This is a genomic window from Streptomyces europaeiscabiei, from assembly GCF_036346855.1.
Classification (GTDB): Bacteria; Actinomycetota; Actinomycetes; order Streptomycetales; family Streptomycetaceae; genus Streptomyces; species Streptomyces europaeiscabiei.
Window position 1 is genome coordinate 3962382 of the sequence record NZ_CP107841.1, and the last position, 56348, is coordinate 4018729.

Here is a 56348-nt window from a genome sequence, read left to right on the forward strand (position 1 = left end):
AGGACCCTGGTGCCTACCTCCCCCTGCTCCCCGGACGAGTCAAGGAGGCGATCAGCTGGGCGGACGAGTTCTTGACCCGGGAGATCTGGGCTCGCGCCGCGACTCATCCGTCGCTGCCCGACCAGGACGGTGTGCTGCGCGCCCCTGCCGAACTGCGCGTCCACCCCCGGTTCGACAAGAAGGACCTGAAGAGGTTGGCCGGTTGGCTGCGGATGTGGCACGAGTGCCCCGGTCGCCCCTCGAACTGGCTGCACCCGAGCGTCGAAACCGACTCCCTGCGTTCCGGAAAGGTCGAGCACATCCTCGACGCTGCCAGGCACGAGCGAGCGGATGTCCGTGCATGGCTGGAAGCTTTGGTCGAGAGCGGCAGCGCCGAGGCCTCGGCCGTGGCGATCCGGATCCTCGCCAACATGATCGAGGTTGGTTCACCGTACGCGGAGGAGGCCCGCAGGGCGCACATCGTGCTCACCGAGGAACACGGGCTGGTCCCGTCGGTACGCGGTCAGGTGTTTCGCCGTGCGGAAGAAGGTGGGCTGCGCGAGTCCACGGTGTATGTGGTCGACGCACTCGCTCAGGACCCGTCGTTGGCCCATGCCCTCGACGTTCTCGGAATCCGCGAGGCCGACGTCGAAGGGCGCTTCGTCAGCGTCCTCGACCAGGGCTTCGACGGCTACGGGGAAGCTGAGTGGCAGCGATTCTGGGAGCTGTTCCGTCGGGCCGGAATCCGGCAGTTGGCGCTCAAGGTCCTGGAGCGGGTCGCCACGCCCGGCTCGACGCTGCGCGTGCGGACCGCCGACGGAAGGTTCCGCCCCATGGAGAACTGCATGCTTCCGGGCACGGTGGTCGACGCGCGACGTGACCCGACCGTTGCCGTCGACATGGCGTTCCACTCCGACGATGTCTCCTTCTTCGCCCAGGTAGGACTGCGGGAACGGCCCACCTCGGGAGTACGGCCGACGGAGGACGAGGCCTGGTTCGAGGAGTATCGGGAAGCTGTCCACTCCGCCTACTTGCGCGGCCTGGACAGCCACGCACCTCGCCCTTCGCTGAGCCGGATGAAGGTCGAGGGAGCCGCCATCGGGGGCCCGCTCCACCTGTTCCGCGCACTCTCCGACGAGTCCCGTGCCGCCTTCCTGAAAGCACTTCCCGACGATGCCGTGGTCGACAACTGGACGCGTCAGATCGGCGCGCAGAGCAGCACCCGACAGGCTGTGATCTCACCGATCCGCTGGATGTTGCGTAAGTACGGCACGGTCGCCACCTCCCAGGGAATCAAACCGCTGAAGGAAGCCGTCGGACCCCAGCTCGCTGCCTATCGCGACGTACTGCCGGTCGCCGACCTGTCGGCCGAGAAGGCCCGCAAGCTGCGGCTTCCGACCACGGTCGACGATGTTCCCGCAGACCGCTGGGAGGCGCTCCTCGACGAGGTGTCCCGTAGCGAGGACGACTCCTTCGTCGGCGCGACCTACGTGATGCTGACCCGGTTCGGCGCGGACTTCCCCGAGGACTCCCTCACCCGCTGCCGGATCGGCGACACCTGGGGAACCCGTCCCGACGACGAGATCACGCTCGCCGTCGGGACCGCCGAGTATCGGGCGCTCCGCGCCGAGCAGCTCCCGGCGCTGCTCGTGCCGACCGTCGGGGACGCCGAGCTGATGGTCGAGAAGTGGGGCATGCTCCGCTTCGCGGACGTGATCAGCCGGGAGACCCGTGAGGTGGTCGAGGGCGATCCGGTGCCGCTGGTCGAGCTGTATCCCGGCCTGCGCCGACACCTCAACAGCTCCAACCGGAACAGCCTGGTGCAGAGGTGCACCGAGCTGGAGGAGGTCACCCGCACGCCCAACGGCACACAGGCCTCTCCGCTGGACGCCGTCCGCCAGGACGGGACCGTCAAGGTTCGTGTCCCGCTGGATCCCGAGCCGATGCTCCGCCTGATCGACCGCGAACTCGGGTTGGGCCTCGGCGCGTCCGGCTGCCGGGCCGTGCTCGAACACCAGGACCGGATGGCCCGGGACAGTGCGATGCAGGCGGCCCGGAAAGCCGTACGCGAGACGGAGGACGTGGTCACCAAGATCGAACTGCTGGTCGGCGCGGAAGCGCTCCGGGTCGGTCTCCCCGAAGGGTTGATGGAAGCGGAACTACTGGCGGCCGACGGCGTCCAGCCATCGGGGCGGCGGATCGCGCAGATGGCTTTCAACGCCCATGGCGACGGTGTTCTCCATCAGCACGCTCGTGACATCCAGGCACGATTCCCTGAGGCCCCGGTGTCCTACAGCGGATCCTCGTCCGCCATCGCCTTTGTGTCGGACCTGAAACTCCCGGTGTCCTTCGCGGGCTCGCGGACCCCGACCCCGCCACCGTTCGAGACCATCGAGGGCCCTCGGGACTTCCCGAGCCTCCACGAGTATCAGGAGGACCTGGTCCGCAACATCACCACGATGCTCGACCGCCTCGCTCCCCAGCGCGGCATGTTGTCGCTGCCGACCGGCGCGGGCAAGACCCGGGTCACCGCCGAAGCTGTGATCCGCTGGGTCAAGCGTGTCGGCGACTTGAACGGACCGCTGCTGTGGATCGCGCAGACCGAGGAACTGTGCGAACAGGCCGTGCAGAGCTGGAAGTTCGTCTGGAGCAAAGTGGGTGCAGAGCGCCCGCTGACCATCAGTCGGCTCTGGAGCGGCAACGAGGTCGGGAACGTCGTCGACCACCCCCACCTGGTGGTCGCCACCGACGCCAAGTTGGAGCGCTGCCTGGACACAGAGCAGTACGTGTGGCTGCGTCAGGCCGCGCTGGTGATCGTGGACGAGGCTCATACCGCCATCTCCAAGCGGTACACCGAGATCCTGAGCCGGTTGGGACTCACCCAGTACGAGACCGGTCGGCACCTGCTCGGCTTGACTGCCACGCCCTTCCGCAACACCAACGAGGAGGAGACCCGCCGTCTGGTGGGGCGCTTCGGGAACCGGCGGCTCGACGAGGGTGTCTTCCCGTCCGGTGATCCGTACCGGGATCTCCAGGAGTGGGGGATGCTCGCGCAGGTGGAGCACCGCACCCTGGAAGGGGGGCGGATCGAACTGACCCGTGACGAGAAGGTTCAGGCCGAGCGGATGTCGATGCTTTCCCGTGCCGCCGAACAGCGGCTCGCCGACGACCACGCGCGCAGCAGGCGCATCGTCGACTCGGTGGCCAAGCTGCCCGACGACTGGCCGACGCTGCTCTTCGCCACCTCCGTCGACCATGCCAAGTACCTGGCGGCAATGCTCAACGACCGGGGGATCCGGTCGGCCTCCGTGGACGCGACGACCAGCGCGCAGGACCGCCGTACGCGCATCGAGAAGTTCCGCGACGGACGTATCCGGGTGCTCACCAACTACGGCGTGCTCGCCCAGGGATTCGACGCTCCGGCCACCCGTGCCGTGGTCGTGGCCCGGCCCGTCTACAGCACCAACGTCTACCAGCAGATGATCGGTCGTGGTCTGCGCGGTCCGCTCAATGGCGGCGAGCCCACCTGCCTGATCCTCAACGTCAGCGACAACATCGCGAACTTCGACACCCGACTCGCCTTCACCCAGTTCGAACATCTCTGGAGCAGAAAGTGACCGACGCCTACCTCGACAGCCCGCCGCTCACCGATGAGCAGCGGGCCGTGGTCGAGCAGCCCTGGAACGCGCGTGTTCTGGTCACCGCAGGCGCCGGGGCGGGAAAGACCCACACGTTGGTGCGCCGGCTCGACGCGCTGTGTGGCCACGACGACCCTGACGAGGCGTTGGAGGCGGCCGAGATCCTGGTACTCACCTTCTCCCGGGCCGCCGCCCGCGAGTTGCGGGAGCGCATCGCCCGGCACGGGGAGCGGGCTCGCCGGGTGCGCACCCAAACCTTCGACGCCTGGGCGTACGGGGTGCTCCTTCAGGCGCACCCGGACGGCGAGTGGGGTGCCGTCGGCTTCGACGAGCGGATCGGCGCCGCGACCCGGGCGGTCGAGGAGGGGACGCTGGAAGTCGGTGATGCCGTCCCGCCCGCCCATGTCGTGATCGACGAAGTACAGGACCTCGTGGGCGGGCGTCGAGAGCTGGTGGAGACGCTGCTCGACCGGTACCAGGACAGCTGTGGCTTCACCGTCGTCGGCGACGCCGCCCAGTCCGTCTACGGCTTCCAGATCGAGGACCTGGCCGAACGCGCCGACGAGACCGGGCGGTTCTTCGACTGGCTGCGCGGCTCGTACCCCGACGAACTCGTGGAACTGAGTCTCACTCACAACTTCCGAGCCGTTACCCCCGAGGCTCGGATCGCCTTGGCTCACGGTCCCCGGCTCCAGCAGGTGACGGATGCGGACGAAGCGGCGACGCGCTACGACGAGCTGCGCGAACTGCTCCTGGATCCGGCGAACAACCTGGGCGACCTCAGTGATCCCTTCGCCTTGGACGGGTTGCGGACCTTCCCCGACACCTGCGCGATCCTCACCCGCGACAACCGACAGGCCCTGGTGGTCTCCGACCTGCTCCACGGGCATGACGTCGAGCACCGACTGCGGCGCCCCCTCGAAGAACGGCCGGTGCCGTACTGGGTGGCCGAGTTGTTGCGCCGCACCGAGGCGACCGGCCTCACCGAGGACCGGTTCCACTCGCTGCTCGCGGAGATCCCGCTGCCGTACGAGCCGAACGTGACCGTCCTGTGGCCGGTGCTGCTGCGGGCCGCGCGCTCGGCCGGCCGCGGTGTGCTCGATCTGGAGCGGCTGCGCCGCTCGGTCGCCGACGGCAGGTTCCCCGACGAGGCGGCCGACCCGGAGGCCGCGCGCATCGTCGTCTCCACCGTGCATCGGGCCAAGGGCCTGGAGTTCGACCGGGTGATCGTCCTGACCCCGCCGACCGTCGCCGAACTGCGCAAGCAGTACAAGGACGACTTGGACCTCCCCGCCGAGGCCCGAGCCCTGTACGTGGCGATGACTCGCGCCCGCGAGGACCTGTACCACGCGCAGCCGCCCGAGTTGCCGATCCTCAAGAGAGCGGGCGGCCGGAAGAACGGCCGCCGCTACGTCGGCGGATGGCGGTCGTACGACAGATACGGCGTCGTCGCCGAGGCGGGGGACGTCTGCCGGGACAACCCGCCCGGCCACGGGACCGACGCCGTGGCGACCCAGGCGTACCTCTTGGCGCAGGTAGGCCCCGGACAGGAAGTCGTGCTGCGCAGGCGCCACGATCTACCGATGGGTGAGTACCAGAGCCCGCCCTACGCTCTGGTGCACGACGGCAGGGAGATCGGTGAGGCGTCGGAGCGGTTCCGGGAGGAGCTGTTCCAGGTGCAGAAGGTGAACAGGACATGGGCCCCCTGGTGGCCCGACGAGATCCACGGCACCCGGATCGACACCCTGGAGACGGTGACCGGCAGCGCCGCCGCCGGCGCCAACGCCGGTCTCGGTGACCGAGGGGCGTGGATCGTCCCCCGGATCACCGGCATCGGAAGGTATCGACGGGCCGACAAGGACGAGGAGCAGCGCGCATGACGCAGGTGGCAGGTCGGCACTCCGAGCACTATCGGATCCGGGACGAGGAACTGCTGGTGGGGCTCCGCCGCGAGCTTCTCGGTCCCGCTTCGGACGCCGAGCCGGAGGACCGGGGCGAGGTCCTCACCGAGGACGCACCGATCGACCGCTATCTGACCGGCGTCCTCTACCCGCGAGCGGCCGACCCGACCGCGGAGCAGCGGATCCGTGAGGACGAGGCCGAGCACGAAGGCCTGGACGTCGCCCCGCTGCGCACGGGTGAGAGCGTCGAGGAGTCCGGCACCGCGCAGGAGGTGGGCGCTGCGGGCTCCCGCCGCCCCTCGTCCATGGGCCTCACCTTCGCGGTCGACCCTGCCATAAGCGACTCGATCGTGGTCTCGGCGCGCGCGGCCGTCTACGAGCCCACCGACCCGGAGGGCAAACCGATCCCGGCCCGCCGTGCCGAGGCTCGCACCACCTCCGAGCAGCGGGAGCGGTGGCGACGCAAGGAACTCGTCCTTCCGGACTCCACGGTCGACGTGACAACACCCGCCCCCGACAAGAAGTTCGACCTCGGTGCGGGGGCCCTACTGCGCGTCAACGTCCGACGCCCTCACCCGACCACCGGTACGGTCACGATCACGGTCACACTCGTCAACACCCACCAGGTCGGCGAGCGCGAGCTCCAGGACGCGTTCTGCCTGTTCCAGTGCGGCCTCACCGTCCGCGCGGCCGACGGCTCCACCGCCTTCGTTGAGCGCCCCGCCCCGGCTTCCTCCCATGACGACGATGTCGCCTCCAGCAGGCTGCTGCACCGCCACGCCCCGACCTTCGCCGTCGGCCACGGCTGCGCCTCAGAATGGGACTGGACCCCGCCGCCGATCGGCATGACCGACACCCGAAAGGCCGCCGTCGCCGAGGTGCGGAGCGAGTTCGTGCCTTCCGTGGAGGTGCTGCTCACCGACTCCAATCCGGAGATCGACAGTTCGGCGCTGTCCATGCTGGGGCTGGCGGAGAAGTCCGACATCGAGGTCCTAGCCGCTCTGGAGGATCTCGCCACGGGATACGAGCACTGGATCGACCGCAAGGCAGCCGAGGCGGAGGCCTTGGCGGGCGACATCCATGAGGAGGCCGCGCGGAACCAGGTGAACGCCTGTCATGAGGCGCTCGGCCGTATCCGTCAGGGCATCGAGTTGCTACGGACCAAGCCCGACCTGATGAGGGCGTTCCGACTCGCCAACCGCGCCATGGCCGAACAGCGCGCCCGCAGCGCCTGGGTGAAGGGCGGACGCGTCGGCGCCCCCGACCCGACCGGTGGTCGCTGGCGCCCCTTCCAGATCGCGTTCATGCTGCTCTGCCTGGCAGGCATCGACGACCCCAACCACCGCGACCGAAAGATCTCCGATCTGCTGTGGTTCCCGACTGGTGGTGGCAAGACCGAGGCCTACCTCGGACTCATCGCCCTCACGTCCTTCCTGCGTCGCATCCGCAAGGGCGCGGACGGAGGTGGTGTCACCGTCCTCATGCGCTACACCTTGCGGCTGCTCACCCTCCAGCAGTTCGAGCGCGCGGCGATCCTGCTCTGCGCCATGGAGCACATGCGGCGCCATACGCCCGAGTTGGGACGCGAGGAGTTCTCCATCGGCATGTGGGTGGGGCGCTCGGCCACACCCAACACGCTGGCCGTGGCCGGCCAGAAGCTCGACGAGCTACGCAAGAGCCTCGACAAGCGCCTCGCCACCGAGAACCCCGTCCAGTTGCACGCCTGCCCCTGGTGCGGGACCCGCCTAGACGCCCGCAACTACGAGGCTGACGAGGACGCCAGGCGGATGCACGTCCGCTGCCCCGGCACGGACTGCGAGTTCGCCGACGGCCTGCCCGTCCATCTGATCGACGAGGCGGTGTACGACGCTCGGCCCACGTTGGTGATCGCCACCGTCGACAAGTTCGCGTCGATGCCGTGGCGCCCGGCGACCTCGGCGCTCTTCAACCTCGACGACCTGGAGGGTGACACTCCTCCCCCGGAGCTGATCATTCAGGACGAACTCCACCTGATCTCCGGTCCGTTGGGCACTCTGACCGGCCTCTACGAGACCGCCGTGGACGCGCTCGCAGACCGCCCCAAGGTGATCTCCTCCACAGCGACCATCCGTCGCGCCGCCGACCAGGGTCGCCACCTCTTCGCACGCGGCGTTCGCCAGTTCCCGCCCGCAGGCCTGGACGCCCGAGACTCGTGGTTCGCCGTGGAGACCCCACGCGAAGAGAAGGCGAGCCGGCGCTACGTCGGCCTCCTGGCGCCCGGCACCAGCCAGTCCACCCTGCTGATCCGCACGTACGCCACCCTGCTGCACCGGGCCAAGCACGCGGAGACCGCCGACGAGGTGCGCGACGCGTACTGGAGTCTCGTTGGCTACTTCAACAGCCTCCGGCTGCTCTCCGCGGCCGAACTCCAGGTCCACGATGACGTGGTGGCCTATCTGGAGCTGCTCGCCGAGCGTGAAGGGGTGGCGGTCCGCCCGATCGCCAACTACTCGGAACTGACCAGCCGGGTCGACGCCAGCGAGATTCCGACCCGCCTCAAGGGCATCGAGAAGAGCTTTCCCGACGACGACGCGGTGGATGTCCTCCTGGCCACGAACATGATCGCGGTGGGTGTGGACGTGGACCGCCTCGGTCTCATGGCCGTCATGGGCCAGCCGCAGACGACCGCCGAGTACATCCAGGCGACGAGCCGTGTCGGCCGCGCGCACCCCGGCCTGGTCACGGTCATGCTCAACTCGACCCGGTCTCGGGACCGCTCCCACTACGAGAGCTTCCAGCACTTCCACTCGGCCCTCTACCGTGAGGTCGAGTCCACCTCCGTGACACCGTTCTCCGCCCGCGCCCGCGAACGGGGCCTGCACGCGGTGATCGTCGCTCTTGCCCGCATCCTGATCCCGGCCGCGCGCCCCAACGAGGGCGCGGGCAAGGTCGAGTCCTACGAACACGTTCTCCGGGGCCACATCAGGTCCGTGCTCCTGGAGCGCGTGGAAGCGGTCTCCCCGGAGGAGGTCGAGGCCGCGTCCCACGCCTTCGACGAGTTCGTCGAGTGGTGGTGCGAGGAGGCCGACATCGACGGCGGCCTGCTCTTCGAACCTCGCAGGGGCAGCCGGGCACCTTCGCTTCTGAAGGCGTACGACGACGAGTCCGAGGACGCCGGGGCGCGGGCCACGCTGTGGAGCCTGCGAGACGTCGACGCCGAGTCCGCTCTGTTCATGGAGGCAACCCGATGACCCCACCCCCCGCCCGCCGCCGCCGGACCGGCGCGAAGGGTTCCACGCCCACCCACAACTTTCCGCGACGCGGTGCGGTCCGTCGCGCCCAGGCGATCACCACGTACGGCATCGGATCACTCATCGCCGTCGACGCCGAGTCCTTCGTCGTCTCCGGCCTGGACGAGGCCGACGAGAGCTGGAGCGTCCACGAGTCCCCGCGGATCCACGAACGGCGCCTGGCCCGCCTGCTCGAAGTCGACTACTTCCGACTGCCGCCCGCGTCCGACGACACCAGCAGGGACGGCCTCAGGGTCCGACGCTTCCCCTTGATGCACTCCTGTCCCGTGTGCAAGGATCTACAGCGACACCGCGACTTCAATCCACCGGCCGGGCGAAGCGTCTGCGGCACGTGTGAGGTCGATCTCGTCCCCTCCCGCTTCGTCGTCGCCTGCGAGGCCGGACACCTCGGCGAGTTCCCGTACTGGCAGTGGGTGCACCGTTCCTCCGAGCGCGGTGCCGCGACAGCCGGACAGTGCGGGGGAACTCTCAAGCAGCGCACGTCCGGGCGTACGTCCTCGCTCCGCTCGATCCTCGTCTCCTGCACCTGTGGAAAGGCTCCCGAAGTCTCGATGGAGGGCTCGTTCCGCAGGAACGCGCTCAAGGACCTGGGCCTCAAGTGTCGTGGCACCCGCCCGTGGCTCGGCACGTCCGCCCCTGCCCAGGAGTGCGGGCTCCCTCTGCGCACGCTTCAGCGTGGTTCCTCGGCGGTGTGGCAGCCGGTGCTGAAGTCGGCGCTCTCGATCCCGCCGTGGAGCAACGGTCGCGCGGATCCGCTCGCCGAACACTGGGACGCGCTTCGCAAGCGTGAAGACGACCGCGCGCGCGTCGAGGACTATCTCGACGGCGCTTTCAAAGGAAAGTGTCCTGTTCCCCTGGACGAGGTGATGGCGCTGCTCGACGCGGAGCGCGAGGAGGACCCCGACGGCGAAGGGGGTCCCACCTTCGACCACCATTACCGCGCCCTGCGCAACAAGGAGTACGAGCGTCTCCACTCGGGCAACGACGAGAGCGAACACTCCCACGAGGAGCAGTTCGTCTGCGAGACCCCGCTGGGAGACCAGAGCGTACTCGGCCCAGTCGGCGTCACCGGGCCGATGCTGGTCAAGAAGCTCCGCGAGGTACGCGCTCTGAAAGCGTTCACCCGTCTCGCCGACCCCGACTCGACGACCGAAGCGAAAGAGATGCCGCTCTCCGACTCCCCCTTGCGCTGGCTCCCGGCCATGGAGGTGCGTGGCGAGGGGGTCTTCCTGCGCCTGGACGAGGATCGACTGGGCACATGGGAGAAGGCCACGGCGGTGGCTGCACGGGTCGAGCGGATGCGCACCGCTCACCAGCGGGTGCTGGAGCAGCGGGCTGGAGACCCGAACAGTGTCGTCCCTTCCCCTGCCACGCCTCGCATGGTGCTGTTGCACACCCTGGCCCACGTCCTCATCAACGAGTGGAGCCTGGACGCGGGCTATCCGGCCGCCTCCCTGCGCGAGCGTCTGTACGCCGCCGACGACATGGCGGGAGTGCTCATCTACACCGCGACCAGCGACTCGGCGGGCAGCCTCGGCGGACTCGTCGCCCAAGGCGAGCCGGAGCGTCTCGACCAGGCGATCCGTTCAGCCGTCCACCGCGCCGAGTGGTGCTCCTCCGACCCGCTCTGCGTCGAGTCCGAGGCGTCCGGCACGGGCGGCACCAATCTCGCCGCGTGCCACGCCTGCGTGATGCTCCCCGAGACGAGTTGCGAGCAGAACAACATCCTGCTCGACCGCGCGCTGCTCGTCGGCACACCGGAGGGCCCGAGTCTGGGCTTCTTCGCCCATCTGTTGGACCGGTAGCAGGCGCTGTCCGAGCGGGACCGACAACAGAGCTGACACCTCCTGTCGGTCCCGCGAGCCGGCTCTCCGCGTCCGATCGGTCAGCTCCGCCGCTTTGCCGGGCGGTTCCGGGGCGAGCACGGTGTCGCTGCGGTTTCCCGGATCTGCGACTCGAACCGGGTCTGGGCGTGGTCCAGAACCTCGTCCGGATCTTTGCCGTGTGCCCGAAGCCAGTGCAGAAAGTCAGTGATCACGCCGATCACCGCTTCTTCGGCCATGGTCGTGCTCAGCCTGCTGTCGATGGTCGAAACGGGTGGCGACTTCGTCGTGGCGTAGACGTCGAGCAGCTTCTCGGCACGCGACACACCAGAGCCACCTCCCTGACCGGTCGGTGGCATGATCCCCGTGCCCAGCTCACACCAGGTGACCTTCCGGCCGCTGCGGAACTGAACGCCCCAGCAGTCGGCCACGGCATCGACGAGGGCCATGCCGCGCCCACTCTCCGAATCGGAATCCGCGGCCATGAGCGTGGGCAGGGCACGCGTGTCGGGGTCGTGGACTTCAATGCGCAGGTGCGTGCCACTCATCGAGACCGCGAGTGTAGCCGGAGTGCCATGACCGACGTGTGTGATGACGTTCGAGACGAGCTCGCTGACGCAGAGTTGAGCCTCGTCGACGACCTCATGCAGTCCCCAGAATCCCAGGTGGAGCCGCATCAGGCGCCTCAAGGCGCCGACTTCCTCAGGGTCGGCCGTGAAGGTCAAGTCCCACGGTTGCCGAGACATACACGGTTCCTGGATCACTCAGACCTCTTTCGTCGTATGTCGACACCACCCCGCCCTCACGTGCCCAACGGAGTGTCACACCAACTCACGGTGAGTGGTGTCGGCAGCAAGAATGCAGCCGACTCATCCCGGCATGCAATGTGCACGGCGGGATTCCCACTTCCGAGTGATTGGCAGGCACACCTCTAGGCGCGAGACTGAACGCCCGCTATTCGACAGATGATTGAAAGGGTTGAGATGGCCGGTTCACCGACGGCGCGACGTCGCCGTCTCTCGATCGAGCTGAAGAAGCTTCGCGAGAAGAGCGGGCTCACGTGCGCCCAGGTCGGCGCGGCGCTGGACTGGAGCGGCTCCAAGGTCAACCGCATGGAGACGGGCAGCGGCCGGGTCCAACCGTCCGACATCGATGCCCTCTGCCGGTTCCACGGCACGAGCGACGAGCTGCGCGAATTCCTCAAGTCACTTGCCCGGCAGGCCAAAACCCGTGGTTGGTGGCAGGTGCACGGTGCAGGCGTTCCCGAGTGGTTCAACATCTACATCGGGCTGGAGCAGGACGCCTCCGCGCTCCGCCAGTACCAGTGCGAGTTGCTGCCCGGCCTTATGCAGATCGAGTCGTATGCCCGTGAGCTGCACACGACGGGTGCACACATGTCCGCCGAAGACATCGACAGGGCCGTGCGCGTTCGTCTGGAGCGCCAAGCCATGTTGACTCGTCCCGACGCCCCCGATGCCTGGTTCATCGTGAACGAAGGTGCCGTGCGGAATGTCATCGGGGATCGAGCACTGATGCGGGAGCAGCTCGAACGCGTCCTGGAATCGGCTGAGTTGCCGACCGTGACCCTCCAGGTCCTCCCCTTCGACTCAGGCACCTGTCCGGCCACGGGCTCATTCACGATGCTCGGCTTTCCTGCTCCGGAAGACCCGGATCTGGTGTATCGAGACGGCATCACCGATGCCGTATATCTGGAAGGCGAGCATCATGTTCGTGAGTACACCAGGGCGTTCGATGGCCTGCGAGCCGCAGCACTGAGCCCTCAACGCTCAGCCCAGTTGGTCAAATCCATCCTGAAGGAATTCGCCAGATGAGCATCGCAGAGGCCGGCGCCGACGATCGTCCGACGTGGTTCACGTCGTCGTACAGCAACGGCGCGGGGGGCGAGTGCGTGGAGTGCGCGATATCCGCTGATCGCACACATGTACGCGACTCCAAGATCGGGGGAGGGCCCGTGGTCACTGTTCGGAGTGACAGTTGGCGTTCCTTCGTGCGGGGCTTGGCAGGTAAAGAGCCGGTGTGCTGACTTGATGGGTTCCGTACTCCACGCACGAGGCCTGAGGGAGCACAGGCACCAGTACAGCCTGTGACTGGCTTTTCGATGCGGGGGACCCGATGCCCATTGATCGGTAGCGGCAGAGCGGGGCGTGGCGGACCTCGGCCGTTGATCCCTGCCGTACTGTTCCGCACCTCGTCCGCTGTGCGGAATCAGCTCTTGTCCGTGGTTCTCGGGTGCCCCGTGCCGGCGAAGGTGATCCAGCAGGTGTCGCGGGCTGTGTCCAGGAGGTACCAGACGCGACCGCCGCCGGTCACCTCCATCTGCCACTGCTCGCAGGTCTGTCCGCGGTGGGTTCCGTGCGCCAGAGCGCCCTTGAGCCGGTGGTGCCGGGGTGTCTCGATCGTCGGCCTGGGGTCGGTCCGTATGGTGACCCAGGCTCGGTAGGTGTTCTCCCGGGCCTGCTGGGCGAGGCTCTCCCAGCCTCTGGCCGAGTCCGCGTCCGCGTCCGCGTCCGCGTCCGCGAAGCGCACTTCCCAGTGGCCGTGTGGTGCCGGTGGTGCGGCGCGGTCTCCGCGGCCCGCGGTCATGCGATGTCCCGAGGGTCGGGTACCGAGCCGTAGTCCTCGGAGTGGTGCCGGGTGAGCGCGGCGAGGAGTTCGGGGTCGGAGTAGACCTCCGCGGTGTGCTGCCAGGCGATGAGCAGCTGGGCGACGGACGCGGTGTTGCCGATCGAGTCGGCGGCCCGCATGGTGTCGACCAGTTCGACGGCGAAGGCGTGGAGATCGGGCTCGGGCAGGAAACGGACCCATGGGAAGGCGTCCGACAGTATGTCGAGGAGCAGTTCCATGCTGCCGGGCTCTCGGCGAGCCATCGCGGCCAGCATCCGGGTGGCCGCGGACACCACGGTCTGGTCCTGCTCGGCCCGCGCCGCGGTGGTGAGGACCAGGTCCTCGCCGTCCCGGCGGTGCAGGAGCAGTCTCGGTGATTCCTGGAGCCGGGCCAGCGTCTGCTTGTTCTTGTTCACCAGCTCGGAGAAGTTCACGGTGGCGCTCTCGGTGCCCATGACTTTGAAAGTACTTCGAAATTCGCGCGGGCGCCATCACTCGAAAGAGCGGCGCGGGAGCAGTGGAGCGTCACACACCTCACGTGCGACCGACCGCCTGCGGCCGTCCCCGGCGCCTCCGTACGACGGCCGTCGCTCCTACGCCGCTCCAGTTCCTGGCAGCCGCACCGGGGGCATCACGTGGTCAACCGGCGGGGAGCAAGCGCGTCTCTGCGGTGTCTGGAAGGGGCTTGGCCCACCAGTGGTCGTAGCGGCGGTAGGGCGTGGGGTCGGCTCGGGCCGTGAGGAAGACCTGCAGGGCGGCGGCCTCCTCGGCGAGGGCGCCCCAGACCGGGTCCGGGAGCGGGTGGAAGGCCGTGGCTTCGATTGCCCCGCCGACGGGGCGCCAGACGCCCGCCACATACCCGTCCACCAGCAGCGTCGGCAGTACGTCGCCGTTCATGCGGGTCACGTACTTGCGGTACTCGGCGGGGAGGACGCGGCCGCGGTCGGCGTACGCCAGGAGGGTGCTGTCCCACATGGCCATCAGGCGGGGTGGGGCGGGGGTGTCCTCCGGTGGGCGGGGGGCGCCGGGGAGGTCGTACAGCGGGGTTTTGCCGTCGGGGGCCTGGAGTACTTCGAGTTCCTCGGACAGTGGCTGCAGTGCCGTCCTGATCCGGCGCTGCTGGACCAGCGCGAACTGGGCCATGTCCGCCACCGACGCCGGGCCGAAGCCCTGGAGGTAGCGGCGGATCAGGGTACGCAGGCCGTCGGTGGCCGCGTCCGGGTCCGTGAGTGCCGGTCGGGGTGAGGCCGCCACGTACGACTGGCGGGTGTCGAAGGACCAGGGGCCGCCGGTGGGGGCGTGCCACAAGGGCGCGTAGTGGCGGAGCATTCGGTGGGCGGCGGTGTCCGGCGCGGTGGTGGCGTCCGGCGCGGTGGTGCCGAGGTGTTCCTCCAGCCAGGTCCTGAGTTCGGCGGCTGTGCGCGGGTGGCCGTCGGCGTATGTCAGGAGGGGTGGGAGGAAGGTATCGGCGTCGGCGGGCGTCAAGCCCGAGGCACGGTAGCGGGGGTCACCCAGGCGGGAGCCTCGGAGGGTGGGCTCCATGGCCTCGCGGAAGGGCCCGTAGTCGTCGGCGTGCACGGTGTGGACGGTGATGCGCATCAGCGTCGCCCTGACCAGCCGGTGGTCGGTCATCGCCGCGTCCAGGGCCGTCGGGTCGAAGGGGGCGAGGCGGTTCCAGAGGGCGATGTACGGGGAGGCCGGCTGCTGGGCCTGGAGGGCCACGATTCGGCGTACCGCCTCGACGACGTCCAACGGCTCCCGTTTGAGGAGGAGTTGACGGGCGAGAGTGGCGCGGTTGAGAGCGCGGGCGGTGAGCTTCCTGGTCCCCATGGTGCGATTCTCCTGCACCGGGGTCCGACGCAGCAGGCCCTGCTCCGCCCCCTACGTGGGGGGCGGAGCAGGGCCTGTGGGGAGCAAGGGGCGCGACCTGTTACGTCGTCTTCGCCTCGCCCTTCGTCAGCAGCCACTCCTCGTGCAGGGCGCCGAGGGGGATCTTCGTCTGGAAGATCGGGGTGCCGAAGATGGAGAGTTGGAGATTGAGCGTGCCGGTGAGGTCGATGCCGCCGTACAGGGCCCAGGAGCCGGAGGCCGAGCCCGTGCCGTCCGCCGAGCCTTCGGCCTTCGCGTCGGCCTCGGCGCGGAGGTAGGGGGCAACGTCGGCGGTGACGCCGACCGTGCCGTAGAGGCCGATCGTCGCCTCGGCGCCCAGCGCGGCCTTGACGTCGCCGACGGCGGTGACCGTCGTCTTCAGGGGCTCACCGGTCATGTGGGACTCGCTGACGCCCTGCCAGCCCTTGGACCAGGTGAAGTTGCCGCCGACGCGGAAGTCGCCCTTGAGGTCCTGCTCGACGTCGACCGTGACGCGGCCGTCGGCGTCCACCTGGAAGTAGCAGACGAGGTCCAGGTTGACGACGATCGGGACCGGGCCGACCTGGATCACGGGGTCGGCGTGCAGTTCGGCGAAGGGGATACGGATCGGCTTGCCGTTGGTCGAGCCGGCCGCGCGGCCCTTCAGCGACCACTGGGAGGCCCAGTCGCCGGTCAGGCCCAGGAACGCGCCGCCGGGCGAGGAGCCCGTGCCGGACCCGGAACCGTCGTACGAGAAGGCGACCTCGGGGGCGAGCTGGACGAAGCCCTCGACCGACGCGGCGGCAGAGGCGGGGGCGCCCGGGGCGGTCTCCACGGCGGCGCCCACGTCGATGCGCAGGCTGCCCAGCGGGAGCTTCGCGCCCTCGGGGCCGAAGGTGAGGTCGCCGGTCTTCGCCCAGGAGACCTTCACGCCCTGGACGAGCGGGTCGACCTCCAGGGTGGACGGGTCGACGGGGACCTTGCCGTCGGCCTCGCTCTCGCCCAGGACCGAGTTGAGCTTGGCCGGCTCGGTCTCGACCGTCGTAGCGCCGTCCGCCGCGGTCTCGACGATCCCCGTCACCTCGGCCAGTACGCCGTCGGGGGCACCGGGGGCGGGGGCGCTGGCTATGACGTCGCCGACGGCCACGGCGGCCTTCGGCTTCGCGGGCTCCCCACCAGGGGTCGCGCCCGGGTCGGTGTCGGAGTTCTCACCGGAGTCGTCGGGGGTTGTGGTCGCCGTCTCCGACGGCGTCGCCGACGGCTCGGCGCCCGCGCCGGACGGCGGTGCGGCGATGACCGTCCGGCCGCTCTTCCTGTCGTAGGAAGCGACCTTGAGCGCGGACTTCTTGGCCTTGCCCTGGTCGGGCGCGTTCGCGTCGGCGACGGCGGTGGGGGTGGGGTCGCCGTTCGGGGCGGCGACGACGGCGAGTTGTTCCTCGGCCGCCCCGGGGTTTGGGGTCTCGGCCGTCGTGGCGGCCGCCTTGTCGGCGGCGGCGGGGGAGTTGGTGGAGCAGCCGGTGGCCAGCAGGGTCGCGACGGTGATCGCCGACAGTGCCGAAACCAGGGCATGTCTTCTGAGCTTGTACACGCGTGAGTCCTCGGGAGCGGTGACAAGGGGGCTGCGCTGCAGGAGGGATGGCCAAGGCGAAATGACGGGAACGACATGCCGTCATGGCGCCATGACGAATGACGAATGACGGTGAGCAGGTGCGAGTGGAGAGTTGGCACCTGGCGGTGGGGGGCGGGCCGTGATGGCACAGCGGTCCTCATGACCGTGCGCACACGACGGTTACCCCCCAGTAGCCATGCATGAGCATGCCAGGCCTACGGGGGCGTCGCGAACCACTTCCCCCACGCCCCGGAGGTGACGTGAGTCACATTCCCGGGAGGCTCAACTATCGTCCGCAGGAAGGGAGTTGAGGAAACCGGCCATCGCCGCATACAGCCGCTGCGGCTGGTCCAGGTGTACGTCGTGGCCCGCGTCCTCGATGACGGCGAGGTCGGTCCTGGCGTCCGGGGCCCGCAGGGCAGGCATCCTCGCGGCGTCGGCCGCCCGCATGGTGCCCCGCGCCCCGCGTACGACCAGGGCGGGGCAGGTGGTGGCGGCCCACTCGGGGTCGTACGACGATTCGGCCAGCTCCTCGATCGCGGCGAGCATCGTGGCGCGGTCGACCCGGGGGTGCCAGCCGTCGGGGCGGCGTTCGAGGTTGCGGGACCAACTGGCGTGACCGAAGAAGTGGGTTGCCCGGGAAGGGGAGTCGAAGGGGGTGGGCCAGCCGTCCATCCAGGCGGCGATGTGGGTGCGGAGGGCGGGGTCGGGGGCGCCCGGGCCGGCCTCGATCAGGATCAGGGAGTGGATGAGTTCCGGGTGGGCGGCCGCGGCGAGGAAGGCCGCGTGACCGCCGAGGGACTGGCCCACGAGGGTCAGGCGCGCCTGCCCGTGGGCGTCCAGGCCCAGTTCGCGGATCACCGTCACCGTGTCCCGCACGCAGGCCGCCCTGCTCATGTCCGCCGGGCGGCCGGTGCTCGCGCCATGGCCCCGGGCGTCGTACGTCACCACGCGGTGGCCCTGCGCCAGGAGCGGCGGCAACAGCTCGTCCCACTCCCCCAGGTGACCGGCGAGGCCGTGCAGGAGGAGGAGGGTGCGGGCGGCGGACTCCTGCCCCGGGGCGTGGTCGCGGTAGGCGAGGCGGATGCCGTCCGGGGCAGTGAGGGAGCCGGTGGTGGCGTGCATCGGCTGATGGTTGCCGTACGGCCGGGCAGGAGCAACCGAGTTGGCCGTCACGGCGCACGCACCGGCAGCCACCCCTCGGTGATGTGAGCACGGGCACAGCGGGACTCGATCCACCCTTACCCATCCTGACCAGGTAAGACATCGCCACATTCGACAGGAAACCTGATATTACCCGTGGGTCGGGATGTTTGACCCTGGCGAACCGTGCGCTTGCTGAGAAGACTCGCCGTACCGCACGCGATCACCGGTGATCAGGCCGCACACACCTCGCCCGGACAACTTCCGGAAAGCAAGAAACCGCCCGTGCGAGCCCGTGCGAGCCCGCCCGCAAGAACCCGTCTGCGAACCCATCCGCGAACCCGTCTGCAAGAGCCCGTTCACAAGAACCCTTCTGTCCGGGCGGCTTTGACGACCTGTCACGGATTCACGCACGAAGGAGTCTTCCGCATGACTTCGGAACGAATAACAGCCGCCGAGCCGGTCGGCGCCACTCGCCACAAACGTCGTTCCCGCTGGCTCAGCGGGAAGTTCCTGGCCCTCTTCCTCGCCATCGCGACCGTCCTGGGAGGCGTGACCCTGCTGACGACCGAGTCGCAGCAGAAGGCGAGCGCCGCCGTGGACGACGGCAACGGCTTCACCTTTCCCGGCCGCCTCGAAGAGATGGTCGCGTTCTGGGCCACCAAGGCCTGGCCGACGAACAAGGCCACGTCCTCGGAGCAGGACTCGAACGGCGTCACCGCCTTCATCTACCGCGGCGGCAACTACGGCGACCGGGACGGCCAGCTCACCGCGTTCATCCAGGCCAACTTCCCCAACGCACAGACGCCGACCTTCAACGAGTACGACATCGACTTCCGGCCCACCCGGAGGACCGCGCGCAACGCCGACCGGATCGTCCGTGACTCGACCAACGGCTTCATCTTCTTCACCGACGACCACTACGCCAACTTCCACCTGTACGCCTACCAGAACCTTCCCGACGTGGACGACGCCCAGCCGTCGATGCCCGACAACACCTTCACCGTCGACAACTCCCTCACTCCGGTCGTGGAGGAGACCGCCGGTGACCCGCCCGCGGGCGGCGACCGCGGCGGCACACCGGACCCGCTCGTCTTCACGCCCATCGAGGACCCGGACTTCGAGATCGCGAACAACGATCCGCTGGGGCAGGCCGACGAGACGGGTGACCTCATCTACCAGCAGATCGGGGCCTTCCTGCTCGGCGCCCTGCTGCTCATCGCCAGCGTGTGACGATCGAGAACAGGACCATGCCCGCCAGGACCGGGACCGGGACCGGGACCACCGGAACCGAGACCGGGCAGGTCAGGACCGGAACCGAGACCGGGCGCTGATCGCACGGGCACAGGACCAACGCGCCGAAGAACGGGTGCTCCGCGGTACCTTCCTCCGCGGAGCACCCGGCGGCGGCAGCGGCGCGGTCCCGGCCTGCCCGAAGCACGACCCCGTGGACTCCGGGCTCGCGGCCCCCTTTCGCCATCAGCGAGGACACCTCATGCACTGGCTGGAACTGACCGTCGACGAACCACCGGGAGAGGTTCTGCCCGTGGTGATCCGTGGCACCGGCTGCCGCACCAGCGCGGAGCTCTTCGCCGCGTGGGCCCAGGCCCTGGATTTCCCCAGCCACTTCGGGCACAACTGGAACGCCTTCCATGACTGCGTCTCGGAGCGGGCGCTGTGGCACTCCGACCCCGACGGGCCGCCCCCCGCGGGCCCGCTGACGATCCTGGTCGAGGACGCGTTCCTGCTCCTCACCGACGCGCCTCCCCCGGAACTCGAGGTCCTGCTCCAAACCCTCTCCGACGCCGCCACGGTCGCCGACGACGACGAGGACGCCGGCGTGTACCCGGACGGCTTCAGGCTCCATGTGCTGCTGCGCGACACCCCCGACCGGCTTCGCGTCCTCGCCCGCCGCGTCCGGGCCGCGGACCCGAACCGGGCTCCCCGAGGAAAGTAATGGGCGTACGGGACCGGCGCCGTCCGAGGATTAGCCTCGACCGACAGCGATCAGGAGCGGCAGGAGGCAGGGATGGCGAAGGTTCCCACGGCGGCGGTGGCCGCGAGCGGGCTCATCGGTGGGTACGGGGTGGCCCGCTGGACGAAGAAGCGGCCGCTCGGTGGGGTGGTGCTCGCGGTGGCCGGGGCCGCCGCGGCTCAGCAGTGGCAAAAGGCTGCCGGAGGCAAGGCGGCGGGGGCGCTGACCGCCGGGTATGTGGCCGCGTTCGCCGGGTCGCATCCCCTGGCAAAGAAGGTGGGGGCCTGGCCTGCGGTGTTCGGGGTGGCCGGGGTGGTCGCGGCGGCCTCTTGGGTGGTGGCTGACCGCAAGGGGTAGGGGTTGCACCGGTCGGGTGATGCGGGTCGGGTGGTGCGGGTCGGGTGGTGCGGGTCGGGTGGTGCGGGTCGGGTGGTGCGGGTCGGGTGGTGCGGGTCGGGTGGTGCGGGTCGGGTGGTGCGGGTCGGGTGTGGTTGCTCGCGGCCACGTGTGCGGAGCCGCACGATGTCACAGCCCCGCCCCTGACTTCGCCGCGGTCACTCCCTTTCAAGGGGGGTGGCTTCGTCGCGGTCACTCCCCCTGAAAGCCCGCCGGTACGCGTACGGGCTCGTCCCCACCACCCTCTTGAAGCGGTCCCGGAACGCCGTCGGGGAGCCGAAGCCCGCCTGGGTCGCGACGCGTTCGATCGTGTGGTCGGTGGACTCCAGGAGGTACTGGGCGCGGCGGACCCTCGCCCGGTGCAGCCACTGCAACGGCGTCGTGCCGGTCTGTTCGCGGAAGCGGCGGTTCAGGGTGCGGGCGCTGGTGCCGGCGTGGAGGGCGATGTCGTCCAGCGTCAGATCCCGCTCCACGTTCTCCTCCAGCCAGCGCAGGAGGGGTTCCATCGTCGCGCCGGCGGGAGCCGGGGGCTGGTCCTGGACGATGAACTGGGCCTGGCCGCCCTCCCGTTCGAGGGGCATGACACACATCCGGGCGGTGAACGCGGCGACCGCCGAGCCATGGTCCTTGCGGATCATGTGCAGGCACATGTCCATGGCCGCGGCGGCGCCCGCCGAGGTCAGGAACTGGCCGTTGTCGACGTAGAGGACGTTCGGGTCGACGGTGACCTCGGGGTGGCGGGCCGCCAGATCGGGGGCCGCGATCCAGTGGGTCGTGGCGCGCAGTCCGTCCAGCAGGCCCGTCGCCGCGAAGAGGAACGCGCCGACGCAGATCGAGGCGATCCGCGTCCCACTCGCCGCCGCCGCGTGCAGCGCCTCCGTCACGCCCGGCGGCAGCGGCACGGTCGGGTCGGCCGTCCCCGGCAGGATGATCGTGTCGGCCTCGGCCAGCGCATCGAGGCCGTACGGCGCCCGCACGCTGAACGGTCCCGCCTTCACCTCCCCGTCCCCCTCCACCGAGCAGACCCGCACCCGGTACGCCTCCCGCCCGTCCGGCAACCGGGCCCAGCCGAAGGTGTCGATGGGGGCGGACAGGTCGAAGGGGATCACATCGTCCAGCGCCAGTACGGCCACGGTGTGCATGGCGGGAGTTTAGGCCTGCGCCTGATTTCCGCCAGGCGCTCCGACACTGGTCCGTCACGGACTCACCCCTCCGACACGTCCCGGTCCACACCCCGGCGAGTCTGGCGAGAATCCGTTGACCTCTGGCAATCCCGCCACTTCTACGAGATCGTTCCGCGCCCTACCGTCCCACCGTGACCAAGTTCCTGCTCTCCCTCCACGTCCTCGCCGCGATCATCGCCGTCGGGCCCATCACCGTCGCGGCCAGCATGTTCCCGCCGAGCGCGCGCAAGGCGCTGGCCGAACCCGGAAGCGAGCGGGCGGTGTCGGCCGTACGGCTGCTGCACCGGATCTGCCGGGTGTACGGCGGTGTGGGCATCGCCGTGCCCGTGCTCGGCTTCGCCACGGCGATGAGCATGGGGGTGCTGAAGGACGCCTGGCTGATCGTGTCGATGCTGCTGACCGCCCTCGCGGCCATGGTCCTGCTGGCGCTGGTGCTGCCCCGGCAGGAGGAGATCCTGGAGAGGATCGGCGGAAGGGGCGGGATCAGGACAGTCGACGGAACCGGGACGGCCGACGGAACCGGGACGGCCGACGGGACCGGGATGGCCGGTGCGACCGGTACGGCCCGCGAGACCGGGACCGCCGACGGGACCCGTACTGCCGTCGGAGTCAAGGCCACCGCCCAACTCGCCATGTTCACCGGGGTGTTCAACCTGCTGTGGGCGACGGTCACGATCCTGATGATCGTCCGGCCCGGTTCGACCACGGGGGCCTGACTCCCACCCGACTTCCCAGCGGTGCTCGCGTGGGTGCATGATCCGGCCATGCATCCACAGCAGTCGCCCTCCCAGGCCTACCTCGCCTCCGTGGCCGCCCGTCTCGCCGCCGACGAATGCCGTACCTGGTGGGAGGAGTGGGCCGGGGTGCCCGTGCTCGTCGGGCGCCGGGCCGACTTCAGGTGGAGCTGGATGGGGACGAAGCTGCACCTGTTCACGGTGGCAGCGGCGGTCCAGGAGATAACCATCCCGACCATCGAGACCTTCACCGACCAGGTGCTGACGTACGCGAAGAAGACGAAGGGCGGCCTGCCGGCCGGGATCCAGAACGGCATCGGCGCGTTCCCGGTGCTGGTCAGCGACCGGGTGGACCCGGCGGCCGTACGGTGGGCGGAGGCCCAGCAGCGCAACAAGTGGGCCTGCATGGCCAGGCCCGTCGTGGTCGACAGCACCCAGCAGTACGTGGGCTCCTACCACGGCACGCCGGTCGTCGGCCTCGCCTACTCCTCGTACTTCGAGGACAAGGCCCGGCGGTACTTCTACGGCTGAGTGCGCCCGAGTGCGGCGGCCGGGCGGGCGAGCGGCACCGACAACACTCAACCGCTCAGCCCCCCAACCGCTCAGCAGGTCAGCAGGTCAGCAGGTCAGCAGGTCAGCAGGTCGAGTGGAACAGGCCGCCGACGGACTCCCCCTCGGCCGCCAGTCGGTTGTACAGATCGACGGCATCCTTCGTCTCCTCGATGTGCGCGGTGACGCCCGCCTCACGAAGCAGCAGCGAGGTCTCCGGCATCGTCTTCAGCCGCCGGTCCATGCCCTCGCTCAGGACGACGACCGTGCAGCCACGGTCGAGGAGTTCGCGTACGTCCGCGGGCTGGATGCCGGGCTCGTGGCGGGTGCCGTGCTCGCTCCAGTCCCAGGCGTGCCCGCCCCCGGGGTAGAGGACGAAGTCCTTGCCGTCCGCGAGCCCTTCGACCTCCATCCGTCCCCATGAGACGTGCGTGATCAGCGGCGATCTCTTCATCGTGTCCCCTGTACGTCGTCGCGCGAAGGCGATCAGTTTGTCAGCCCCGATCAACCACTCCTGATCCGCTGCTCCTGATCAGCCACATCCACCGCTCCTGATCAGCCACTCCTCGTCGGCCGTCTCCGTCCGGAAGCCCCGTGCCACCGACGCCGCCACCAGCACCCACGCGCCGAGCACCAACGTGAAGAAGGCCCAGGACAGGGGCCAGACGGAGGCGTCCAGGGGCTCGGGGTGGGTGTGGAAGGAGGTGTACATCAGGGCGGACGGCGGGACGGCGACCAGGAGCACCGGCCAGGCCAGGGCGTCCCGGTGGCCGAAGTAGGCCGCGAGGAGCAGCAGGACGAGGGCGAGGGCGACGACCCCCGTGACGGTCACGGGGGTCGTCTCCGAGAGGGAACCCTTCAGTTCGGGCCGGTTGTTCAGGTCCCACGGAAGGCAGAGGCGGTACGCGGCCGCGGCGAGGGCGGCGCCGAGCAGGCGGGTCAGCCAGCGTTCCGGCCAGGGGCGCGTGCGCAGGGGGCGGAGCAGCTTCTCGGTCATGCGTACGAGGGTTCCTGGGCGGGCGCCGGGCCGACAGAGTACGGATACTCAGTCCGGCCTACTCACCCATACCCAGAGGGGCAGCGCCCGAAGGGGCGCGGGGAACTGCGCGGCCAGCCACGACGGCGCCGCGCGCCGCGCGCCGCGCACGACCAACCGCCCAACCCGGCGCCCTCGGCGGAGCGTCACGCCCTCGCCGACAGTGGCTCGGCGATGTCCTCCAGGGAGCGCCGCTCCGCACGCACCGCGAGGAACGCCGCCACCAGGCCCGCCGCGCACATCAGAGCCGCGCCGATCCGGAAGGCGAGGACGGTGTCGGAGACGACGCCGGACTCCGTCAGCTCGGCGAAGATCAGCGGGCCGCTGATGCCGCCGGCTGCCGTGCCGATGGCGTAGAAGAAGGCGATGGCCATCGCGCGGGTCTCCATGGGGAAGACCTCGGAGACCGTCAGATAGGCGCTGCTCGCCCCGGCCGAGGCGAAGAAGAGCACCACGCACCAGCAGGCCGTCAGGGTCACGTCGTCGAGCGAACCCCGGCCGAACAGCCAGGCGGTGACGAAGAGCAGGACACCGGACAGCAGATACGTCGACGAGATCATGATCTTGCGGCCGACCGTGTCGAACAGCCTGCCGAGCAGGAGGGGGCCGAGCAGGTTGCCGGCGGCGATGACGGCGAAGTAGTAGCCGGTGTCGGAGGTCGGGACGTCGTAGAACGTGGTGAGGATCGCGCCGAAGCCGAAGGTGATCGCGTTGTAGAGGAACGCCTGGCCGATGAAGAGGGAGAAGCCGAGGATCGCGCGGCGGCGGTACTGGGAGAAGACCGTACGGGCGATCGTGCCGAAGCCGATGCTCTCGCGCTGATGGACGGTCATCTCGCTCTCGGCGGGCGGCAGCGCGCGGCCCTTCTCCGCCTCGACCTGCTCCTCCGCCTCCCCCACCAGCCGTTCGGCCTCCTGTTCCCTGCCGTGGATCAGCAGCCAGCGGGGACTCTCGGGGACGTTCCGGCGGACCAGCAGGATCACCAGGCCCAGCACCACACCGAGGGCGAAGGTCAGCCGCCAGCCGACGTTCGCCGGGAAGAGGTCGGTGTTCAGGGCGACGATCGACAGCAGCGAGCCGCCGATCGCGCCGAGCCAGAAGCTGCCGTTGATGACGATGTCGACGCGGCCCCGGTACTTGGACGGGATCAGCTCGTCGATCGCGGAGTTGATGGCCGCGTACTCGCCGCCGATACCGAAGCCGGTGAGGAAGCGGAAGAGGAAGAACCACCAGGTGGAGAAGGAGACGGCCGTCAGCGCGGTCGCCGCCAGATAGACCAGCAGGGTCACCATGAACAGCTTCTTGCGGCCGAACCGGTCGGTCATCCGGCCGAAGAAGAGGGCGCCCGCACAGGCGCCCGCCACGTACAGCGCGGCCGCCATACCCGTGACCTGCGCGGATGTGATGGGCAGTCCGCTGCCCTCCTCGGAGAGCCGGCCCGCGATGTTGCCGACGACGGTCACCTCCAGACCGTCGAGGATCCACACGGTGCCGAGGCCGATCACGATCGTCCAGTGCCAGCGGGACCAGGGAAGACGGTCCAGGCGCGCCGGTACGGCAGTGGTGATCACACCGGGCGAGCCTGGTGAACCCGGTGACTGCGGGTCGGTGACGGACATGGGCTGGGGCTCCCTCCACGTCGAGCGAACCCGATCCGTGTGCCCCGACGAGCAGTTACTACGCCCCGCCACTCACCGCTCGCCGCTCGCCGCCCGCCGCCCGCCACTCGCCACTCGCCACTCACTGGTCGTCCGCCCGGCCCGCCGGACGAACACCCGTGCGCGCGCCGCCTCCTACGCCCCCAGCGCCCGCGACACCGTGTAGATCAGCAGGCCCGCCAGGGAGCCCACCACCGTGCCGTTGATCCGGATGAACTGCAGGTCGCGGCCGATGTTGGCCTCGATCTTCTTCGTGGTGTGCTCGGGGTCCCAGCTCGCGACGGTCTCGGTGATGAGGGAGGTGATCTCCGCGCGGTAGGTGGTCACGACGTGCACCGCCGCACCCTCGACCCACTTGTCGACCTTGGCCTGCGCGCTCGGCTCGGTCGCCATCCGGGTCCCAAGCGACAGCAGGGACGTGCGAACCCGCAGCCGCAGCTCGCTGCGCTCGTCCTCGGCGGCGGACACGATCATCGACCGTACGGCCGTCCAGGCGGAGGCGATGAGGTCCTGGACCTCGCCCCGGCCGAGCACCTCGCCCTTCAGCCGCTCCACCCGCGCGCGGGTGTCCGTGTCGGACTGGAGATCGGTGGCGAAGTCGGTGAGGAAACGGTCGAGGGCGCCGCGCGCCGGGTGGGTGGGCGAGTCACGCATCTCGGTGGTGAAGCGCAGCAGTTCCTTGTAGACCCGTTCGCCGATCCTCCGGTCGACGAACCGGGGGGTCCAGCCGGGGGCGCCGCCCTCGACCGCGTCCATGACCTGCTCGTCATGGAGTATCAGCCAGTTCTGGGCGCGGGCGCAGACCAGGTCCACGATCCGCCGGTGGCCGCCGTCGGTGACGACCTTCTCCAGCATCTTGCCGATACCGGGCGCGATCTCCTGGGCGTTCGCCCGACGCGTGATCGCCTCCCCGACCACGGCCTGCACGTCCGAGTCGCGCAGCACGGTCAGGGCGCCCCGGAGCGCGGTCGCCAGCTCGGCCGTCACCCGGTCGGCGTTCTGCGGCTCGGCGAGCCACGCGCCGAGCCGGCTGCCGATGCCGACGGCCCGCAGCCGCTGCCGTACGACATCGTGGGAGAGGAAGTTCTCGCCGACGAACTCACCGAGCGAGACGCCCAGTTGGTCCTTCTTGGTGGGGATGATCGCGGTGTGCGGGATGGGCAGCCCGAGCGGATGCCGGAACAGCGCGGTCACGGCGAACCAGTCCGCGAGCGCACCCACCATGCCCGCCTCGGCGGCCGCCGCGACATAGCCGGCCCACGCTCCCGCGCCCTCGTGCGAGGCCCACTTGGCCAGCACGTACACCACGGCCACGAAGAGCAGGAGCCCGGCCGCGATGAGCTTCATCTGCCGGACGCCCCGCTGTTTCTCCTCGTCGGCGGCGCTGAAGGTGGTCATGGTGCGATGCGAAGCACGCGGCTCGGCGCTCACCGCCGCCGCTGCCGCTCCTGACGTCTCCGCCGCGTCTTCCGCCTTCGTACGGTCCATTCACTCCACCCGTTCCTGTCCCCCGTACACATTGTCCGCTCTTCGACGCTTCAACTCTTGGTGACGTACTCCATAGACCTACTGACACCTACTCCTGGAACGGAACAGGAGTTCCCCGCGTCTGTCCGGGCGGGGGAACCGATGGGGGTTCTCGCAAGCCGCCCCCACCCCATGCCGCATCATGGGGTGATCACATCGGAGCCTCGGGGCTCCACAGCCCGAGGAGTCACACACCGCATGACCAGGCAGCACGGTTATGCACTTCTGGCGGCCATCGCCGCCCTGGTCGTGGCGATCTCGGCCGCGATCTACACCGGCGTCGGCATCGACGACGGCACCCCCCGCCAGGAGACGTTCGCCCGCGCGCCCCGCAGCAGCGCCGCCCCCGCCTCCACCGGCGTCTGGGTCGGCGCCTGGGCCGCCTCGCCGAGCGGGTCGGAGCCGGGCACCGAGTCGGACGGCCTCGCCGGCCAGTCCGTGCGCAACGTGGTGCACACGACCGCCGCCGGTACGAGTGCCCGGGTCACGCTGTCCAACCTCTACGGCCAGCAGCCGCTGACCATCACTCACGCCTCGCTCGCCGTGGCCGCCTCGACGGACACCCCGGCCGCGGCGGCCGACACCATGCGCCGCCTCACCTTCGGCGGCAACCCGAAGGTCGTCATCGCGCCGGGGCAGCAGGTGGTGAGTGACGCCGTACGGGTGGCGATCCCGCACGACAGCGACGTACTGATCACCACCTACTCCCCCACCCCCTCCGGCCCGGCGACCTACCACGCGCACGCCCGGCAGATCTCCTACACCGCCGAGGGCGACCGGGCCGAGGACGTCACCGGGGAGCCGTACACCACACAGTCCCTGCACTGGCGTTATGTCACCGCCCTGGACGTGCTGAGCAACGAGTCCGACGGCACGGTCGTGGTCCTCGGCGACTCGCTCACCGACGGCGTCACCTCCACGGTCGGCGAGAACCGGCGCTGGACGGACGTCCTCTCCGGCCGTCTCCGCGCCGCGTCCGGCTCCTCCGGCACACCCCGCTACAGCGTCGTCAACGAGGGCATCAGCGGCAACCGCGTCCTGACCGACGGCAACGGGCGCCCCGCCGAGAACCCCAGCGGCCTCTCCCGTTTCCAGCGGGACGTCCTCGGCCGAACGGGCGTCAAGGCCGTCGTCATCGACCTCGGCGTCAACGACATCCTCAAGAACCCCGGCCAGGCCGACCCCGCCGCCATCACCGCCGGCCTCCGCAGGCTCGTGAAGCAGGCCCACGCCCGCGGCCTGCGCGTCGTGGGCACCACCCTGATGCCCTTCCACGGCCACCGCGGCTACTCCGACCAGCGCGAATCCGTCCGCCAGGCCATCAACGCCACGATCCGCTCCGGCGACGTCTTCGACACCTACGTCGACTTCGACAAGGCTCTGCGCGACCCCTACGCCCCCCGCCGCCTCCGCCCCGACTACGACTCGGGCGACCACCTCCACCCGAGCGACAAGGGCTACGAACAGATGGCGGAGGTCTTCGACCTGGCGAAGCTGAAGGGTTCGGCACCGGCAGAGCTATAGGCAGCGCCGCCGTCTTCCAGGGGCGCGGGGAACTGCGCATCTTCCAGGGGCGCGGAGAACTGCCCATCCTTCAAGGCACGGGGACGGCGCGCATCCTTCAAAACACGGGGACTGCGCGCATCCATCAAGGGCGCCCGCGACTGCGCATCCTTCTCAAGCGCACACTGCGCATCCTTCAAGCGCACAGGGACTGCGCGCATCCATCAAGGGCGCCCGCGACTGCGCACCCTTCTCAAGCGCACACTGCGCATCCTTCAAGCGCACAGGGACTGCGCGAGCGACCACGACGCACCCGCACGCGCAGCCGAGAGCGGGCCCGGTCGGCCCGGTCGGCCCAGTCTGCCTACTATTCCCGCCGCCGCTCCCGTTCCTTCTCGCGTCGTGAGCGCACCGCCTCTCGGACCTGGTCCTTGGCCTCACGATGCGCCTCGTGCATCTCGTGCGCATGGTCACGATGGGACGCCTGCAGCTCCCGCCGTGCCGCCCGGCGCTCCAGCCGCTCCTGGCGCCGCGCCTCCTTCAACCGCTGCCGCTCGGCCTTCGGGACCTTGCGCTCGACCCCGACCCCGCCCCAGAACGCGAACCCGGTGATGATCACGCGCGGAGCGCCCGGCTCCCCGGGTACGCCCTCCTCGCTGTGGTCGAAGCCGCCCATGATCCCGAAGCCCCGGACGACGACCTCGACGCCGGGCGGCACGATCACATTGACCCCGCCCATGATCGCCACGCAGTTGATCGTGACCTCACGGTTCGCGAAGTACGCGTCCCGCAGGTCCAGTTCACCGCCGCCCCAGAACGCGAAGCAGTCGAACCGCTCGGGCACGGTCCAGCGCCCCTTGCGCTCGAACCCGGACATGACCGCGACGCCCCAGGTGGACGTACCGTCACCGCCGACGACCCGCTCCGGCCAACCCACGTCCGCCGCAGGCCCCTTGACCAGCGAGACGGACGGCGGCGGCACGACCGTCGGCGGTGCCACGGCCCCCGCGCCTGGCAGATCACGGGTGATCGGGGCCAACTCGCCGTACGTCCGCGCCTTGTACGTCGCGTCCAGCCGCTCCTCGAACTCCTCCATGTCGAGCCGCCCCTCCGCGAGGGCGTCCCGCAGCTGCTCGGAGACTCGTTCACGATCGGCGTCGGAGGCACGAAGGTCCGCGGCGGCCGGAACATCCGGCAGGTCGTCCGTCATACGAATCAGCCTACGAGGAACCCCCCGCACCGTGCTACGACACGGCCTGCCCCGTCTCCCCCGCCCGCTCCGCCACTCGCTCCGCCTGCTGCGCGTACATCTGGGCGATGACGGCCTCGATGTCCGGCTCCCGTACCGACAGGTCGACCAGCGGATACTCCGAGGCGATCCGCGCCACCAGCGGGGCCGCCGACTCCGACGCCGGGAAGGCCAGCCACTGCCGGGGCCCCTCCACCCGTACGACCCGGGCGGGCGCGGCCTCGATCGGCGGCAGCTCGCGCTCCAGGTCGACGACGAGGGTCCGCTCACTCTCGCCCACCTCGTGCAGCCCGGTCAGCGGCCCGTCGTACATCAGACGCCCGTGGTCGATGACCATCACCCGGCGGCACAACTGCTCGATGTCCTGGAGGTCGTGCGTGGTGAGCAGCACGGTCGTGCCCTGCTCGGTGTTGAGTTCCTTGAGGAACTCCCGGACCTTGGCCTTGCTGATGACGTCGAGCCCGATCGTCGGCTCGTCCAGGTACAGCACCTCGGGATCGTGCAGCAGGGCCGCCGCGATGTCCCCGCGCATGCGCTGGCCGAGCGAGAGCTGCCGTACGGGCACGTCCAGCAGGGCGCCCAGTTCGAGGAGTTCGACGCAGCGGTCGAGGTTCTCGCGGTAACGGGCGTCGGGGATGCGGTACATGCGGTGCATCAGCCGGTAGGAGTCGATGAGGGGGAGGTCCCACCACAGGGTCGTACGCTGCCCGAACACCACCCCGATACGCCGGGCGAGCCGCGTCCGCTCGCGGGACGGGTCGATGCCGGCGACCCGCAGCCGACCCCCGCTCGGGGTCAGGATGCCCGTCAGCATCTTGATGGTGGTCGACTTCCCGGCGCCGTTCGGCCCGATGTAACCGACCATCTCCCCTCTCGCCACCGTGAAGGAGATCGAGTCGACCGCCCGCACCTCGTGCCGCTCCCGGCGCATGAACCCGGTCTTCTTGCGGACGTCGAAGACCTTCTCCAACTGGTCGAGTTCGATGAACGCGCTGTCTGCCACGCTTGGCCTCACGGTTGGCTTCACGGTTGGCTCCCTAACTCCCCGTACTCCGATACGAACGCAGCCCCGCCCGCCACGCGACCCCCGCCAGCGCACAGCAGGCCACGCCGACCAGCGGGGGTGCGAAGGCCAGCCAGGCCGGCAGGTCGAGGGGGTAGGGGCGGCCCAGGATGTACAGCCCGGGCACCCAGTTGACGAAGGCGAGCGGCAGGACGAAGGTCACACCGCGCAGCAGGTCCTTGGCGAAGAGGGCCGGCGGGTACTGCAGCAGGGTCGCGCCGCCGTACGTGAAGGCGTTCTGCACCTCGGAGGCGTCCTGCGCGACGAACTGGAAGGCCGCGCCCCCGATGAACACCGCCGCGAAGATCAGTCCGCCGCTGCACACCATCAGCGGGATCATCAGCACCTTGACCGGTGTCCAGGCGATGTCGAGCGTGGTCAGGGCGTACCCGAGGACGAACAGGCCCTGGCTGACCCGGCCGAGGCGGCGCAGCGCGAACTTGTCGGCGGCGACCTGGGCGAGCACCGGGACCGGGCGGACGAGGAGGGTGTCCAGCGTGCCGTCGCGGACCCGGCGGCCGAGCCGGTCCATGGAGCCGATCATCAGATCCGCGAGCCCGAAGGCGACGGCGGAGGTGCCGTACAGCAGGGCGATCTCGGGCAGGGTGAAGCCGCCCAACTCGTCGACCTGGGAGAACATCAGCAGGATCGCGACGAAGTCGAAGGAGGTCGCCGCGAAGTTCCCGAAGGTCGTCATGGCGAAGGAGGCGCGGTAGGCCATCGTGGAGCGGATCCACATGGCGGCGATCATGCGGTAGGCGCGCAGCCCGTCACGGACACGGCGGTACGTGCCGTACTCGCCGAACGGGTTCTCCGCGGCCGACTCCTCTGCCCGCGCGCCCGCGCGTCCGCCCGCACGCTCACTTGGCCGATCGTCCGCGCGTTCGTCGAGGTCAGCCACCCTGGACCACCACCTTCCGCGTCGCCGCCGACTGGATCAGCCGCCCGACCACCAGCAGCACCGCCGCCCAGGCGAGCTGGAAGGCGTACGTCCCCCACGGGTCGGCCTCGCCCAGCAGGACGTCCGCCGGGGCCTGGAGCAGCGCGGACCAGGGCAGGAGGCGGGCGAGGTCGCCGAGCGCGCCCGGGAAGACGTTCAGCGGCAGGAGCATCCCGGAGAAGAAGACTCCGGTGAGCCAGGTGATCTGCATCGCTCCGGCGCCGTCGAGGAGCCAGAACGCCCACAGGGCCACGATGTACCGGATCGCGAAGCTGACGAGGGCCCCCAGGGCGACCGCGACGAGACAGGCGAGCCAGGGCAGCGGTCCCGGGGGCAGCGCCAGGTCGAAGAAGAGCGCGCCGCACACCATGGGGACGACACCGCGTCCGAGCAGCTGGAACAGGGCCCGGCCCATGTCCGCGGCGAGCCACCACATCTGGAGGTCGACCGGCCGGTACAGGTCGACCGCGATGTCCCCGGTCCGGATCCGCTCGATCAGCTCCTCCTCGAACCCCACGCTGCCCAGCACCATCACCGCGAACATGGCCTGGCCGACCCATACATAGGTGAGGGCCTGCGCCTGGTCGTAGCCGCCCAGGTGGGGCTTCTCGTGCCAGAGGGCCAGGTAGGTGTATGCGAGGATGAAGCCGAAGACGGTGTTGGTGAACACCCCCGCGGCGGTGGCCACCCGATATGTCGCGTACCGCCTGAAACCACCGGCGGCGACGGCGGCGTACAACCGCCCTGTGCCCACGAGGAAACCCCCATCCGCTGCGAAGAGTTAGGCGAAAGGCCGAGGCCTGGACCGATTCGGGCCGAAGCGAAGAAGCCTAGTCCGCGGCCGGTGGGGCCTGCCAGGCGTTTTCGGGGGCGGACGGTGGTGCTCGTGTGGTGTGCGGGGCACGTGTCGGGATCCGGGAACGGATCGAGCGGTACGAGAGTCTTTACTCAAGGGCACAGAACCGGCCCGGAGCGGGCGCAAAGCGTACGAGTCCGTACGGAAATGAACGTACGACGCGAAAACAGGAGCACGGCAGCACGATGAGCGACGAGCCGCAGCCGAAGCGGAACGGCCCGGGCTGGGCACCGAGAGACCCGGAGCGACGCACTCCGGGCACGACTCCGGGGTCCGGCGACAGCGCCGCCAAGGGGAACACCGACCCGAAGCCCGGCACGACGCCGGGCGGGAGCGCGGACACGGCGCCCAGCGGGGCGCCTGACGCGGCCTCCCTCCGGAGGCCTGACGCGGCGTCCGGCGGGAAGCCCGACGCGCCATCCGCCGGGAAGCCCGGCACGACGCCCGGCGGGAGGCCGGACGGAAAGCCCGGCACGCCGCCCGGCGGAAAGCCTGGCGGGCAGTCCGGTGCAGCGCCCGGCGCACCGTCCGGTGCGGCACCCGGCGCGCGGTCCGGTGCGGCACCCGGCGCGCGGTCCGGTGCGGCACCCGGCGCGCGGTCCGGTGCGGCACCCGCTGGACAGTCCGGTGCCGTGCCCGGCAGGCAGTCCGGTGCGGCGCCCGGAGCAAAGCCCGGCTCGGCTCCCTCCGGCTCGGCTCCCTCCGGCTCGACACCCCTCGGCTCGGCTCCCGGCGGGAAGCCCGGCACGGGATCCGCCCGGACGCCTCAGGCCAAGCCGACGCCGACCTCTGACGGCAAGCCTGTCGGGGCCCGTGACGGCAAGCCCGCCGGGCCTCGTGACGGTCGGCCGGCCGGGACCCGCGACGCCAAGCCCGTCGGTGCGCGTGACAGTGGCCCCGCCGGATCCCGGTCCCCGGACGCCAGACCCGTCGCCGGACGCGACGGCACCCCCGCCGGAGTCCCGGACGCCAGGGCGGCCAGGGCCGCCAGAGCTGCCAGGGCCGCCGGCGCACAAGGCGGCACCGCCGCCCCCCGGACGCCCGCCGCGGCATCCGGCACGGCATCCGGCGCCGCCGCTGACGACACCCCCACCACCACCCTGGGCATCACGCCGGGCCGGAAGTCCGCCGCGGCGGCCACGCGGCCCGTGGGCGACACGCCGACCCAGGCCCTGGGCGTCATCTCCGCAGGAAAGGCCACCGCCACCGCCGCCCCGGCACCCGCCGCCGCGCCCGACACCACGCCCAGCCCGGCGGCCGGGGGCGGCAAGGCGGAGAAGGGCAAGCGGCCCAAGCGCAAGGGGTGGAGACGGCTGTTCCCCACCTGGCGCATGGTGCTCGGCGCCTTCGTCATCGGGCTCATGCTGATCGTCGGCGCCTTCGTGCTGGGCTACAACATGGTCCACATCCCCAAGGCGAACGCGTTCGCGACCAAGCAGAGCAACGTCTACCTGTACGCGGACGGAAGCCAGATCGCCCGCGACGGCGAGGTCAACCGCGAGAACGTCCCGCTGTCGAAGGTCTCCAAGGCCGCGCAGCAAGCCGTACTGGCCGCCGAGGACCGCGACTTCTACTCCGAGCCGGCCATCGACCTCAAGGCGATGGCCCGCGCGGCCTGGAACACCGCGACCGGCAAGGGCAAGCAGTCCGGTTCGACGATCACCCAGCAGTACGTGAAGAACTACTACCTGGCCCAGGACCAGACCGTCACCCGCAAGGCCAAGGAGTTCTTCATCTCGATCAAGCTGGACCGCGAGGTGACCAAGGACGAGATCCTGGAGGGCTACCTCAACACCAGCTTCTTCGGCCGCAACGCCTACGGCATCCAGGCCGCCGCCCAGGCCTACTACGGCATCGACGCCGACGAACTCACCGCCGAGCAGGGCGCCTACCTCGCCGCCCTGGTCAACGCGCCCAGCATGTACGACGTCGTCGCCCACCCCGAGAACAAGAAAGCGGCCGTCGCCCGCTGGAACTACGTCCTCGACGGCATGGTCAAGGAGGGCTGGCTCGAGCAGTCCGAGCGGACCGGCGCGAAGTTCCCGATGCCGAAGCAGGCCACCACCTCCACCGCCTTCTCCGGCCAGCGCGGCTACCTCGTCGAAGCCATCAAGTCGTACCTCATCGAGCACAAGATCATCGACGAGAAGGCGCTGGAGAACGGCGGTGGCTACCGCATCACCACCACCATCCAGCCCAAGATGCAGGACGCCTTCATCAAGGCCGTCGACGACCAGCTGATGGACAAGCTCGACAAGAAGAACCGCAAGGTCGACAACTACGTCCGCGCCGGCGGTGTCTCCATCGACCCGAAGACCGGCAAGGTCATCGCGATGTACGGCGGCATCGACTACACCAAGCAGTACGTGAACAACGCGACCCGCCGCGACTTCCAGGTCGGCTCCATCTTCAAGCCCATCGTGTTCACCTCCGCCGTGGAGAACGCCTCCAACAACCAGAGCGGCCAGGCGATCACCCCGAACACGGTCTACGACGGCACCAACAGGCGCCCCGTGACGGGCTGGAGCGGCGGGACGTACGCCCCCGAGAACGAGGACTACGTCAACTACGGCGACATCACCGTCCGCCAGGCCACCCAGAGCTCCGTGAACTCGGTGTACGCGCAGATGGCCGTGGACATCGGCCCCGAGAAGGTCGAGAAGACCGCGATCGACCTCGGCGTGCCCAAGAACACCCCGGACATGAACCCGTACCCGTCCATCGCCCTGGGCACCGCCACCGCGAGCGTCCTCGACATGACGGAGGCGTACGCCACGCTCGCCAACCACGGCAGGCACGGCACGTACACGATGATCGAGAAGATCAGCAAGGACGGCGAGGTGGTCGACGTCCCCTCCACCGAGTCCACGCAGGCCGTCAGCCGCAAGGCCGCCGACACCACCACCTCCGTCCTGCAGAGCGTGGTCCAGAGCGGCACCGCCACCGCCGCCCAGTCCTCCGGCCACCCGGTCGCCGGCAAGACCGGCACCGCCGAGGAGGACAAGGCGGCCTGGTTCGCCGGCTACACCCCCGACCTCGCCACCGTCGTCTCCGTCATGGGCCAGGACCCCAAGACCGGCGCCCACAAGCCGCTGTACGGCGCGATGGGCCTGCCCCGCATCAACGGTGGCGGGGCGCCCACGGAGATCTGGGCGCAGTTCACCAAGACCGCCCTCAAGGGCAAGAAGGTGAAGGACTTCGACCTCGACCTCCAGGTCGGCGCCGACGTCGTCTACACCCCGCCCAGCACCCCCGCCGACGAGCCGGGCGCCACCGGCGACGAGGAGACCGCCGGCGCCACGGGCGACGAGGAGACCGGCGGCCCGACGGACGAGGACACCGGCGACGGCACCACCACCGGCGGCACGCCCACGACCGACGGCGGGACGACGTCCACCGGCGGCACGGCGACGGACGGAGGTACCACGTCCACCGGCGGCACGGCGACGGACGGCGGCACGACGTCCACCGGCGGCGCCACGACCGACGGAGGCACGACCTCCAGCGGCGGCGCCACGACCGACGGGGGCACTACGGACGGCGGAGCCACCACAGGGGGCGAGACATCGGTGGGACCGTTCGGGTAGCTACGGCTGCTCAGTGGCCGGAGGTGGCCTTCAACCCCACCACGGCCACGAGCAGCAGACACACGAAGAAGATCCGGGCGGCGGTGGTCGGCTCCCCCAGCACCACCATGCCGAACACCGCCGCCCCGGCCGCCCCGATCCCCACCCACACGCCGTACGCGGTACCGATGGGCAGCGTCCTGGCGGCATAGGAGAGCAGGACCATGCTGGCGACGATGCCCGCGCCGGTGAGCACGCTGGGCAGCGGCCGAGTGAATCCGTCGGTGTACTTCATCCCGACCGCCCAGCCGACTTCGAGCAGTCCGGCGACGACGAGCAGAACCCAGGCCATGACGAGCACCTCCGTGAGGGGATCAACGGGTGCGTCGTCTTTGCCTTGGCCCGGTACGGCGCGTCTCGTCGGGTTCACTCAAAGGTAGCAAGCAAAAGGTGGTGGGGGCTGGTGACCATGGTCACCAGCCCCCACCGCGTTTTGCCGCCTTCGAATCAGAGATACAGACCCGTGGAGTCCTCCGACCCCTCGAACCGGTCCGCGGCCACGGCGTGCAGATCGCGCTCGCGCATCAGGACGTACGCGACGCCCCGGACCTCGACCTCGGCGCGGTCCTCGGGGTCGTACAGGACACGGTCGCCGGGCTCGACGGTCCGGACGTTCTGGCCGACCGCGACGACCTCGGCCCAGGCGAGGCGCCGGCCGACGGCCGCCGTCGCGGGGATCAGGATGCCGCCGCCGGAACGCCGCTCGCCCTCGGCGGTGTCCTGCCGCACGAGCACACGGTCGTGCAGCATGCGGATGGGCAACTTGTCGTGCTGGGTCTTCTCGCTCACGCCCCGAACCTACCTGTCTCGATCCCGGTCCGCGTCAGGCCCTGCGGCGCCGCGCGCCGAGGGCGAGCAGCCCGACGACACCGACGACCACCAGGGCGACGGGCACGATGCGCTCGACCCTGGGCGCCCCGTCCTCGTCGACGAACTGGCCCCTGACGTCGCCGACCACACGGTTGACCGAGACGTAGGCCCTGCCGAGGGTGTGGTCGATGTTCGAGACGACCTTGGCCTTGGCGTCGCCCATGATCGTCTTGGGATGCACACGGACGCCGATCTCGTCGAGCGTCTCGGCGAGGTTGTCGCGGCGGCGCTTGATGTCCGCCTCGATCTCGGCCGGGGTTCTGATGTCCGAGGTCTCCGCCACCGCGCGGCCTCCCGTTGTCGGTTGTCCCTGAAATCTCTTGGGTGCGGACAGTCTGTCAGCTCGACCCGGCGCCGCACCGCCAGGGCCCGCCATTACGCTGGACCGATGAGCGAGCGACTCCAGCCCGGTGACGTGGCCCCCGCCTTCACCCTCCCGGACGCCGACGGCAACGAGGTGTCCCTGTCCGACCACAAGGGCCGCAAGGTCATCGTCTACTTCTACCCGGCCGCCCTGACCCCCGGCTGCACCAAGCAGGCCTGCGACTTCACCGACAACCTGGAGCTCCTCGCGGACGCCGGGTACGACGTCATCGGCATCTCCCCCGACAAGCCCGAGAAGCTCGCCAAGTTCCGCGAGAAGGAGTCCCTGAAGGTCACCCTTCTCGGCGACCCCGACAGAACGGCCCTCGACGCCTACGCCGCCTTCGGCGAGAAGAAGAACTACGGCAAGACCTACATGGGCGTCATCCGCTCCACGATCGTCGTCGACGAGGAGGGCAAGGTCGCCCACGCCCTGTACAACGTCCGCGCGACGGGCCACGTGGCCAAGATCATCAAGGACCTGGGCATCTGAGACCCGCAACAGCAGCCCCCACGGCCCGCACCGGAACGATCCGGTGCGGGCCGTTCCACATCTTGGGCGTGACTGTCCGATCAGCGGTTCGTTACTCCGTACGGGCCACGAACGGTTGGCCGGAAACGGAGATGAAGCGATGAGAATCAGCCCCTACACGAAGGAGCGGCTGGCGGAGGCGGCCGGGGCATCCCGGACACTTTCGGAGGCCATGGAGAAATTGGGGGTGGATCCGAAGAGTTCAACGCGACGGTACGTTCTCGGGCGGATGAAGCGGCTGGGGGTGGCTACATCCCACTTCGAGCGTGAGGCACCGCGATGGACCAGAGAAGTGCTCCAAACAGCCGTCTTGGCCTCGACAAACATGTACGAGGTGCTGCGGCACCTCGGGCTCGAAACCGTCGGTGGGCATCACACACACATCAGCCGCCGAATCAAGGCGTACGGCATCGACATCTCGCACTTCCAGGTACCGACCCAGCGCGGGAAGACCCGACACCCACGGACACCGGAGGGACTGCTCATCGAGCAGACTGCTACTCACGCCCGACGCGTCCAGAGTGATCGCCTTAGGTGGGCGATGACCGCCTCAGGGGTCCCAGAGCGGTGCGCCCATTGCGGTACGGAAGCGGTCTGGCGAGGTCATCCACTCCCCCTTGAGGTTGACCATATCAACGGCAGCTGGCGCGACAACCGCATCGAGAATCTCCGGTTCCTCTGCCCCAACTGCCACTCGACGACGGACAGTTACCGAGGGCGCGGCAAGGGGCGTGGCAGGGATGGCGCTGCATGAGTAGTGGCGTGCAGTACACCCGCGAGCGGTTGGCGCAGGCCGCCGAGCAATGCTCCAGCCTCGAAGAAGTTGTTGCCTATTTCGGCACGCAGCCATACGGCACGCTCTGCCGCTACCTCACGGAGAGATTCACCCGCTTCGGCATCGACATCTCACATTTCAGCACCTCCGGCAGGCGGGCCCGGCCGACGCGTGACGAGTTGCGTGCAGCAGTCTCCGCGTCGATATCCATCGCAGAGGCACTTCGCCGACTGCATCGCCCGGACAACGGCGGCCAGCGCGCGATGTTGCGTCAGTGGGTCGCCGAAGAGCGCCTTACGACCACGCACTTCCTGGGGCAGGCGCATCAACAGGGGAAGCCGGGCACGACTCCCGTCAAGCGCCCTCAGGACATTCTGGTCCAGCACAACGACAAGCACCGGACAAGGACTCACCTCCTGCGGCGCGCGCTCCGCGAAATCGGCGTATCCGAAGAGTGTGCAGAGTGCGGAATCGGCCCCGAATGGCTCGGCAAGCCCATGACGTTGGAGGTCGATCACATCAACGGAGACTGGAGCGACGACCGGCGCGAGAATCTGCGGCTCCTGTGCCCCAACTGCCACGCGGTCACCGACACCTGGTGCAGGGGAGGCCGTAGGCAGCACACAACTCCCGGTACGATGGCAGGCGGCTAGCGGCGGTGGCGCAACGGCGACGCAGCAGACTTAGGATCTGTGGCCCGTGATAGGGCTTGAGGGTTCGAATCCCTTCCGCCGCACACAAGCGGCCTGCGAATCAAAGGATTGATTCGCAGGCCGTTGTTGCGCGGACCTCACACCAACAGCTCCCGCAGCACCGGCACCAGCCCCCCGAACGCCTTCCCCCGGTGGCTGATCGCGTTCTTCTCCTCGGCCGTCAGTTCGGCGCAGGTTCGGGTGTCGCCGTCCGGCTGGAGGATGGGGTCGTAGCCGAAGCCGTTCGTGCCGGTGGGGGTGTGGCGCAGGACGCCCCGCAGTCGGCCCTCGACGACCCGCTCCGTGCCGTCCGGGAGGGCGAGGGCGGCGGCGCAGTTGAAGTGGGCGCCCCGGTGTTCGTCGGCGATGTCGCCGAGCTGGGCCAGCAGCAGCTCCAGGTTGGCCCTGTCGTCGCCGTGGGTGCCGGCCCAGCGGGCGGAGAAGATGCCGGGGGCGCCGTTCAGGACGTCGACGCAGAGGCCGGAGTCGTCGGCGATGGCGGGGAAGCCGGTGGCCTGTGCGAGGGCGTGGGCCTTCAGCAGGGCGTTCTCGGCGAAGGTGACGCCGGTTTCCTTGACGTCGGGGACGTCGGGGTAGGCGTCCGCGCCGACGAGCTCGTGGGCGAGGCCTGCGTCGGCGAGGATGGCCTTCAGCTCGGTGAGCTTTCCGGCGTTGCGGGTGGCGAGGATCAGGCGGGTCATGCCCCCCAGTATCGCGATCCCCGCCGCCCGGTTCGCATGGGTTACGAGGTGCAGACCTTCGTCAGTTCGCCCGCCGCGTCGGTGATGCCGCTGATGTCGGGGGTCGCGTCGCCGTTCTCCACGGCGGTGCGAGTGTCGGTGACGGCCTTCTGGAGGGAGTCGACGGCCTTGTTGACGTCGGTGTTGTCGGTCTTGTCACCGATCTCGTCGAGGTTCTTGTCGATGGAGGTGAGGGACTCCTCCAGCTGCGTGGGGTCGTCCGAAGCGTTCTGCACGGCCTGCTGGAGGTCGTTCACGCTCTGGGCGATGGCGTCGGCGGTCTGGACGCAGTCCAGGGCCTTGTTCACGGCGTCGCAGCCGGTCGTGAGCCCGGCCGTGAGGGCGACGGCAGCCAGGGCTCCGGCGATGGTGGTCGTACGACGTCGGCGGCTCGCGGCCATGGAACGGTCCTCCTGGTGGATGCAGGCCTGACGGCCCCCTGTGATGGTGCATGGACGGCTACTGCGGTGTGGCCGGGCGCACGGTGGTGTGCCGTGCGCCCGTATGTGCAAGGACGCGGGCGGGGCCGCCGTGGTTGCTGCCGATGGCCCTCACTCTTGGGGTCCCCTTTACCTTTCGAGGACCGTATCAAGTGCCTTGCGCTGCAGTAGCGCCAGCTCCGTGCAGCCGGAAACGGCTAGGTCCAGCAGCGAGTCGAGTTCCTCGCGGGCGAACGGCTCGGCCTCGGCGGTGCCCTGGACCTCGACGAAGCGGCCGTCGCCGGTGCAGACGACGTTCATGTCGGTGTCGGCCTTCACGTCCTCCTCGTAGCAGAGGTCGAGGAGGGGGACGCCGCCGACGATGCCCACCGACACCGCGCCGACCGTGCCGGTGAGGGGCTGGCGGCCGGCCTTGATGAGCTTCCTGCCCTGGGCCCAGGACACGGCGTCGGCCAGCGCGACGTACGCGCCGGTGATGGCCGCCGTACGCGTGCCGCCGTCGGCCTGGAGGACGTCGCAGTCCAGGACGATCGTGTTCTCGCCGAGCGCCTTGTAGTCGATGACGGCGCGCAGGGAGCGGCCGATGAGGCGGGAGATCTCGTGGGTGCGGCCGCCGATCCTGCCGCGCACGGACTCGCGGTCGCCGCGGGTGTTGGTGGCGCGGGGGAGCATGGAGTACTCGGCGGTGACCCAGCCCTCGCCGCTGCCCTTGCGCCAGCGGGGGACGCCTTCGGTGACGGAGGCGGTGCAGAAGACCTTCGTGTCGCCGAAGGAGACGAGGACGGAGCCCTCGGCGTGCTTGCTCCACCCGCGTTCGATGGTGACCGGGCGGAGCTGTTCGGGCGTGCGGCCGTCGATTCGAGACATGGCGCTGAGCCTAGCGGCACATGCGGAGGGGGCCCCTCCCGCGCCGGGAAGGAGCCCCTGTCCGGGAGCGGGCGCGGGCGCGGCTACATCATGTCCTCGATCTCCGCGGCGATGGGGTCGGCGTCCGTGCCGATGACGACCTGGATCGCGGTGCCCATCTTGACGACGCCGTGGGCGCCGGCGGCCTTGAGGGCGACGTCGTCCACGAGGGAGGCGTCATGGACCTCGGTGCGCAGGCGCGTGATGCAGCCCTCGATCTCGTCGATGTTGTCGAGGCCGCCGAGCCCCGCGACGATCTTCTCAGCCTTGGTGGCCATGGCGATTCTCCTTGTTCTACGTGATCCGGGCCGCTGTGCCCTACGGAACCGTCTGCGACTGGTCTACACCACCAGGCTGGTGCCCGCCAAGCAGAAACGGCAGGTGACGGCCGGGCGGCATCACGAAGGCATAAAACGGGAATCGCGGGTTCCTTGGGCGACCCTCGGCGTGCTACAACAGGTCTACACCAATGAATGGTGTAGACCTCTCCGTGCTGCCCTCCCCCACACTCCCGTCCCTGGGCGGCGCCCTGCCTACTGGAGGAAGTTGTGACCACGGCCAGCGCCGCTCCCGCGGCCGCAGACAACAAGGGCCCCGGCCGGGGCTCCCGCACCATGGCTGTCCTGCAGCGTATCGGCCGCAGCCTCATGCTGCCGGTCGCCGTCCTGCCGGCCGCCGCCCTGCTCGTCCGACTCGGCAACACGGACATGCTCGGGCGCGAGTCGTTCCCCGAGTTCATCACCAAGTTCGCGGGGTTCATGGCCGCGGGTGGGGGTGCGATCCTCGACAACATGCCGCTGCTGTTCGCGGTCGGCATCGCGATCGGCTTCGCGAAGAAGTCGGACGGCTCGACCGCGCTCGCGGCGGTCGTCGGCTACCTCGTCTTCCAGAAGGTCCTCGGCACCTTCACCGACCCCAGCCTGCCCCAGGTGGCGACAGCCGTCGACGGCAAGGTCGTGATGGTGGACAGGGCGGTCAACGCCGGTGTCCTCGGCGGTGTGGTGATGGGCCTCGTCGTCGCCCTGCTGTACCAGCGCTTCTACCGCACCAAGCTGCCCGACTGGGCAGGCTTCTTCGGTGGCCGCCGCCTGGTGCCCATCCTGGCCGCCTTCGCGGGCCTGTTCATCGGCATCGTCTTCGGCTACATCTGGCCGGTCCTCGGCACGGGTCTGCACAACTTCGGTGAGTGGCTGGTCGGTTCGGGCGCGGTCGGCGCGGGCATCTTCGGTATCGCCAACCGTGCGCTGATCCCGGTGGGCATGCACCACCTGCTCAACTCGTTCCCGTGGCTCCAGGCCGGTTCCTTCGAGGGCAAGAACGGTGACATCGCGCGCTTCCTGGCCGGTGACCCGACCGCCGGGCAGTTCATGACCGGCTTCTTCCCCATCATGATGTTCGGTCTGCCGGCCGTCTGTCTCGCGATCTACCACACGGCCCGCCCCGAGCGCCGCAAGGTCGTCGGCGGCATGATGTTCTCCCTCGCGCTCACCTCGTTCATCACCGGGGTCACCGAGCCGATCGAGTTCACCTTCATGTTCATCGCCCCGATCCTGTACGCCATCCACGCCGTACTCACCGGTGTCTCACTGGCCCTGACCTGGGCACTGGGCATGAAGGACGGCTTCGGCTTCTCGGCCGGCGCGATCGACTTCGCCCTCAATCTCGGCATCGCCACCAAGCCGTGGGGACTGCTCCTGGTCGGTCTGTGCTTCGGTGTCCTCTACTACGTGATCTTCCGGTTCGCGATCGTCCGGTTCAACCTGCCGACCCCCGGCCGGGAGTCGGACGAGGAGCTGGCCGAGCTGCAGAAGGCGGAGGCCAAGTAGCCGCCGAGGCTCCCCCGAGCGTGAGGAAGGCCCCCGGAGCCCGCTCCGGGGGCCTTCCTCGTACGTACGACCCTGGATCCCCCTGGATCCCCCTGGATCCCCTAGATCTCGTACGACATCCTGGGCACCGCCAGCTCCACCGGGCCGTCGTACACCGCACGGGCGTCGACGAGGTTGACCTGCGGGTCGGTCCACGGCGGGATGTGGGTGAGGACGAGACGGTGGGCGCCCGCCCGGGCGGCCGTCTCACCGGCCTCGCGGCCGTTGAGATGGAGGTCCGGGATGTTCTCCTTGCCGTGCGTGAAGGCCGCCTCGCACAGGAACAGGTCGGCGTCGCGGGCCAGTTCGTCCAGGGTGTCGGTGACGCCGGTGTCCCCGGAGTACGTCAGGACCCGGCCGCCGTGCTCGATGCGGATGCCGTACGCCTCGACGGGGTGGGCGACCCGTTCCGTGTGGACGGTGAAGGGGCCGATCTCGAACGTGCTCGGTTTGACCGTGTGGAAGTCGAAGACCTCGCTCATGGAGGAGGCGGACGGGGTGTCCGCGTAGGCCGTGGTCAGGCGCTGCTCGGTGCCCTCCGGTCCGTAGACGGGCAGGGGGTCGCAGCGGCCGCCGTCATGGCGGTAGTAGCGTGCGACGAAGTACGCGCACATGTCGATGCAGTGGTCGGCGTGCAGATGGCTGAGGAAGATCGCGTCGAGGTCGTAGAGACCGCAGTGGCGCTGCAGCTCGCCGAGGGCACCGTTGCCCATGTCGAGGAGCAGCCGGAAGCCGTCGGCCTCTACGAGGTAGCTCGAACAGGCCGATTCCGCGGACGGGAACGACCCCGAGCAGCCGACGACGGTGAGCTTCATGAGAGCTGGAACCTCCGCGCTGGCGTGAAGTCGTGACAGTCGTGTCAGTCGTGACGTGCAGACGGGTTGCGGATTGCAGAGTGCGTTTACGGATTGCAGTTAGCGGGGTTGCGCGGGACGGGCATGGGTGCAGCAAGAGTTGTGCGGTCCGTTGAGCGTAAGGCGCAAAAGGGTGGGTCGCTCCTCCGCCAGGGGCCGTTGTGGGCGAACTCACCTGTGGTGTCACCGGTTCGGCTGGTGGCAGGGCCGTTGAGGCGCGCACGAGCCGGGGTGAGGTGGCGCCGAAGGGCGCGGGGGCGTGCGACAGGGCGGGCATGGCGCGGTGCGCGCCGGTACCTTCGTGGCTATGGACACGTCATGGTGGTGGGCGCTCGCGGCGGTGGTGTTGCTGGCGCTGATCGCTTCGGTCGTCGACGGGTGGGGACGGTCGCGGCGGCCGCCGCGGCGATCGGGGCGGCCGGGTGGGCGGACACGGCCGCCGGGGCGCTCCGAGCGGGTGCGCGGGCCCGTGCCGGGGCCCCGGCCCGCCGAGATCTGGTGGGCGAGCGTGCCCTTCGAGGACGGGCCCGGTGGCAAGGACCGGCCCTGCCTGGTGCTGGCCGTGCGCGGGGACCGTGCTCGGGTCGCCAAGATCACCAGTCGGTACCGTGACGAGCGCCCCGGGGTGATTCCCCTGCCCCCGGGCACCGTGGGCGACAGCCGGGGGCGGCCCAGCTTTCTGGAGACGGGCGAGCTGCGTGAGGTGCCGGTCCGGGACTTCCGGCGGAAGGCCGGCGTGGCGGATCCGATCCTGTGGGACCAGGTCCGCCACCTTTCGAACTGACGGGGACTTTTCTCGCCCGCGCCGCCCCTACCCGTCCCATCCCCAGGGGCTGCGCCCCTTCGACCCCCACGGCGCGGGTCCGGTGGGGGCTGGTCGCGCCCTGAAAAGCAGGGGGCGCAGCCCCTGCTTTTCAGGGGCGCGGGGAACTGCGCGAGAAGCCCCATTCACCCGCACCCGACAACGAACCCCTCGGGGTCGAGGGGGCAGCGCCCCTGGAGGATGGGACGGGTAGGGGCGGCGGGGGCGAGGAAAGGTCTGCGTGGCCCTACGCCCAGAGCTGGCCCTGCAGGGTCTCGATGGCCTCTTCCGTCGTCGCCGCCGTGTAGACGCCCGTCGAGAGGTACTTCCAGCCGCCGTCGGCCACGACGAAGACGATGTCGGCGGGCTCGCCGGACTTCACCGCTTTGTTGCCGACTCCGATCGCGGCGTGCAGCGCCGCCCCCGTGGAGACGCCCGCGAAGATGCCCTCCTGCTGGAGCAGCTCCCGGGTGCGGGTGACCGCGTCGGCGGAGCCCACGGAGAAGCGGGTGGTGAGGACGGACGCGTCGTAGAGCTCGGGGACGAAGCCCTCGTCGAGGTTGCGGAGGCCGTAGACGAGGTCGTCGTAGCGGGGCTCGGCGGCGACGATCTTGACGTCCGGCTTCTGTTCGCGCAGGAAGCGGCCCACGCCCATCAGGGTGCCGGTGGTGCCGAGCCCGGCGACGAAGTGGGTGATGGAGGGGAGGTCCGCGAGGATCTCCGGGCCCGTCGTCGCGTAGTGGGCGCCCGCGTTGTCGGGGTTGCCGTACTGGTAGAGCATCACCCAGTCGGGGTGCTCGGCCGACAGCTCCTTGGCGACGCGTACGGCCGTGTTGGAGCCGCCCGCCGCCGGGGACGGGATGATCTCGGCGCCCCACATGTTGAGCAGGTCACGCCGCTCCTGCGAGGTGTTCTCGGGCATGACGCAGACCATGCGGTAGCCCTTGAGCTTCGCCGCCATGGCGAGGGAGATGCCCGTGTTGCCCGAGGTGGGCTCCAGGATCGTGCAGCCGGGCGTCAGACGGCCGTCCTTCTCCGCCTGTTCGATCATGTGCAGGGCGGGACGGTCCTTGACCGAACCCGTCGGATTGCGGTCCTCCAGCTTCGCCCAGATACGGACGTCGGCGGACGGCGACAGCCGCGGCAGGCACACCAGAGGGGTGTTGCCCACCGCGGCCAGCGGGGAGTCGTAGCGCATGGGTGATCAGGCCATGCCGCCGGCTACCGCCGGCAGGATGGTCACGTTGTCGCCGTCGGACAGCTTGGTGTTGATGCCCTCCAGGAAGCGGACGTCCTCGTCGTTCAGGTACACGTTGACGAAGCGGCGCAGTTCACCGCCGTCGACGATGCGGGCGTGGATGCCCGTGTGACGGGTTTCGAGGTCGGTGAACAGGTCGGCGAGGGTGGCACCGGCACCCTCCACCGCCTTCTGACCGTCGGTGTACTGGCGGAGGATGGTGGGGATGCGGACCTCGATGGCCATGGGGTGCGGCTCCTGTCGAAAGTGGTCGGGTCGGTTGCGCGCGGCAGCGCGAAGTGCGTGGTCACACGGGTGTCGGCGCCGCGGCTCACGGCCGTACGGCGGCAGGGGTAGGCGTCAACAGATGGCGCTGGCAAGCCTGCACAGGTCGACGTGCAGCCGCGCCACGAGCAGTACGCCCGGCGTCTTCTCGCTCACGTCGTCACAAACCATGCGCACATCGTATCGATTCCCGGTCCGGGTCCCGGAATGTGATCCCACATGCCGGACTGATCCGGGCCGGGGAATGAGACCGCGCACTTCGGCGACGAGCATCAGGCCGACCGCCGTACGACCAGCCGCGTCGGTGTGACCACGGAGGACAGGGAGTGCCCGGCCGCCGGAGCCTCTGCGTCCGCCTGCTCCTCCGTGCGGCTGAACAGCAGCCGGGCCATCAGCCGGCCCATGCCCTCGATGTCCTGGTGGACGGTGGTGAGCGGCGGGTCGGTGTGCTCGGCGATGGGCGCGAGGTCGTCGAAGCCGACGACGGCCACGTCGTCCGGCACCCGGCGTCCGCGCTCGCGCAGCACCTGGAGCGCGCCGGAGGCCATGAGGTCGGAGGCGACGAAGACGGCGTCCAGGTCGGGGCGGCGGTCGAGGAGCACGGCCATGGCGTCGACGCCGCCCTGCCGGGTGTAGTCGGACTGTTCGACCAGGAGGGGCGGGGCGTCCGGCAGGACGTCCCGGTAGCCCTCCAGGCGGTCGAAGGCGGAGGCCTCCCGGTCGACCGGGCCGGTGATCGTCGCGACGCGTTCCCGGCCCAGCGAGACCAGATGGCGGACGGCCTCGCGGGCCCCGCCCCGGTTGTCGGCGTCGACGTACACGCGGTCGTGCACGGGTTCGCCCTCGCGGACCAGCGGCCGGCCGCCGAAGACTGCGGGCAGGCCGAGCTTGTCGATCATGCCGGGCAGCGGGTCGTCGGCGCGCAGGGAGAAGAGCAGGGCGCCGTCGACATGGCCGCCGCCCAGGAAGTCACCGACGCGCGGGTACTCCTCGGGCTCCTCCAGGAAGAGGAGGACGGGCTGGGCCCCGTGGGCGACCAGTTCCTTGCGGATGCCACGGAGGTGGAGGTCGAAGAAGGGATCGATGAAGAGCCGGTTCTGCGGCTGGCTCGCGACGACGGCGATGGCGTTGTTGCGGCGGGTGACCAGCTGGCGGGCAGCGGAGTTCGGCACGTAGCCCAGTTCGGCGATGACCTCCCTGACCCGTTCGACGACCACCGCGCGCACCCTGTCCTCGCCGTTGATCACCCGCGACACGGTGGACTTGGACACTCCCGAGCCGCGTGCCACGTCGTCGAGCGTGGGGCGCCGACCGGGCAGTCGTCGCGTCTGTCGAGTCAACACCGTCTCCGTCGAGGGCCGTTGTGTGCGTGCGCGTGCGTACGCGTGCGTGCGTACACCGTAGCCGTGAATTCCGCCCCACCGTCGGTTCAGTACGCCTCCACGATCCGCACCTCCTCCTCGGTCACCTCACCCTCGACGATCTTGAAGGAGCGGAACTGGAACTCGCCGAGGCCGTCGGTGTCGGCGGTCGAGACGAGGACGTAGTGGGCGCCGGGCTCGTTGGCGTAGGAGATGTCCGTGCGGGAGGGGTGGGCCTCGGTGGCGGTGTGGGAGTGGTAGATGACCACCGGCTCCTCGTCGCGGTCGTCCATCTCGCGGTAGAGCTTGAGCAGGTCGCCCGAGTCGAACTCGTAGAACGTGGGCGACATGGCCGCGTTCAGCATCGGGATGAAGCGTTCGGGCCGGCCCGAACCCTCCGGTCCCGCGATGACGCCGCACGCCTCGTCGGGGTGGTCCTTGCGCGCGTGGGCGACGATCTGGTCGACGAGAGTCTGGGTGATGGTCAGCATGGTCGCCAGGATAAGCAACGGGGCCGCTCCGTACCGGGGGGTGGTACGGAGCGGCCCACATGCTGGGCGAAGGAGCCTCAGCCGACCTTCTCGAAGTCCGTCTCGCGGCGGTCCGTGACCTCCGGGCTGCGGGACTTCAGCACGGCCCAGCCGATGCCGAGGGCCGCCGCCCAGCCGGCCATGACGTAGAGGCTGACGCGGGCCTCGTGGTCGTAGGCGATGAGGCAGGTGACGAAGAGCAGGAAGACGATGGCGATCCAGCTGCCCACCGCGCCGCCCGGTGCCGGGAAGGAGGAGGCGGGCAGTCGGCCGGCGTCGACCGCGCGGCGGTAGCGGACGTGGCTGAACAGGATCATCAGCCAGGTCCAGATACCGGCGCCGGTGGCGACGGAGACGACGTACTCGAAGGCCTTGTCCGGGACGATGTAGTTCAGGACGACGCCGATGCCCATGAAGAGCACGGAGACGCCGATGGCGAACGCCGGTGTCTTGGTGACGGACAGCTTGTTGAAGGCCTTGGGGGCCTCACCGCTGTCGGCCAGGGTGCGCAGCATGCGGCCCGTGGAGTACATGCCGGAGTTGCAGGAGGACAGGGCCGCGGTCAGGACCACGAAGTTGACGATCGCGGCGCCCGCCGGGATGCCGATCTTCGCGAAGGCCGCGACGAAGGGGCTCACACCGGGTGCGAACTCGGTCCACTTCACCACGCACAGGATGACGGTGAGGGCACCGACGTAGAAGAGGGCGATGCGCCAGGGCAGGGTGTTGATCGCCTTGGGGAGGGTCTTCTCCGGGTTCTCGGACTCACCGGCCGTGACACCGACCAGCTCGACGGCGAGGTAGGCGAACATCACGCCCTGCAGGGTCATCAGGGAGGAGCCGATGCCCTTGGGGAAGAAGCCGTCGTAGGCCCAGAGGTTGGAGACGGCGGCGGTGTCGCCCGCCGCGCTGAAGCCGAAGGTGAGGACGCCGAGGCCGATCACGATCATGCCGATGATCGCGGTGACCTTGATCATCGAGAACCAGAACTCGATCTCGCCGAACAGCTTCACCGAGATCAGGTTCGCCACGAAGAGGATGACCAGGAAGACCAGGGCCGAGACCCACTGCGGGACGTCCGGGAACCAGTAGTTGATGTAGATCGCGGCGGCGGTCAGCTCCGCCATGCCGGTGACGACCCACAGCAGCCAGTACGTCCAGCCGGTGAAATAGCCGAAGAACGGGCCGAGGAACTCACGGGAGTACTCCGCGAAGGAGCCCGAGACGGGGCGGTAGAGCAGCAGCTCGCCGAGTGCCCGCATGATGAAGAAGATGATGACGCCGGCGAGGGCGTACATCAGGATGAGGCTCGGTCCCGCCTTGGCGATGTTCGCCCCGGCGTTGAGGAAGAGGCCGACGCCGATGGCGCCGCCGATCGCGATCATCTGGACCTGCCGGCTGCCGAGCCCGCGCTCGTACCCCTCTTCGGGTGCGTCGCCGCGCACGGCATCGTCGCCGTTCTTGTTGACCTGAGCGGAGGTCATGTGTTGGGCGCCTTTCTCCACGCTGGGCCGATCCGGGCCGTTCGTCGACCCCGGATCGGGTTCCGATCCCCCCGGATGTGATGGAGCTGAGCGGGCTTCGCCAGCCCGCTCGTCGCCTGGCCGGCGATGGCCGGCTCGGTGGCGCACCCGGCGGGACATGGGTGGCGTCCCTCGGGCGGTCGTGAAGATTTATCACGGCCGCAATAGTGATCCACTGGTCGTTTTGTGGCGCACAACACAGGGAGAAGCAGACAAAGAACACCCACAAGGGCATCCCTCACCGCCCTGGTGACACGATCGTTATCCGGATCTGAGTGTCCTCTGAGCGAACGTGGAGCGTACGTGGAAGGACCATGGAGCGAACGTGCGGCTCACGTGCGACCGACGTGCGACCGACGTGCAGGGGACGTGAGGGGGGCGGAAAACTGGCGCCGGATTCCGGCATCAGGGCATCAGGGCATCAGGGCATCAGCGTGGTGACGAGCGAGTCCTGGAGGCCGCCCAGCCACAGATACGCCATCACCATCGGCTTGCGCGGGTCCTCGTCCGGGAGGCGGTAGAGGAGGTCGGTGTCCTCCTCGTCGACGACGTCGAGCCGGGAGCCGATGGCCAGACGCAGGTCGTTGAGGCAGCCGAGCCAGTGCCGGGAGTCGTCCGCCGACAGCTTCAGCACGGCCCCGCCCTCACCGGTCGCGGCCAGCGCGTCCAGGGAGTGGATCACCGCGAGGGCCTTCTCGCGCTTGCCGGCCCGCAGGTCGTTCTCTGTGAAGCGGCGGAACTCCGAGGAGTACGCCCGCTGCTCCTCCGCCTCCCGGGCGCCCGGGGTGCCCTCGGGGTCGCTGTAGGCGTCCGGGAACAGCCGCAGCAGGACGGGATCCTTGGGCGGCTCGCTCGGGCCCTCGGCGAAGAGTTCGGCGAGCGGGTCGTCACCGGCCTCCTCGGCCGGACCCGGGCCGATCAGCTCCAGGAGCTGCACCGCCAGCGAGCGGATGATGGAGATCTCGACCTCGTCGAGCGCGACGGCCGCGCCGCCGCCGGGGAGCGATTCGAATTGTCCTGGCATCAGGTGCGTCGCTACTTCCGGTCCTGCTGGAGGGTGGCCCACAGACCGTAGCCGTGCATGGCCTGTACGTCGCGTTCCATCTCCTCGCGTGATCCGCTGGAGACGACCGCGCGGCCCTTGTGGTGGACGTCGAGCATGAGTTTGGTGGCCTTGTCCTTCGAGTACCCGAAGTACGCCTGGAAGACATACGTCACATAGCTCATGAGATTCACCGGATCGTTGTGGACGATCGTGACCCACGGAACGTCGGGTTCGGGTACGGCGAAGACCTCCTCCGCCGACTCGGTCTTCTCGATCTCCAGGGGTACGGCTGCCGTCACATCGCCCATGCTGCCACCACAGGGGGGTGCCCGCACAAATGCAGGCCTCCGACCAGGGCACATGAGAAACGACCCCCCAGAAATCGTCAGATTGACGAGATGGGAGTACGATCCCTTGCCATGAACACAGCGGACCTTGGTTTGCCGGTCGACGTCCCCTCGACCGCGCTCTTCACGGACCACTACGAACTCACGATGCTGCAGGCCGCGTTGAAAGCGGGTACGGCCGAGCGGCATTCGGTGTTCGAGGTCTTCACACGGCGGTTGCCGGAGGGACGTAGGTACGGCGTGGTGGCCGGCACCGGACGGGTGCTGGACGCGGTCGAGAACTTCCGCTTCGACCCGGGTGTCCTCGGCTTCCTGCGCGAGCGCTCCATCGTCGACGCGGAGACTCTCGACTGGCTCGCCGGCTACCGCTTCGGCGGAGACGTGTGGGGCTACCAGGAGGGCGAGGTGTACTTCCCGGGCTCGCCGATCATGCGGGTCGAGGGCACCTTCGCGGAGTGTGTCCTCCTGGAGACGGTGATCCTCTCCATCCTCAACCACGACTCGGCGATCGCGGCCGCCGCCTCCCGGATGTCCAGCGCCGCCGGGGGGCGCCCGCTGATCGAGATGGGCGCCCGGCGCACGCACGAGCTGGCCGCCGTGGCCGCCTCGCGCGCCGCGTACGTCGGCGGTTTCACCTCCACCTCGGACCTGGCCGCCGGCTTCCGCTACGGCATCCCGACGGTCGGCACCAGCGCCCACGCCTTCACCCTGCTCCACGACCGCGAGCGGGACGCCTTCCAGGCCCAGGTGGACTCGCTGGGCCGGAACACCACGCTGCTCGTCGACACGTACGACGTCACCGAGGCCGTACGGACCGCCGTGGAGATCGCCGGGCCCGAGCTGGGCGCCGTGCGCATCGACTCCGGCGACCTGCTCCTCGTCGCCCACCGGGTACGCCAGCAGCTGGACGAGCTGGGCGCGCGGGACACCCGGATCATCGTGACCTCGGACCTCGACGAGTACGCCATCGCCTCGCTGGCGGCGGCACCGGTGGACGCGTACGGCGTCGGGACGCAGCTGGTGACCGGCTCCGGTCATCCCACCTGCTCGATGGTCTACAAGCTCGTCGCCAGGGCGGAGTCCGCGGACCCCACGGACCCGCTGGTGGCCGTGGCGAAGAAGTCCAGCGGCGGGAAGACGTCCGTGGGGGGCCGCAAGTGGGCGGCCCGGCGGCTGGACGAGCACGGCGTGGCCGAGGCCGAGGTCATCGGCACGGGACCGGTGCCCGACGATCTCCAGGAGCGCCAGCTCCTCGTTCATCTGGTCAAGGACGGCCGGGTCCTCTCCCGGGAGCCGCTGGACGTCGTACGCGAGCGGCATGTGACCGCCCGTGCGAACCTGCCGCTGTCCGCGACACAGCTGTCGCGCGGGGAAGCCGTCATTCCGACGGAGTACGTCTGAGCCGCTCGGGTACGTGCAGGGTGTCGGGCGGGCGCACGCTGGGGTGCAGACCGGAGTGAACGTGTCCGGCGCGCCCTGCCGCGAGCCCCCCGAGCGCCCGCGTGTTCGGCCTGTGCTCCGGTGCGCGCACCGGGCGAGCGCCGGATGCCCCCTCCCGAACGGCTCTCGAAGTCTCTAGGCTCGGAAGTTCTCAGTTTCGAAGTCCAGCGTTTCGAAGTCCAGCGTTTCGAAGTCCAGCGTTTCGTGTCCCACCCACCCGAAGAACCGAAGAGTCTAAGGACACCGACACCATGCGCCGCGCCTTGATCGTCGTTGATGTACAGAACGACTTCTGCGAGGGGGGCAGCCTCGCGGTGGCCGGCGGTGCCGATGTGGCCGCCGCCGTCACCGAGCTGATCGGCCAGGCGGCCGGCCCCGGCTACCAGCACGTGGTGGCCACCCGCGACCACCACATCGCGCCCGGTGGCCACTTCTCCGACAATCCCGACTACGTCCACTCCTGGCCCGCCCACTGTGTCGCCGGGACGGAGGGGGTCGGGTTCCACCCCAACTTCGCGCCCGTGATCGCCTCCGGTGCGGTCGACGCGGTCTTCGACAAGGGGGCGTACTCCGCGGCGTACAGCGGTTTCGAGGGCGCCGACGAGAACGGCGTGACCCTCGCGGACTGGCTCCGCGCCCGCGACATCACCGAGATCGACGTCGTCGGCATCGCCACGGACCACTGTGTACGGGCCACCGCCCTGGACGCCGCGAGGGAGGGCTTCCGCACCCAGGTGCTGCTGGACCTCACCGCCGGGGTGTCCGAGGAGACGACGGAACGGGCCCTGGAGGAGCTGCGGGAGGCGGGCGTCGAGCTGTCGGGCAAGCCGGTGGTCTAGCTCAGGTCCGATTCGGGCTAGCTCTCCAGAATCCCCAGCTCGTTCAGCAGCCCGGCCACGATCACCGCGACCACCACGAGCGCCACGGCCACGGCGATGATCTTCAGCTGGCGCTCCGTACCGCCGGGCCGGGGGTTCGACCGGCCCAGCGGAGGGTGCGAGGCCCCGGCCCGAGCATCGTCCTGAGGTCGTCCGGCGGCAGACATCGTCGGCGGCACCGCGAGCCCCGTCGGCGACGGAGCGAAGGCGACCGGTTCGGGGACCTGCCGCAGGCCCGACGGGGCCGCTTCGGGGACCTGCCGCAGACCCGACGGGGCCGCTTCAGGGACTCCCCGCAGACCCGATGAGGCCGCTTCAGGGACTCCCCGCAGACCCGATGAGGCCGCTTCAGGGACTCCCCGCAGACCCGATGAGGCCGCTTCGTAGGTCTCCTGCGGATCCGCCGCCCCCGGCTCGTAGGGCAGGCGCGGATCCCGTGCGGCCGGTTCCTGAGGCTGTCCGTCCTTCGCGGTCGGCCGGTACGACGGCGGTGCGGGTGGGAGGGACGCGACCAGGTGCTGCGACATGCACTCAGCCACCGGGGACGCCACCGGAGCCGGTTGCCACCAGTCCTCGCCACGGGTCAGCGTCGTACCCTCGGCCGCGGCGATCCGGTGACACTCCTCGATGATCTCGGAGAGCGCGGCCCGGTCCGTCGGTTCCTTGGCCAGGCAGCGCGCGATCAACGGGCGCAGTGGCTCGGGGCACTCGGCCAGATCCGGCTCCTGGGCCACGATCCGGTACAGCAGCGCGTGTCCGCCGCCCTCGCCGAACGGATGCCCGCCGGTCGACGCGAAATGCGCCAGGAGGCCGAGCGCGAAGACGTCGAGTGCCGAAGTCACGGGTTTGCCCTCGGCCTGCTCCGGAGACATGTACGCGGGCGTGCCCAGGCGCATGTCGGTGCCGGTCAGCGCCGTCGCGTCGGTGGACCGGGCGATGCCGAAGTCGATGACACGGGGACCGTCCGCGGCGAGCAGTACGTTCGTCGGCTTCAGGTCGCGGTGCACCACGTCGACCGCGTGGATGGCCTGGAGTGCCTCGGCCACGCCCGCGGTCAACAGCAGCACGGTCCGTAGGGACAGCGGCCCGTGTTCGAACACGGCGCGCGCCAGCGAGGGCCCGGGGACATATGCGCTGGCCAACCACGGTTGCGGTCCCTCGGTGCTGCTGTCGAGCACCGCCGCGGTGTACGCCCCCTGCACCCGGCGTGCCGCCTGCACCTCGCGCGCGAAGCGGCGCAGGAACTCGGGGTCCTGTGCGAACTCCTGCCGGATCACCTTCAGCGCGACGGGCTGGCCGCCTCGGCTGTGGGAGAGGTAGACACTACCCATCCCGCCCTCACCCAGCTTTCCGCGCAGCACATATCCCGATATCTCAGCCGGATCCGCCAGCCCCAGAGGCTCGACCATGTGAAGTTCGTGCCCGCCTTCCCGATTCCCGACCTCGATCAAGGTCGGCGGCCAGGCTATGGGAATCCGTGATGCGCGATGGGCGGTTTCGAACAAAGGGGTTCCGGGCAGAGGTGGTTCTCAGCCGCGTCGGCCTGTGGCGGGCCAGGAGTCACACGCTTACCTTCGGCCGCCTCAGCAGCGCTCTGATCGGATGCCACAGCTCCGGGGTCGTCGCAGCCGGGCAAGCGGGGGACCCTCGCCATATGAGGCCGTCGGGGTGGTGCAGCACGGCCGTGATCTCGTCCGGGGTCGGGGGCGCCGCGTTGCCGCGGAGGTAGATCGCCCGCATGCCCAGGTTGCGGAGCCGGGTGAGGGCCCGGGCACGGTTCGCGGCGAGGACGAGGACGCGTACGGCCCCGTCGCCCGGCACAGCCCCGGCCGGCACGCCTGACATGGCCCCGGCCGGAACGCCGAACACCGTCCCGGACACCGCCGGAGCTGCGGACACAGCCCCGGACAGAGCCTTGCCCGCGACTACGGTCCCGGCGCCGGCCACGGCCCCGACCGCGCCTGGGGACCCGGCCACGGGCAGCACACCCCCCGCGCCCCGTGCCGGCGTTCCCGGCAGGTTGAGCGCGACGACGACATTGCCGTCCGGCAGCTTGCAGAAACCTCCTGCGGCCATGCAGGTCACACCCCCGTGAGCGTCAGTGTCAATAAGAAGACCACAGCACGCACCTAAACACGTCCGGCCGCGACCCGCCAAGGGGGTCACGGCCGAACATGCTCTGACCTGCGGAAATACGAACTACTTCACCGCGGGGCCAACCTTGACCGACATCGTGGAGCCGTCCGCGGCCTCCTTGACGATCTCGATCTTGGTGTTGGTGTCAGTGATCTTGACACCGGCGAGCGGGGTGGCCGCGTCGTAGTAGGTGTTGGTCCGGTCGTTGAACACGGACACACCCGCCGACGACGGGATCGTCGTCAGGACGTCGGCCTTGTGCAGCTTCAGACCGTCCGTGCGGTAGAGGCTGAACGGCGAGTCGTAGGACTGGATCCGGCTGCGCATCGCCGTGCCGTCGGCCCACTTCAGGGCCGCCGGGTGGGAGTCGACCGGCAGGACCAGACCAGTGCCCGGGTGGACGCTGGTGTTGTTGTCCGCCTGCGAGGTGTCCCACTTCCAGATCAACAGACCGTTCTGGTACGGGAAGTGCTCCACCCAGTCCGGACGCGTGGTCGAGAAGCCGAAGTTGTACGGGCCGACCTTCAGAGTCTCGTCGTACGACACGTACTGGCGGTTCTCGGCGATGTAGTACT

Annotated in this window: 54 protein-coding genes, 1 tRNA gene and 1 riboswitch (2 of these 56 cut by a window edge); of the genes, 21 read left to right on the forward strand and 34 right to left on the reverse strand. The window is 69.6% G+C overall.

Annotation, left to right across the window (positions count from 1 at the left end):
- The 4 genes in view from OG858_RS17130 to drmB are tightly spaced (each overlapping or abutting the next) and all read left to right on the forward strand, a layout consistent with a single transcriptional unit that may run on beyond the window.
- Positions 1–3596 carry the 3' portion of a DEAD/DEAH box helicase gene (locus OG858_RS17130; protein WP_328544741.1) on the forward strand. The gene continues 1168 nt to the left of window position 1, outside the view, so 3596 of the gene's 4764 nt are visible here — the last part of the coding sequence; its start codon lies beyond the left edge, outside the window; its stop codon occupies positions 3594–3596.
- Positions 3593–5497 (forward strand): UvrD-helicase domain-containing protein, encoded by a 1905-nt coding sequence (locus OG858_RS17135; protein WP_179201179.1) that lies wholly within the window; start codon positions 3593–3595, stop codon positions 5495–5497. Before OG858_RS17130 ends, OG858_RS17135 begins: the two co-directional genes overlap by 4 nt.
- Positions 5494–8748: a helicase-related protein gene (locus tag OG858_RS17140; protein WP_086749990.1), complete on the forward strand. Its 3255-nt coding sequence runs from the start codon at positions 5494–5496 to the stop codon at positions 8746–8748. The genes OG858_RS17135 and OG858_RS17140 overlap by 4 nt, the downstream gene beginning before the upstream one ends.
- On the forward strand, positions 8745–10613 hold the full coding sequence (drmB, locus tag OG858_RS17145; protein ID WP_119580369.1) for a DUF1998 domain-containing protein: 1869 nt from the start codon (positions 8745–8747) through the stop codon (positions 10611–10613). Before OG858_RS17140 ends, drmB begins: the two co-directional genes overlap by 4 nt.
- An 80-nt stretch (positions 10614–10693) precedes the next feature.
- Here the strand turns inward: drmB and OG858_RS17150 are convergent, their stop codons facing one another.
- Positions 10694–11377 (reverse strand): ATP-binding protein, encoded by a 684-nt coding sequence (locus OG858_RS17150; RefSeq protein ID WP_086753241.1) that lies wholly within the window; start codon positions 11375–11377, stop codon positions 10694–10696.
- A 237-nt stretch (positions 11378–11614) separates the two neighbouring features.
- On the opposite strand from OG858_RS17150, the gene OG858_RS17155 reads away from it, so the two are divergent.
- Complete coding sequence (locus OG858_RS17155; RefSeq protein WP_327749545.1) at positions 11615–12463, forward strand: helix-turn-helix domain-containing protein; 849 nt, start codon at positions 11615–11617, stop codon at positions 12461–12463.
- A complete protein-coding gene (locus OG858_RS17160; RefSeq protein WP_086753237.1) occupies positions 12460–12675 on the forward strand; it encodes a DUF397 domain-containing protein in 216 nt (71 codons plus the stop codon). Before OG858_RS17155 ends, OG858_RS17160 begins: the two co-directional genes overlap by 4 nt.
- A gap of 182 nt (positions 12676–12857) precedes the next feature.
- On the opposite strand, the gene OG858_RS17165 is transcribed toward OG858_RS17160, so the two are convergent.
- The 5 genes from OG858_RS17165 to OG858_RS17185 form a co-directional block, all read right to left on the reverse strand.
- On the reverse strand, positions 12858–13235 hold the full coding sequence (locus OG858_RS17165) for a hypothetical protein (protein ID WP_086753235.1): 378 nt from the start codon (positions 13233–13235) through the stop codon (positions 12858–12860).
- The gene (locus OG858_RS17170; RefSeq protein ID WP_086753233.1) at positions 13232–13711 is read right to left on the reverse strand and encodes a hypothetical protein; all 480 of its coding nucleotides are present in this window, start codon (positions 13709–13711) and stop codon (positions 13232–13234) included. The genes OG858_RS17165 and OG858_RS17170 overlap by 4 nt, the downstream gene beginning before the upstream one ends.
- 184 nt (positions 13712–13895) lie before the next feature.
- Positions 13896–15086, reverse strand: a complete 1191-nt coding sequence (locus tag OG858_RS17175) for a winged helix DNA-binding domain-containing protein (RefSeq protein WP_319064947.1) — start codon at positions 15084–15086, stop codon at positions 13896–13898.
- A gap of 100 nt (positions 15087–15186) precedes the next feature.
- Complete coding sequence (locus OG858_RS17180) at positions 15187–16692, reverse strand: hypothetical protein (RefSeq protein WP_328544740.1); 1506 nt, start codon at positions 16690–16692, stop codon at positions 15187–15189.
- Between the two features lie 303 nt (positions 16693–16995).
- The gene (locus OG858_RS17185) at positions 16996–17838 is read right to left on the reverse strand and encodes an alpha/beta fold hydrolase (protein ID WP_328544739.1); all 843 of its coding nucleotides are present in this window, start codon (positions 17836–17838) and stop codon (positions 16996–16998) included.
- A 447-nt stretch (positions 17839–18285) separates the two neighbouring features.
- Between OG858_RS17185 and OG858_RS17190 the strand changes: the two genes are divergently transcribed.
- The 3 genes from OG858_RS17190 to OG858_RS17200 all read left to right on the forward strand — a co-directional run bounded on the left by OG858_RS17190 (position 18286) and on the right by OG858_RS17200 (position 20188).
- Positions 18286–19089, forward strand: coding sequence for a ribonuclease domain-containing protein (locus tag OG858_RS17190; protein WP_328544738.1), 804 nt, complete (start codon positions 18286–18288; stop codon positions 19087–19089).
- A 262-nt stretch (positions 19090–19351) separates the two neighbouring features.
- Complete coding sequence (locus OG858_RS17195) at positions 19352–19813, forward strand: barstar family protein (protein WP_328544737.1); 462 nt, start codon at positions 19352–19354, stop codon at positions 19811–19813.
- Positions 19814–19885: 72 nt separating this feature from the next.
- On the forward strand, positions 19886–20188 hold the full coding sequence (locus OG858_RS17200) for a hypothetical protein (RefSeq protein ID WP_319064952.1): 303 nt from the start codon (positions 19886–19888) through the stop codon (positions 20186–20188).
- Between the two features lie 197 nt (positions 20189–20385).
- Here OG858_RS17200 and OG858_RS17205 read toward each other — a convergent pair whose 3' ends face one another.
- A complete protein-coding gene (locus OG858_RS17205) occupies positions 20386–21369 on the reverse strand; it encodes a GlxA family transcriptional regulator (protein ID WP_328544736.1) in 984 nt (327 codons plus the stop codon).
- Positions 21370–21542: 173 nt separating this feature from the next.
- Here OG858_RS17205 and OG858_RS17210 point away from each other — a divergent pair, with 173 nt between their 5' ends.
- Both OG858_RS17210 and OG858_RS17215 read left to right on the forward strand, forming a co-directional pair.
- Positions 21543–22127: a protease gene (locus tag OG858_RS17210; RefSeq protein ID WP_328544735.1), complete on the forward strand. Its 585-nt coding sequence runs from the start codon at positions 21543–21545 to the stop codon at positions 22125–22127.
- Between the two features lie 48 nt (positions 22128–22175).
- Positions 22176–22676: a hypothetical protein gene (locus OG858_RS17215; RefSeq protein WP_037703760.1), complete on the forward strand. Its 501-nt coding sequence runs from the start codon at positions 22176–22178 to the stop codon at positions 22674–22676.
- A 103-nt stretch (positions 22677–22779) separates the two neighbouring features.
- Here OG858_RS17215 and OG858_RS17220 read toward each other — a convergent pair whose 3' ends face one another.
- The 4 genes from OG858_RS17220 to OG858_RS17235 all read right to left on the reverse strand — a co-directional run bounded on the left by OG858_RS17220 (position 22780) and on the right by OG858_RS17235 (position 26876).
- Entirely contained in the window at positions 22780–23148 is a 369-nt protein-coding gene (locus OG858_RS17220; protein WP_086749167.1) for an Mth938-like domain-containing protein, read from the reverse strand.
- 78 nt (positions 23149–23226) lie between these two features.
- Positions 23227–23691: a hypothetical protein gene (locus tag OG858_RS17225; RefSeq protein ID WP_319263653.1), complete on the reverse strand. Its 465-nt coding sequence runs from the start codon at positions 23689–23691 to the stop codon at positions 23227–23229.
- A 185-nt stretch (positions 23692–23876) separates the two neighbouring features.
- The gene (locus OG858_RS17230) at positions 23877–25349 is read right to left on the reverse strand and encodes an MFS transporter (RefSeq protein ID WP_319316195.1); all 1473 of its coding nucleotides are present in this window, start codon (positions 25347–25349) and stop codon (positions 23877–23879) included.
- Between the two features lie 174 nt (positions 25350–25523).
- Positions 25524–26876: a DUF445 domain-containing protein gene (locus tag OG858_RS17235; protein ID WP_086749160.1), complete on the reverse strand. Its 1353-nt coding sequence runs from the start codon at positions 26874–26876 to the stop codon at positions 25524–25526.
- Between the two features lie 237 nt (positions 26877–27113).
- Between OG858_RS17235 and OG858_RS17240 the strand changes: the two genes are divergently transcribed.
- Entirely contained in the window at positions 27114–28439 is a 1326-nt protein-coding gene (locus tag OG858_RS17240) for an SGNH/GDSL hydrolase family protein (protein ID WP_319316189.1), read from the forward strand.
- A gap of 346 nt (positions 28440–28785) precedes the next feature.
- Here OG858_RS17240 and OG858_RS17245 read toward each other — a convergent pair whose 3' ends face one another.
- The 4 genes from OG858_RS17245 to OG858_RS17260 are packed head-to-tail and all read right to left on the reverse strand — an operon-like array spanning position 28786 to position 32424.
- Positions 28786–29628, reverse strand: a complete 843-nt coding sequence (locus OG858_RS17245; protein ID WP_319316186.1) for a DUF1707 SHOCT-like domain-containing protein — start codon at positions 29626–29628, stop codon at positions 28786–28788.
- Between the two features lie 34 nt (positions 29629–29662).
- Positions 29663–30670, reverse strand: a complete 1008-nt coding sequence (locus OG858_RS17250; RefSeq protein WP_086749157.1) for an ABC transporter ATP-binding protein — start codon at positions 30668–30670, stop codon at positions 29663–29665.
- A gap of 34 nt (positions 30671–30704) precedes the next feature.
- Positions 30705–31631 (reverse strand): ABC transporter permease, encoded by a 927-nt coding sequence (locus OG858_RS17255; RefSeq protein ID WP_328544734.1) that lies wholly within the window; start codon positions 31629–31631, stop codon positions 30705–30707.
- The gene (locus OG858_RS17260; RefSeq protein WP_319316178.1) at positions 31624–32424 is read right to left on the reverse strand and encodes an ABC transporter permease; all 801 of its coding nucleotides are present in this window, start codon (positions 32422–32424) and stop codon (positions 31624–31626) included. Before OG858_RS17260 ends, OG858_RS17255 begins: the two co-directional genes overlap by 8 nt.
- A 1283-nt stretch (positions 32425–33707) precedes the next feature.
- Between OG858_RS17260 and OG858_RS17265 the strand changes: the two genes are divergently transcribed.
- Entirely contained in the window at positions 33708–36113 is a 2406-nt protein-coding gene (locus tag OG858_RS17265) for a transglycosylase domain-containing protein (RefSeq protein WP_406201711.1), read from the forward strand.
- A 10-nt stretch (positions 36114–36123) separates the two neighbouring features.
- On the opposite strand, the gene OG858_RS17270 is transcribed toward OG858_RS17265, so the two are convergent.
- The 3 genes from OG858_RS17270 to OG858_RS17280 all read right to left on the reverse strand — a co-directional run bounded on the left by OG858_RS17270 (position 36124) and on the right by OG858_RS17280 (position 37305).
- Positions 36124–36444: a DMT family transporter gene (locus OG858_RS17270; protein ID WP_060891468.1), complete on the reverse strand. Its 321-nt coding sequence runs from the start codon at positions 36442–36444 to the stop codon at positions 36124–36126.
- 28 nt (positions 36445–36472) lie between these two features.
- Positions 36473–36542: riboswitch (guanidine-III (ykkC-III) riboswitch) on the reverse strand.
- 57 nt (positions 36543–36599) lie between these two features.
- Positions 36600–36941: a GroES family chaperonin gene (locus OG858_RS17275; RefSeq protein WP_033525031.1), complete on the reverse strand. Its 342-nt coding sequence runs from the start codon at positions 36939–36941 to the stop codon at positions 36600–36602.
- A 34-nt stretch (positions 36942–36975) separates the two neighbouring features.
- The gene (locus OG858_RS17280) at positions 36976–37305 is read right to left on the reverse strand and encodes a DUF3618 domain-containing protein (RefSeq protein ID WP_086749155.1); all 330 of its coding nucleotides are present in this window, start codon (positions 37303–37305) and stop codon (positions 36976–36978) included.
- A gap of 105 nt (positions 37306–37410) precedes the next feature.
- Between OG858_RS17280 and bcp the strand changes: the two genes are divergently transcribed.
- From bcp to OG858_RS17300, 4 genes are all read left to right on the forward strand, one after another.
- Positions 37411–37878 carry a thioredoxin-dependent thiol peroxidase gene (gene bcp, locus OG858_RS17285; RefSeq protein WP_086749154.1) on the forward strand — a complete coding sequence of 156 codons (468 nt, stop codon included), beginning with the start codon at positions 37411–37413 and terminating at the stop codon, positions 37876–37878.
- A 139-nt stretch (positions 37879–38017) separates the two neighbouring features.
- A complete protein-coding gene (locus OG858_RS17290; RefSeq protein WP_319263667.1) occupies positions 38018–38671 on the forward strand; it encodes an HNH endonuclease signature motif containing protein in 654 nt (217 codons plus the stop codon).
- A complete protein-coding gene (locus tag OG858_RS17295; RefSeq protein WP_086749152.1) occupies positions 38668–39345 on the forward strand; it encodes an HNH endonuclease in 678 nt (225 codons plus the stop codon). The genes OG858_RS17290 and OG858_RS17295 overlap by 4 nt, the downstream gene beginning before the upstream one ends.
- Positions 39345–39428 (forward strand) — tRNA-Leu (locus OG858_RS17300). Before OG858_RS17295 ends, OG858_RS17300 begins: the two co-directional genes overlap by 1 nt.
- Before the next feature lie 54 nt (positions 39429–39482).
- On the opposite strand, the gene rdgB is transcribed toward OG858_RS17300, so the two are convergent.
- From rdgB to OG858_RS17320, 4 genes are all read right to left on the reverse strand, one after another.
- Positions 39483–40085, reverse strand: coding sequence for an RdgB/HAM1 family non-canonical purine NTP pyrophosphatase (gene rdgB / locus OG858_RS17305; protein WP_319263669.1), 603 nt, complete (start codon positions 40083–40085; stop codon positions 39483–39485).
- 41 nt (positions 40086–40126) lie between these two features.
- Positions 40127–40525 (reverse strand): hypothetical protein, encoded by a 399-nt coding sequence (locus OG858_RS17310; protein ID WP_086749150.1) that lies wholly within the window; start codon positions 40523–40525, stop codon positions 40127–40129.
- A gap of 168 nt (positions 40526–40693) precedes the next feature.
- Positions 40694–41431, reverse strand: coding sequence for a ribonuclease PH (gene rph, locus OG858_RS17315; RefSeq protein ID WP_046705738.1), 738 nt, complete (start codon positions 41429–41431; stop codon positions 40694–40696).
- Between the two features lie 83 nt (positions 41432–41514).
- Positions 41515–41748, reverse strand: a complete 234-nt coding sequence (locus tag OG858_RS17320) for a glucose PTS transporter subunit EIIB (RefSeq protein ID WP_086749149.1) — start codon at positions 41746–41748, stop codon at positions 41515–41517.
- Positions 41749–42018: 270 nt separating this feature from the next.
- Here OG858_RS17320 and OG858_RS17325 point away from each other — a divergent pair, with 270 nt between their 5' ends.
- Positions 42019–43296: a PTS transporter subunit EIIC gene (locus OG858_RS17325; RefSeq protein ID WP_086749148.1), complete on the forward strand. Its 1278-nt coding sequence runs from the start codon at positions 42019–42021 to the stop codon at positions 43294–43296.
- A 101-nt stretch (positions 43297–43397) separates the two neighbouring features.
- Here OG858_RS17325 and OG858_RS17330 read toward each other — a convergent pair whose 3' ends face one another.
- Positions 43398–44150: an MBL fold metallo-hydrolase gene (locus OG858_RS17330; RefSeq protein ID WP_086749147.1), complete on the reverse strand. Its 753-nt coding sequence runs from the start codon at positions 44148–44150 to the stop codon at positions 43398–43400.
- Positions 44151–44496: 346 nt separating this feature from the next.
- Between OG858_RS17330 and OG858_RS17335 the strand changes: the two genes are divergently transcribed.
- Positions 44497–44973, forward strand: coding sequence for a type II toxin-antitoxin system PemK/MazF family toxin (locus OG858_RS17335; RefSeq protein ID WP_086749146.1), 477 nt, complete (start codon positions 44497–44499; stop codon positions 44971–44973).
- A 265-nt stretch (positions 44974–45238) separates the two neighbouring features.
- Here OG858_RS17335 and OG858_RS17340 read toward each other — a convergent pair whose 3' ends face one another.
- From OG858_RS17340 to clpS, 8 genes are all read right to left on the reverse strand, one after another.
- Positions 45239–46189 (reverse strand): PLP-dependent cysteine synthase family protein, encoded by a 951-nt coding sequence (locus tag OG858_RS17340; RefSeq protein WP_086748002.1) that lies wholly within the window; start codon positions 46187–46189, stop codon positions 45239–45241.
- 6 nt (positions 46190–46195) lie between these two features.
- A complete protein-coding gene (locus tag OG858_RS17345) occupies positions 46196–46474 on the reverse strand; it encodes a MoaD/ThiS family protein (protein ID WP_037703545.1) in 279 nt (92 codons plus the stop codon).
- Positions 46475–46588: 114 nt separating this feature from the next.
- The gene (locus OG858_RS17350; RefSeq protein ID WP_319054855.1) at positions 46589–46684 is read right to left on the reverse strand and encodes a putative leader peptide; all 96 of its coding nucleotides are present in this window, start codon (positions 46682–46684) and stop codon (positions 46589–46591) included.
- 101 nt (positions 46685–46785) lie between these two features.
- Positions 46786–47853 (reverse strand): LacI family DNA-binding transcriptional regulator, encoded by a 1068-nt coding sequence (locus OG858_RS17355; RefSeq protein WP_086748003.1) that lies wholly within the window; start codon positions 47851–47853, stop codon positions 46786–46788.
- An 89-nt stretch (positions 47854–47942) separates the two neighbouring features.
- Positions 47943–48365: a Mov34/MPN/PAD-1 family protein gene (locus OG858_RS17360; RefSeq protein WP_046707838.1), complete on the reverse strand. Its 423-nt coding sequence runs from the start codon at positions 48363–48365 to the stop codon at positions 47943–47945.
- Between the two features lie 77 nt (positions 48366–48442).
- Positions 48443–49888 (reverse strand): amino acid permease, encoded by a 1446-nt coding sequence (locus tag OG858_RS17365; protein WP_086748004.1) that lies wholly within the window; start codon positions 49886–49888, stop codon positions 48443–48445.
- 460 nt (positions 49889–50348) lie between these two features.
- Complete coding sequence (locus tag OG858_RS17370) at positions 50349–50951, reverse strand: DUF2017 domain-containing protein (protein ID WP_086748005.1); 603 nt, start codon at positions 50949–50951, stop codon at positions 50349–50351.
- An 11-nt stretch (positions 50952–50962) separates the two neighbouring features.
- Positions 50963–51280, reverse strand: coding sequence for an ATP-dependent Clp protease adapter ClpS (clpS, locus tag OG858_RS17375; RefSeq protein ID WP_086748006.1), 318 nt, complete (start codon positions 51278–51280; stop codon positions 50963–50965).
- A 111-nt stretch (positions 51281–51391) separates the two neighbouring features.
- Here clpS and OG858_RS17380 point away from each other — a divergent pair, with 111 nt between their 5' ends.
- On the forward strand, positions 51392–52720 hold the full coding sequence (locus OG858_RS17380; RefSeq protein WP_086748007.1) for a nicotinate phosphoribosyltransferase: 1329 nt from the start codon (positions 51392–51394) through the stop codon (positions 52718–52720).
- A gap of 290 nt (positions 52721–53010) precedes the next feature.
- Positions 53011–53598 (forward strand): isochorismatase family protein, encoded by a 588-nt coding sequence (locus OG858_RS17385; protein WP_086748008.1) that lies wholly within the window; start codon positions 53011–53013, stop codon positions 53596–53598.
- Between the two features lie 17 nt (positions 53599–53615).
- Here the strand turns inward: OG858_RS17385 and OG858_RS17390 are convergent, their stop codons facing one another.
- The 3 genes from OG858_RS17390 to OG858_RS17400 all read right to left on the reverse strand — a co-directional run.
- Positions 53616–55046, reverse strand: coding sequence for a protein kinase domain-containing protein (locus tag OG858_RS17390; protein ID WP_328544732.1), 1431 nt, complete (start codon positions 55044–55046; stop codon positions 53616–53618).
- A gap of 151 nt (positions 55047–55197) precedes the next feature.
- On the reverse strand, positions 55198–55482 hold the full coding sequence (locus OG858_RS17395; RefSeq protein WP_107482306.1) for a hypothetical protein: 285 nt from the start codon (positions 55480–55482) through the stop codon (positions 55198–55200).
- A gap of 354 nt (positions 55483–55836) precedes the next feature.
- Positions 55837–56348: the final stretch of an immune inhibitor A domain-containing protein gene (locus OG858_RS17400; protein WP_179200931.1), read on the reverse strand. The gene runs 1843 nt beyond the window's last position; only the last 512 of its 2355 coding nucleotides appear in the window; its start codon lies beyond the right edge, outside the window; the stop codon is at positions 55837–55839.

Bases quoted from the DNA above. Each gene is read 5' to 3' on its own strand.
- OG858_RS17140 (WP_086749990.1), top strand. From the start codon at position 5,494: ATGACGCAGGTGGCAGGTCGGCACTCCGAGCACTATCGGATCCGGGAC.
- drmB (WP_119580369.1), top strand. From the start codon at position 8,745: ATGACCCCACCCCCCGCCCGCCGCCGCCGGACCGGCGCGAAGGGTTCC.
- OG858_RS17150 (WP_086753241.1), bottom strand. From the start codon at position 11,377: ATGTCTCGGCAACCGTGGGACTTGACCTTCACGGCCGACCCTGAGGAA.
- OG858_RS17155 (WP_327749545.1), top strand. From the start codon at position 11,615: ATGGCCGGTTCACCGACGGCGCGACGTCGCCGTCTCTCGATCGAGCTG.
- OG858_RS17160 (WP_086753237.1), top strand. From the start codon at position 12,460: ATGAGCATCGCAGAGGCCGGCGCCGACGATCGTCCGACGTGGTTCACG.
- OG858_RS17165 (WP_086753235.1), bottom strand. From the start codon at position 13,235: ATGACCGCGGGCCGCGGAGACCGCGCCGCACCACCGGCACCACACGGC.
- OG858_RS17170 (WP_086753233.1), bottom strand. From the start codon at position 13,711: ATGGGCACCGAGAGCGCCACCGTGAACTTCTCCGAGCTGGTGAACAAG.
- OG858_RS17175 (WP_319064947.1), bottom strand. From the start codon at position 15,086: ATGGGGACCAGGAAGCTCACCGCCCGCGCTCTCAACCGCGCCACTCTC.
- OG858_RS17185 (WP_328544739.1), bottom strand. From the start codon at position 17,838: ATGCACGCCACCACCGGCTCCCTCACTGCCCCGGACGGCATCCGCCTC.
- OG858_RS17190 (WP_328544738.1), top strand. From the start codon at position 18,286: ATGACTTCGGAACGAATAACAGCCGCCGAGCCGGTCGGCGCCACTCGC.
- OG858_RS17195 (WP_328544737.1), top strand. From the start codon at position 19,352: ATGCACTGGCTGGAACTGACCGTCGACGAACCACCGGGAGAGGTTCTG.
- OG858_RS17200 (WP_319064952.1), top strand. From the start codon at position 19,886: ATGGCGAAGGTTCCCACGGCGGCGGTGGCCGCGAGCGGGCTCATCGGT.
- OG858_RS17205 (WP_328544736.1), bottom strand. From the start codon at position 21,369: ATGCACACCGTGGCCGTACTGGCGCTGGACGATGTGATCCCCTTCGAC.
- OG858_RS17215 (WP_037703760.1), top strand. From the start codon at position 22,176: ATGCATCCACAGCAGTCGCCCTCCCAGGCCTACCTCGCCTCCGTGGCC.
- OG858_RS17220 (WP_086749167.1), bottom strand. From the start codon at position 23,148: ATGAAGAGATCGCCGCTGATCACGCACGTCTCATGGGGACGGATGGAG.
- OG858_RS17225 (WP_319263653.1), bottom strand. From the start codon at position 23,691: ATGACCGAGAAGCTGCTCCGCCCCCTGCGCACGCGCCCCTGGCCGGAA.
- OG858_RS17230 (WP_319316195.1), bottom strand. From the start codon at position 25,349: ATGTCCGTCACCGACCCGCAGTCACCGGGTTCACCAGGCTCGCCCGGT.
- OG858_RS17235 (WP_086749160.1), bottom strand. From the start codon at position 26,876: ATGGACCGTACGAAGGCGGAAGACGCGGCGGAGACGTCAGGAGCGGCA.
- OG858_RS17240 (WP_319316189.1), top strand. From the start codon at position 27,114: ATGACCAGGCAGCACGGTTATGCACTTCTGGCGGCCATCGCCGCCCTG.
- OG858_RS17245 (WP_319316186.1), bottom strand. From the start codon at position 29,628: ATGACGGACGACCTGCCGGATGTTCCGGCCGCCGCGGACCTTCGTGCC.
- OG858_RS17270 (WP_060891468.1), bottom strand. From the start codon at position 36,444: ATGGCCTGGGTTCTGCTCGTCGTCGCCGGACTGCTCGAAGTCGGCTGG.
- bcp (WP_086749154.1), top strand. From the start codon at position 37,411: ATGAGCGAGCGACTCCAGCCCGGTGACGTGGCCCCCGCCTTCACCCTC.
- OG858_RS17290 (WP_319263667.1), top strand. From the start codon at position 38,018: ATGAGAATCAGCCCCTACACGAAGGAGCGGCTGGCGGAGGCGGCCGGG.
- OG858_RS17295 (WP_086749152.1), top strand. From the start codon at position 38,668: ATGAGTAGTGGCGTGCAGTACACCCGCGAGCGGTTGGCGCAGGCCGCC.
- rdgB (WP_319263669.1), bottom strand. From the start codon at position 40,085: ATGACCCGCCTGATCCTCGCCACCCGCAACGCCGGAAAGCTCACCGAG.
- OG858_RS17310 (WP_086749150.1), bottom strand. From the start codon at position 40,525: ATGGCCGCGAGCCGCCGACGTCGTACGACCACCATCGCCGGAGCCCTG.
- rph (WP_046705738.1), bottom strand. From the start codon at position 41,431: ATGTCTCGAATCGACGGCCGCACGCCCGAACAGCTCCGCCCGGTCACC.
- OG858_RS17320 (WP_086749149.1), bottom strand. From the start codon at position 41,748: ATGGCCACCAAGGCTGAGAAGATCGTCGCGGGGCTCGGCGGCCTCGAC.
- OG858_RS17330 (WP_086749147.1), bottom strand. From the start codon at position 44,150: ATGAAGCTCACCGTCGTCGGCTGCTCGGGGTCGTTCCCGTCCGCGGAA.
- OG858_RS17335 (WP_086749146.1), top strand. From the start codon at position 44,497: ATGGACACGTCATGGTGGTGGGCGCTCGCGGCGGTGGTGTTGCTGGCG.
- OG858_RS17340 (WP_086748002.1), bottom strand. From the start codon at position 46,189: ATGCGCTACGACTCCCCGCTGGCCGCGGTGGGCAACACCCCTCTGGTG.
- OG858_RS17345 (WP_037703545.1), bottom strand. From the start codon at position 46,474: ATGGCCATCGAGGTCCGCATCCCCACCATCCTCCGCCAGTACACCGAC.
- OG858_RS17350 (WP_319054855.1), bottom strand. From the start codon at position 46,684: ATGGTTTGTGACGACGTGAGCGAGAAGACGCCGGGCGTACTGCTCGTG.
- OG858_RS17360 (WP_046707838.1), bottom strand. From the start codon at position 48,365: ATGCTGACCATCACCCAGACTCTCGTCGACCAGATCGTCGCCCACGCG.
- OG858_RS17365 (WP_086748004.1), bottom strand. From the start codon at position 49,888: ATGACCTCCGCTCAGGTCAACAAGAACGGCGACGATGCCGTGCGCGGC.
- OG858_RS17370 (WP_086748005.1), bottom strand. From the start codon at position 50,951: ATGCCAGGACAATTCGAATCGCTCCCCGGCGGCGGCGCGGCCGTCGCG.
- clpS (WP_086748006.1), bottom strand. From the start codon at position 51,280: ATGGGCGATGTGACGGCAGCCGTACCCCTGGAGATCGAGAAGACCGAG.
- OG858_RS17380 (WP_086748007.1), top strand. From the start codon at position 51,392: ATGAACACAGCGGACCTTGGTTTGCCGGTCGACGTCCCCTCGACCGCG.
- OG858_RS17385 (WP_086748008.1), top strand. From the start codon at position 53,011: ATGCGCCGCGCCTTGATCGTCGTTGATGTACAGAACGACTTCTGCGAG.
- OG858_RS17390 (WP_328544732.1), bottom strand. From the start codon at position 55,046: ATGGTCGAGCCTCTGGGGCTGGCGGATCCGGCTGAGATATCGGGATAT.
- OG858_RS17395 (WP_107482306.1), bottom strand. From the start codon at position 55,482: ATGTCAGGCGTGCCGGCCGGGGCTGTGCCGGGCGACGGGGCCGTACGC.